Here is a 51532-nt window from a genome sequence, read left to right as displayed (position 1 = left end):
AGGGTTGTTCAACGGCCTGCTATAAAAAAGCAATCCCGGACCGGACGGCGAGGGTCGCCGGTGTTTACCCGGCACCGTGCGCGGCCCCGCTTCGGCTCGGCCTTTTGGTGATGGAGAGCAAGCATGAGTAAAGATCTGACCATTGATCGTACCCCGGAGGCGGTGGAATCGCCGTTGCTGATCCACAGCATCCTCGAATCCGGTGTGCGCTCCGCCCCCGACCAGGAAATCGTTTACGCGGATCAACGTCGGCTGACCTACCGTGAATTGGAGCAACGTGTAAACCGCCTGGCCGGTGCCCTGGCCGCCCAGGGCGTCAAGCCCGGCGACACGGTGGCGGTAATGGACTGGGACACCCATCGCTATCTGGAAGCTTTCTTCGCCATCCCGATGATGGGCGCGGTGCTGCACACCGTGAACGTGCGTCTCAGCCCGGAGCAGATTCTCTATACCCTGAATCACGCCGAGGACGACGTGATCCTGGTGAACCGGGAATTCCTGCCGGTGCTGGAAGAGCTCAAGGACCGCATCGAGACCGCCAAGACCTTTATCCTGCTCGACGACGAAGGCGGCAACCTGGACAGCAAGCTGGAGCTGGCCGGCGAGTACGAGGCGCTGCTGCACAAGGCACCGGATCAGTACGACTTCCCGCTGCTGGACGAGAACACCCGCGCCACCACCTTCTACACCACCGGTACCACCGGTCTGCCCAAGGGCGTGTATTTCTCCCACCGCCAGCTGGTGCTGCACACCTTCGCCGGCCGCGCGGCGCTGTCCGGTTCCGGCCACGGCCGGTTCAACCAGGACGATGTGTACATGCCGATCACGCCCATGTTCCACGTGCACGCCTGGGGCGTGCCCTACGTGGCGACGCTGCTGGGCGTGAAGCAGGTGTACCCGGGCCGCTACGTACCGGAAACCCTGCTCAAGCTGCTGCTCACCGAGAAGGTCACCTTCTCCCACTGCGTGCCCACCATTATCCAGATGTTGCTGCAGGCGGAAGCCGCCAAGAGCATTGATCTGAGCGGCTGGAAGGTGATCATCGGCGGCTCGGCGCTGCCCAAGCCCCTGGCCAAGGCGGCCCTGGCGCGGGGCATCGACATTTACGCCGGTTACGGCATGAGCGAAACCTGCCCGCTGATCTCGGTGGCGCTGCTGACTCCGGAACTGGAGAAGGCGAACGCGGAAACCCAGGCCGACTACCGCAGCCGCACCGGTCGCCCGGTACCCATGGTGCAGTGGCGCATCGTCGACACCGACATGAACGATGTGCCCCACGACGGCAAGAGCCAGGGCGAGCTGGTGCTGCGTGCCCCCTGGCTGACCCAGGGTTACCTGAAGGACGAGGACAACTCCAAGGAGCTGTGGCGCGGCGGCTGGATGCACACCGGCGACATCGGCGTGATCGACGCCGAGGGCTGGCTGAAGATCACCGACCGCATCAAGGACGTGATCAAGACCGGCGGTGAGTGGGTATCGTCCCTGGATCTGGAAGGGCTGATTCTGCAGCACGACGGCGTGGCCGAATGCGCGGTGGTGGGCGTGCCCGACGAAAAATGGGGCGAGCGTCCGGTGGCCCTGGTGGTCAAGAGTGGCGAGGTGGACGAGGACGCCATCAAGGCGCTGCTCACCGGCTATGCCGACGACGGTGTGATCAGCCGCTACGGGGTGCCCGACCGGGTGGTGTTCGTGGACGAACTGCCGCGCACCTCGGTGGGTAAACTGGACAAGAAAAAGATGCGCGCCGAACTGGTGTGATCCCATGGGGCCGGTCACTCCGGCCCCGTTCTACTCCCCCCATATATCCCCCCGTCCGGCAAGGGTGTACCCTTCCGGAAATCGCCCGGCGCCGCGCCGGGCGAGCCATCGATAACGCTTACACCCCGTGTTCCCTCCGTCCAGGACTGGCTTCCCGGGACCGGTGTGCCCCTGATCTGGAGATCTTCATGCTGCGAGTGACCCTGAGCCTGCTGCTGGCGGCTTCGCTGGGCCTGGGAATCGGCGCATGGCACTACCTGGGGCAGGACGGCCAGCCGGCCGGGCCGCCCACCCTGGTGCAGGTGGCCACCGCCATTCTCAGCCCGCTCGCCGATCAGCTGGACGTGCCCGGCACCGCCCGGGCCAGCCGCACCCTGACCCTGCTCAGCGAGGTGGACAGCCGGGTAATCAAGCTGCATTTCCAGGAAGGCCAGAGCGTGGATGCCGGCGATCTGCTGGCGTCCCTGGACGACCGGCGGGCCCAGGAGCAGCTGGAGCAGGCGCGGGCCGCCTACCAACTCGCCCTGACCGACTACCAAAGCGCCGCCCGGCAGGTCGGTGAACGGGTGCTTTCCCAGACCGGCGCCAACGACCTCAAGGTGGTGATGGAAGCCGCCCGGGTCGGGCTGGAAGCCAGCCGGGTGGCCCTGGCGGCGCACCGTATTCGCGCCCCGTTCGACGGCATCATGGGGCCACGGCTGGTGGCGCCGGGGGCGGATCTGAGCAGCGGCGATGCCATCGCCACCCTGGACAGCGTGCGTAATCTGGAGGTGGTGTTCCAGGCACCCCGGCGCTATCTCTCCGCGTTGCGCCCCGGGCTGCCGGTGACCGCCGGCAGCGAGGTCTATCCGGGTAAGGGGTTCTCCGGCAAGGTGATGCTGGTTGACGGTCGTGTCGGCGGCGCCGACGGCAGCCTGCATGTGAAAGCGCTGCTGAATAACGACGACGCGCTGCTGCGCCCGGGCCAGCCCCTGCGGGTGTCGATGCACTTGCAGGAGCACGCCGCCGTACTGGTGCCGGAGCAGGCGATCATCACCCAGGGGGCGCAAAGCTATGTGTTCACGGTCAGCAAGATGCGCCGCGCCGAGCGTCGCACGGTCAGCCTGGGTGAGCGCCGCGCCGACGGCTGGGTGGAGATCACCGCCGGGCTGAAGGACCGGGAGCCGGTGATCGTCAAGGGCCACAGTCATTTGGGCAGCGGCGCGCCGGTACGCATTATCGAAAATCAAGACGCCGGGCCGCCCGACCGTCCCGCGACCCGGCGGGCGGCGGTCTGATGTCGGAGCAGGCTCCGGTGGGGTATGAACTGGTGCGCTCCCGACGGCGCTCGCTGGAAGTGCGGGTGTTTCCGGACGGCCGGGTACAGGTGCGCGCCCCGCTGCGGATGGCCGCCCGCCATATCGAGGCGTTCGTGGACGAGCGCCAGGACTGGATTGCCCGGCAACGCCGGATCATGGCCCACCGCCCACGGCAACGCTGGAGCCACGGTGAAACCTGCCTGCACCTGGGTGAGCCGCGCCGGCTGGAGGTGACCCCGGTGGCCCGGCCCGGCGGCCGGGTCAGCCTGGAGGGCGACCGGCTGCGGGTTGCGGTGCCCGGCCCGGAGGACGAAAGCCAGGTGCGTGACGCGGTCCATGAATGGTGGCGCGGGCAGGCGCGGGTGTTTTTCCGGGACAGCATCGATCGGCAGTTTCCCTGGTTCGCCGACCGTGGCCATGCCCTGCCGACGCTGCGCGTGAAGAAGATGCGCACCCGCTGGGGCTCGCTGTCGCCCCGGGGCTACATCAACCTGAATCTGCTGCTGATGGCGTTCCCGCCGGCGGTGATCGATTACGTGGTGATGCACGAGCTTTGTCATCTGGAACATATGAATCACGGTCCCGACTTCCACGCCCTGATGGACCGCCGCATGCCCGACTGGCGCCGTCACAAGGCGCGGCTGGAAGGCTGACGGCGGGTTTTACCCTTTTTTGCCGCGCCCCTGACCCCCCCTTGATGGTCTTTCTGTTTCAGTAGGGCCATGGAAACCAAAACTCTGCTAAAACGCATCAAGGAACGGGACCCCCACCACGAGTATTTCCAGCAAGCGGCCGGCAGCCTGCTGAAGAGCATCTCCAGGCCGCTGCGGAACTATCCGGATCTCAATGACAGTGCGCTGATGGAGCGGCTGCTGGAGCCGGAGCGGGTCATCACTTTCCGGGTGCCCTGGATCGACGATCAGGGCCGGGCCCATGTGAACCGGGGCTTCCGGGTTCAGATGAACGGCGCGCTGGGGCCCTACAAGGGTGGTCTGCGCTTCCACCCGTCGGTGAACCTGGACGTGCTGTCCTTCCTGGCCCTGGAGCAAACCGTGAAAAACGCCCTTACCGGTTTGCCGCTGGGCGGCGGCAAGGGCGGTTCCGACTTCGACCCCAAGGGACGCAGCGACGACGAGATCATGCTTTTCTGCCAGGCTTTCATGGCCGAATTCCACCATCACATGGGGGCCGACACCGACGTGCCGGCCGGCGACATGGGCGTCGGCCCCCGGGAAATCGGCTACCTGTTCGGCATGTATCGCAAGCTCGGCCGCCGCCACGACGGCGGCTTCACCGGCAAGCAGCTGGCCTTCGGCGGCAGCCTGATGCGGGTGGAAGCCACCGGCTACGGCGTGATCTATTTTCTCGAACACATGCTGGCGAACCAGGGCGAAAAACTGGATGGCAAAACCGTGGCCATTTCCGGCGCCGGTAACGTGGCCCGCCACGCCCTGGCCAAGGCGCTGGACAGCGGCGCCCGGGTGGTGACCCTGTCCGATTCCCAGGGCTTCGTGGAGGTGAGCAAGGGCCTCACCGCCAAGCACCTGGAAGCGGTGGCGGAAATCAAAAACGGCGGCGGCCGGCTCGGCGAATTGGCGGACCGCTTCAGCGGCGTGCGCTACCACAAGGGCAAGCGCCCCTGGGGCGTGCGCTGCGACATCGCGCTGCCCTGCGCCACCCAGAATGAACTGGGCGAGAAGGACGCCGATGCGCTGGTGGACAACGGCTGCCAGTGGCTGGTGGAAGGCGCCAATATGCCGTGCTCCGCCGCGGCGGTGAAGCGGCTGCGCGATGGCGGCGTGGTGTTTGGGCCGGGCAAGGCGGCCAATGCCGGTGGCGTGGCGGTCAGTGGTCTGGAAATGAGTCAGAACAGCCGGCGGGAAAGCTGGTCGGCGGGCGAAGTGGACCAGCGGCTGCGGGAAATCATGGAGCGTATCCACCGCCGCTGCGTGGACCACGGCGGCCAGCGCAAAACCGACTATCTGGTGGGCGCCGACCTGGCCGGCTATCTGCGGGTGGCCGAGGCCATGGCCGGCCAGGGCGTGCTCTGACCGGGCGGCGTCCCGCCACGGACAGGCAAAGGAAAAACCCCGCCGGAGCGGGGTTTTCCGTTACGACAACGCCGGGCCGAACCCCGGCGTGATCGTCTTACTCAGCGACGACGTTTGCCGCCTGCGGACCTTTCGGACCTTGCTGAATGTCGAAGCTTACCTTCTGGCCTTCGGCCAGAGTCCGGAAGCCGGAGCCATTGATCGCGCTGAAATGAACGAAGACATCCGCGCCACCGTCATCCTGGGAAATGAAACCGAAACCCTTGGATTCGTTGAACCATTTAACGGTACCAGTAGCCATTTGAATCTATACCTCAAAACTTTTTCATAGGGTGATGCTTGCAAACCAGGGGAGGGGTGTTCGGAGACTTCATGAGCTTCACGCGAAGGGAAGGCAACTACCAAAACAAACCACTGCCACAATCTGCAGCCATTTCGACTTTACTACCCTTTCCCGGCGACACCAAATTTTTTTTTGGCCCTCCATCCGGCCCGCTTAACGCAGGCCGGCGGCGATCTCCAGGTCGTCAATGGACTGCTCCAGATAGTCCAGAAGGCGCTGCATGGAGGGCAGGGTCCGGCGGCAGGCGATCAGCCCGAATTCGATCTGATCCCGGTAGCTGGTCAGGGTCATGTTCAGGGCGATGCGGTCCAGTACCACCGACACCGGATACTGTCCCTTGAGCTGGGCGCCGTTCCAGTAAAGCGGTTCCTTGGGGCCGGGCACGTTGGAAATGATCACGTTGAACGCCCGCCAGCGGGGCGCCAGGCCGGTGAGCAGATTGAGGCCGGTGGGGGCCATGCTCAAGGCGGTGAAATTAAGAATTTCCTCCGGGCTCATTTGTGAAAAGCGCTGCTTGGCTTCCTTCACCGAGGCCTGCACCACCCGCAGCCGGTTGGCCGGGTCGCACACATGGGTGCCCAGGTTGGCCAGGATCATGGCGATCTGGTTGCCGCCGGCGCTGTCGTCCTTGCGCAGGGACATGGGCACCATGGCGATCAGCGGCTGATCGGGCAGTGCGTTCTGGCTGATCAGATACTCGCGCAGCGCATGCCCGCACATGGTCAGCACCACATCATTGAGCGTGCAGTTGAACGCCCCGGCCAGCTTCTTCAGGCGCGGCAGGGAATAGCTTTGGGCGGCGAACCGCCGGGAACCGGTGATGCACTGGTTGAGAATGGTGTCCGGGGCCTGAAAGATGGACACGAAATTGGGGTCGTCCTTGGCTTTCTGGGTGACCCGGTAGATTTCCCGGGTCAGCGCCGGCACGGTGGCGATCTGGCGGCTGGCGCCGGCGGTCAGACGGGCCAGGCTGCTGACCGCGTCCACCGGGCTGCTCATCCCCCGTCCGCGCTTATTGGGCTTGTAGGCCCACACCGGCGGCTGGTCGCGCTCGTTCGGGTCCGTGGACAGCGCCCGCATGCCCATGCGCATGGCCGAGATGCCATCCACCATGGAATGGTGCACCTTGGTATAGAGGGCGAACTGGCGGCCGCGAATGCCTTCGATCAGGTGCGCCTCCCAGAGCGGGCGCTCCCGGTCCAGCAGATTGGAATGTTCGGCGGACACCAGCGACAGCAGTTCGCGGATGCGGCCCGGTTTGGGCAGGGCCTCGTGGCGGAAATGGTGGTCGATGTCGAACTGCTTGTCCTCGTCCCAGTGCCACTGCCCCCAACGGCGCCGCAGGCGCTGGTTGAACGGCGGCTCCGGGCAGCAATAATCACGGATCGACCGCGCCAGTTCACTGACGTATTTGGGGCCGGCGCCCTCGGGAAACGAAAACAATTGCAGGCCCGCCACGTGCATGGGTTGCTGCCGTTTTTCCAGATACAGGAATAACTGATCCACCGGACTCAGGGTTTTCATGCCATCCTCACTTTTTATCGCCGTCCCGCTCGGGAACAGGACGCGCTATCTCCTTGGCGTTCCGGGCCATCTTAGCAGAGCGGCCCGGGTCCTGAATGTGCCTTGCGGTAAACCGGGCTTGGCCCTGGAGCCCACTACTATGTGCGCCGATTCACGTTCTCGGCATTTGCCAATCCCGCTGCAAACGCCGATGCCAGGATGCTTGCAAAAACGTTGCCATACCCATGAAACGCTTTGGTCACGGACCCTTGGCAGGGTACTCCGATCATCGTTCGCGGAGAGGGTTATGCGCATCTTCATCATGGGGTTGGCCGGGCTGACAATGGCCTGCAGCGCCCAGGGCAATATTCTGATCAGTGAGTACGTGGAAGGCAGCGGCAACAACAAAGCCCTGGAGCTGTATAACTCCGGGGACACCAGCCAGAGCCTGAACGGCTATGTGCTGGAGCGCTACAGCAACGGTTCCCCCACGGTGAGCAGCAGCCTGGCTCTGGACGGCCATAATCTGGCCGGCGGTGATGTGCTGGTGATCGCCACCAACCAGGCCACCGGCACCCTGGCCGGGCTGGCGGATATCACCAGCGCCACCATCAATCACAACGGCGACGACGCCTATGTGCTGCGTAACGCCGACGGTGTGGTGGACAGCTTCGGCCGGGTTGGCGAGGACCCGGGCAGCGCCTGGACCGGCGGTGGCCTGAGCACGGCGAACCAGACGCTGCGCCGCAAGGACAGCGTCACCAGCGGCGACACGGTGATCGACGATGCCTTCGACCCGTCGGTGGAGTGGGTGGGCTTCCCCTCGGACACCCTGGACGGTCTCGGTGAGCCGGGCACCGGCGGCGGTGCAGGCGCTAAAGAGCCGGTGCCGCTGGGCGCCTGCGGCGAGGCGGTGACCCGCATCGCCGCCATTCAGGGCCCCGGCGACCGCTCCCCGCTGGACGGCGAGGGCCATGTGATCGAGGCGGTGGTGACCGCCGTGTACCCGGCCTTCGACGGCTTCTATGTGATGGAAACCGAGGCCAACCGGGACAACGACCCGGCCACCTCCGAAGGCCTGTTTATCTATCAGCCGGACGCGCAGGTGAGCGCCGGTGATCGGGTACGGGTGAGCGGTACGGTCAGCGAGTACTACGGCCTCACCCAGATCAGCGCCGACCAGCAGGCGGTCTGCGAGCAGGAGGTAACGGTGACCCCGGTGGTGCTGACCCTGCCGTTCGATGACCTGGCCGACCGGGAATCCCTGGAAGGCATGCTGGTGAGCGTGGAGCAACCGCTCACCGTCAGCGACAACTACGAGCTGGCCCGCTACGGCAGCATGACGCTGAGCGATGGCCGCCTGTTCAACCCCACCAATGTGGCGGCCCCCGGCGAGGCGGCCCGGGCGGTGAAGGAAGCCAATAGCCGTAACCAGGTGCTGCTGGACGATGCCTCCAACGCTCAGAATCCGGCCACGGTGATTTATCCGGAGGGCGGTCTGGCCGCCGACAATACCCTGCGCGCCGGCTACCAGACCCGGCCGTTCCGGGCGGTGTTCACCTACGGCTTTAACCAATGGCGGCTGCAGCCGGTGGGCGAGGTGCGCTTCGACGCCACCGCCAACCCCCGGTCCCCAATCCCGGACCGGGCCGCCGCCAGTGACCTGCGGGTGGCTTCGTTCAACGTGCTGAACTACTTCAACGGCGACGGCGCCGGCGGCGGCTTCCCCACCCCCCGGGGGGCGGAGAACAGCCAGGAGCTGACCCGGCAGCAGGACAAGCTGGTGGCCGCGCTCAACGACATCGACGCCGATGTGGTCGGCCTGATGGAGGTGGAGAACGACGGCTATGGTTCGGACTCCGCCATCGCCCAGCTCACCGCCGCCCTGGGACCGTCCTGGCGCTACGTGGACCCGGGCCTGGACAGCCTGGGCGGTGACGCCATCGCCGTGGGTCTGATCTACCGGGGCGACGTGGTCGAGGAGGTGGGCACCGCCGCCACCACCGACGCCGGCGCCTTCGGCAATGCCACCAACCGCCAGCCGCTGGCCCAGACCTTCCAACCGCTGAACGGTGGCGAGACCCTCACCGTGGTGGTCAACCACTTCAAGTCCAAGGGCAGCTGCCCGGACAATGGCATCAACAGCGCCCAGGGCGACGGCCAGGGCTGCTGGAACGCGGAGCGGGTGGACGCCGCCCAGCAGTTGTTGAGCTGGCTGGAGAACAATCCCACCGGCGCCAGCGATGGCAACTGGCTGGTGATGGGCGACCTGAACAGCTACGCCAAGGAAGACCCGATCACCACCCTGCGTGACGCCGGGCTGGTGAACCTGGTGCAGCGCTTCCAGGGCGAGGACGCCTACAGCTACACCTACAAAGGCGAAGCCGGCTATCTGGACCATGCCCTGGCCTCCGAAAGCCTCAATGGCAAGGTGCTCGCCACCTTTGAATGGCACATCAACGCGGATGAACCGGTGGCGTTTTCCTACCAGCTGCCGAGTTACCAGAGCGAGGAGCAGCACCAGCGCTATTACGTCGCGGACGCCTGGCGGGCCTCCGACCACGACCCGGTGGTGATCGATATGGCGCTGTCCGCCAACGCCGGCGGCGAAGATGGCGATGGCGGCGGTGACAGCGGTAGTGACAGCGGTAGTGGCAGTGGCAGTGGCAGTGCCGGCGACAGTGACAGCAACGGCGGCGGCCTGGGCTACGGGCTGCTGTTGATGCTGGCGGGCCTGCTGCGCCGCCGTCACTGACCGTTGCGCGGTGGCGGGGTACCCTTGGCGGTTGTCATGATCGCGAAGGAGATGCCCATGCCGCCGCGCCGTTTTCAGGCCCTGCTGTTCGACCTCGACGGTACCCTGGTGGATACCCGCCTGGATTTCGCCGCCCTGCGCGGGGAGCTGGGTTTTCCGGAAGGCATCGGCCTGCTGGAGCACCTGGAGACCCTGCCGCCGGAGCAGGCGTGCCAGGCCCGCCAGGTGATCCACCGCCATGAAATGGCCGGCGCCGAGGCCGCCACCTGGATCGACGGCGCCCGGGCGTTGCTGGCGGCGCTGCGCCGCCATGGCGTGCCCACCGCCATTCTCACCCGCAACAGCCGCGCCGCCGTGGCGCGCACCGACCAGGTGCTGGGGTTGCCGGTGGACCTGATTCTGACCCGCGAGGATTGCCCGCCCAAACCGCACCCGGAAGGACTGTTGCGGATCGCCGAACAGCTGCGGCTGACGCCGGCTCGGACGCTCTATGTGGGGGATTTCGTTTACGATCTGCAGGCGGCGCGAAACGCCGGTATGGCGGCGGGATTACTGCTCAACGGGGGCAACGGGCATTTCGCCGATCAGGCCGACCTGGTGGTCGGCCATCTCGGTGAACTGCTGGAGCACACGGCTTACTCGTAGTCGAACGAGAAGTGCTCCGGCGCCAGTTGCATGGTGCTTTTGGTGGGCTTGAGGGCGGCTTCCGCGTGGCCCTTGGCGGCCGGCAGCATGCGCTCGAAGAAGAATTCCGCGGTGGCCAGCTTGGCCTGGTAGAACTCCTTCGGTTCGTTGCCGCCGTTGGCCAGCTTGTCCTGCGCCACTTTCGCCTGCAGGGCCCAGAAGTAGGCCATCATGGCGTAGCCGGAATACATCAGGTAATCGTAGCTGGCGGTGCCGACCATTTCCCGGTCCTTGGCGGCGGTCAGCATGATGCGGGTGGTCAGGTAGTTCCACTCGGCGGCGATTTTCAGCAGCTTCCAGGCGAACGGGCGCAGCTCGCCATCGGTGAGATGCTTGCGGCCGAAGTCCAGCAGCTTCCTGGAGAAATCGCGCACGCATTTGCCACGGCTGGACAGCAGTACCTTACGGCCCAGCAGGTCCAGGGACTGGATGCCGGTGGTGCCTTCATAGAGCGTGGCGATGCGTGCGTCGCGCACGATCTGCTCCATGCCGTGTTCCTTAATGTAGCCGTGACCGCCGAAGATCTGCATGGCGTCGTTGGCCACTTCCAGGCCCTTCTCGGTGAGGAAGCCCTTGAGGATCGGGGTCAGGAAACCCAGCTCGCTGTCCCAGCGGTCGTACTTGTCCTTGTCGTCTTCCAGAATGCCGGAAATCATGTGGTCGGCGTACTGGGCGGCGAAGTAGATCATTGCCCGGCCGCCTTCGGCGATGGCTTTCTGCTTGAGCAGCATACGGCGCACGTCACCGTGGTGAATCAGGGCGTCGGCCACCGCGTCCGGGTCTTTCTTGCCGGACAGGGCGCGCATGGAGCGGCGCTCCTTGGCGTAGGGCAGGGAACCCTGGTAAGCCAGCTCCGCGTGGGCGATGCCCTGGCAGGCGGTGCCGATGCGCGCCGAGTTCATGAAGGTGAACATGCACTCCAGGCCCTGGTTGGCCGGGCCGATCAGGAAGCCGGTGGCGCCATCGAAGTTGATCACGCAGGTGGCGGACGCCTTGATGCCCATTTTCTTTTCCAGGGAACCGCAGGCCACGCCGTTGTCCTCGCCGATCTTGCCGGGCAGGTACTTGGGCACGATGAACAGGGAAATGCCCTTGGTGCCCTTGGGCGCGTCCGGCAGGCGGGCCAGCACGATGTGCACGATGTTCTCGGTGAGATCGTGGTCACCGGAGGAAATGAAAATCTTGGTGCCGGTGAGCTTGTAGGAGCCGTCGTCCTGGGGCTCGGCCTTGGTTTTCACCTGGCCCAGGTCGGTGCCGCACTGGGGCTCGGTGAGACACATGGTGCCCGCCCAGGTGCCCTCGGTGAGCATGCTCAGATAAGTCTGTTTCTGCTCTTCATCGCCATGAAGCTGGATGGTGTTCATGGCCCCCAGGGACAGGCCCGGGTACATGGCGAAGGACCAGTTGGCGGCGCCCAGCATTTCCTGTTTGAACAGGTTCAGGGACATGGGCAGGCCCTGGCCACCGTACTCGGCGGGGTGGGACAGGCCCTGCCAGCCACCGGCCACGTACTCCTGATAGGCCTCTTTGTAGCCCTTGGGCGTGGTCACCTGGCCGTCTTCCAGCTTGCACCCTTCCTCGTCGCCGCTCTGGTAGAGCGGCGCGATGGTGTTTTCACACAGGCGCGCCAGCTCGCCGAGGATGGCTTCCACCATATCCGGGGTGGCTTCCTCGCCATTGGGCAGCTTCTTGTAGTGACTCTCGAAGTCGAACACTTCGTTGATCAGGAAGCGCATGTCGCGCAGTGGAGCCTTGTAGGTCGGCATAGCACACCCTCTGTTCGCAATCCTGGCCGTGCCCATTCGGGGCACGGTTGATGTATGGCAAGCAATGTTAGCGAACGAGCGTTGACTGACATTGACGGCGAAGCGGAGGCCGCCGTCTTTAGGGTGAATCGACCATCAGAGGAATATTAGAGAACATATGTTCACTAAAAAGGGCGGTCAGTTGTCCTTGCCCTTCCAGCTGTACATGGAGGTGGACACGCCGGTGCGCTTCGCCACCTCGTCCCACAGGCGCCGGGGCAGCACGCCCTTGAGCAGTTCCACGGAGCGGGCCATGGGCGGCTCGATAACGAAGGCCTCGCCCTTGGCGACGCCACGCAGGATGCTGTCGGCGACCCGGTCCGGGGTCAGCATCGGCGAGAACAGCGGCGTTTTTACCCCCTTGAACATGCCGGTGGCGATGTAGCTCGGGCACACCGTGGTGACCTTCACATGGCGCTGCCCGCGCTCCGCCAGTTCCAGGCGCAGGGACTCGGAGAAGCCCACCACCGCCCATTTGCTGGCCGCGTAGGTGCTGCCGTAGGGCAGGCCGATAAAGGCGGAGGCGCTGGCGATGTTCACCAGGTGGGCGCGGTCGGCGGCCAGCAGGTCCGCCATGAAGGCGTGGCTGCAGGCCATCAGGCCCTCGGCGTTGACCTTGAAGGTGTCCAGGTGCTGCTTCAGTTCCACCTGCTCGAACTCGCCGCCGTGCACCACCCCGGCGTTGTTCACCAGGATGCTGATCGGGCCCCGTTCTTCATGGAGCTGGTCGCGGAATTTGGTGATCGAGGCGATCTTGCTCACGTCCAGGGTGTAGGCGTGGGCGTTGCCGCCGGCATTGACGATGTGCTCCACCACCTCGCGGGCGGCGGCGATGCGCCGGGCGGTGACGATCACCTCGGCGCCATGGGCGGCGAACTTCTCCGCCATCAACCGGCCGATGCCCGCGCCGGCGCCGGTGATCAGGACACGATGGTTATCGAAACGGGGCATGGGCTGATCCTCATGATTCACAGTGAGGGCACAGGATAGCGCGGCGGCGGCGGCAACAGATTGGCGGCTCGGCCTGGCGGCCATGGGTCACCGGCAGCCCGTTACTTGGGCAGTTTGATGCCCACCAGAACCACCCGGCCCTGTTCCACGGTGCGCGCGCGCAGCTTCAGGCCACTGAGGCGCAGGGTATCGCCCACCACCGCCAGGTGCCCGAACTGGCGCTCGAACAGCGCTTCCACGGTGAGGCCCTCCAGGGCCGGGTCCGGCTTCTCCATGCCGTACACCGCCACCAGCTGGTCCACCGGCACGCTGCCGCGCAGGAAGAACTCGCCGTAATAGCGCTTCTCATCCTTGGACAGACGATGGCACAGATCGGACAGGTAGTCCTTCTCCGCCACCGGCGCCAGCCAGGTCACCAGGTCGCCGGCTTCGATCACCGGGTCCTCGGCCAGGTTGCGGAACTGCTGGTTGCGGATAATCAGCAGCGGCGTGATGCGCGGGCTGGTGATGGCCCCCAGATGCTGGCCCTCGGCCTTGGCGCCGGCGTCCACCTCGAACTGCATCAGATAGCGGTCCCCGGAGGCGGCCAGCGGCACCATCTGCCGGGGCGGGGTGGTGGCCGGCACCGACACCTTCAGCCAGCGCGCCACGTAGCGCAGGCTGGTGCCCTGGGTGAGCAGGGAGATCAGCACCACCACCAGGGTAATATCGAACAGCAGCCGGGTCTGGCCGACCCCGGCCAGCAGCGGGAACACCGCCAGTACGATGGGCACCGCGCCGCGCAGGCCGGTCCAGGCGATGAACAGTTCCTCCCGCCAGCTGAAGCGGAACGGCAGCAGGCTGACCCACACCGACAGGGGGCGCGCCACCAGCATCAGAAAGGCCGCCACCATCAGCGCGTCCACCAGGCTGCTGCCCATCTCCGAGGGGGTCACCAGCAGACCCAGCATCAGGAACATGCCGGACTGGGCCAGCCAGGCCATGGAGTCCATGGAACGCAGCACGTTGTCGCCGGTGCCGCCGCGCCGGTTGCCGGCCACCAGCCCGGCCAGATAGATCGCCAGGAAGCCACTGCCGCCGGCCAGGTTAGTGAGCGCGAACACCATGGCCCCGCCGCTGCACAGCAGCAGGGCGTGCAAGCCCTCGTTGCTGCGCACCCGCAGCAGGATCTCGCTGAGCAGGGCGCCCAGGCTGAGCCCCATCAGCACCCCCAGGCCGAACTGCTGCACCAGGGTGATCAGCATGTTCAGGCCCAGGCCCATCTCCGGATTGATCAGCACCTCCACCAGCATCAAGGTGATGAAGATGGCCATCGGGTCGTTGAGGCCGGATTCGATTTCCAGGGTGCTGGCCACCCGCTCGTTGAGCGTTACGCCGGCCCCTTTCACCACATTGAACACGGCGGCGGCGTCGGTGGAGCCGATGATGCCGCCCAGCAACAGCCCCAGCCGCCAGTCCACGCCGATCAGAAAGGTGGCGAAGGCGCCCACCAGGGAGGCGGACAGGGCCACGCCCAGGGTGGCCAGGGTCAGCGCCGGGCGCAGGGCCAGGCGGAAGGTGCTGAGCCGGGTGCGCAGCCCGCCATCCAGCAGAATCACCGCCAGGGCGATGTTGCTGACCACATAGGCAAGGGAGAAATCATCGAACCTTATGCCGCCCAGGCCATCCTCGCCGGCGATCATGCCCACCAGCAAAAACACCAACAGGGATGGGACCCCGACCCGGGAACTGATTGACCCGAGCAACAGGCCGGTGAACATCAGCCCGGTTCCCACCAGCAAAAAGAGGTTCAATGAATCCAAATGCGCTCCTGGAATATAAAACAGCGGGTTAAGGTTGGAACATTATATAGGAAGGCGGAGCCGCCTACATGTGCGCCGGCCTTTATTTTAGCCACGTTGAGTCTATACTGGTGTCCTGCCCTCCCAAATAAGTAGCCATCAGCGTGTCCCACAAAACCCGTGGTTAGGCGCCGTCCGCCGGTAATGGCCGTAGCCCTTGCCAAGGGCGGCAACGCTGCCACGGGTTTTGTGGGACGCGCCCTTCGGGAAGGTGCCGCCGCCGCTGTGACCGTGTTGCGCTGCTTGACCATAGCACCACTATGGCCTGCGCAGCGCGCCTTGTCACAGCGGCGGCGGCGCCTTCTGATGTCTGCTTATTTGGGAGGGCAGGGCACTTGCGCCCGATCTGATCATATTTTAGACGCCCCTCCCCGGGCGAAGGTAGAGCATTCCATGGAATACCCCCATCGATTCGGCGTTATCGTGATTGGCGGCGGCCACGCCGGCACCGAAGCCGCCCTGGCGGCGGCGCGCATGGGCGTGGAAACGGTGCTGCTCACCCACAATATCGAAACCCTGGGCCAGATGAGCTGTAACCCGGCCATCGGCGGCATCGGCAAGAGCCACCTGGTGCGGGAAATCGACGCCCTGGGCGGCGCCATGGCCCGCGCCACCGACCTGGGCGGCATCCAGTTCCGGGTGCTCAACGCCCGCAAGGGCCCGGCGGTGCGCGCCACCCGCGCCCAGGCGGACCGGGTGCGCTACAAGGCGGCGATCCGTGGCATGCTCGAAAACCAGCCCAATCTGACCCTGTTCCAGCAGGCGGTGGACGATCTGATCGTCGAGAACGGCCGCTGCGTGGGCGCGGTCACCAATATGGGGCTGCGTTTCCACGCCGACGCGGTGGTGCTCACCGCCGGCACCTTCCTGGGCGGCGTCATCCATGTGGGCCTGGACAACCACCAGGGCGGCCGCGCCGGCGATCAGCCGTCCAACGCCCTGGCCCGGCGCCTGCGCGAACTGCCGTTCCGGGTGGACCGCCTGAAGACCGGCACGCCGCCGCGCATCGACGGCAACACCGTGGACTTCTCGGTGATGGAAGAGCAGTGGGGCGACGACCCGGTGCCGGTGATGAGCTACCTGGGCCGGGCGGAGCAGCACCCGCGCCAGGTGTGCTGCTACATCACCCACACCAATGAGCGCACCCACGAGATCATCCGCTCCGGGTTTGACCGCAGCCCCATGTTCACCGGCGTGATCGAAGGCACCGGGCCGCGTTACTGCCCGTCCATCGAGGACAAGGTGAACCGCTACCCGGACAAGGGCAGCCACCAGATCTTCGTCGAGCCGGAAGGGCTGGACACCCATGAACTGTACCCCAACGGTATTTCCACCAGCTTACCGTTTGATGTGCAGATGGCGGCGGTGCGCTCCATCCGTGGCTTCGAGAACGCCCGCATCACGCGCCCCGGCTACGCCATCGAGTACGACTATTTCAATCCCCAGGACCTCAAACACAGCCTGGAAACCAAGCATATGCCCGGCCTGTTCTTCGCCGGCCAGATCAACGGCACCACCGGCTATGAAGAGGCCGGTGCCCAGGGCCTGCTGGCGGGCCTGAACGCGGCCCTGCTGAGCCAGGAAAAAGAAGCCTGGACGCCGCGCCGGGACGAGGCCTATGTGGGCGTGCTGGTGGACGACCTGATCACCATGGGCACCCGCGAGCCCTACCGCATGTTCACCAGCCGCGCCGAATACCGGCTGCTGCTGCGCGAGGACAACGCCGACCTGCGCCTTACCGAAAAAGGCCGGGAGCTGGGCCTGGTGGACGATGAGCGCTGGGCGGCCTACTGCGCCAAGCGCGAGGGCATGGAGCAGGAGCAGGCCCGGCTCAAGGCCACCTTCGTGCGCCCCGGTAGCGCCGAGGCGGAGCGCGTCAACGCCCTGCTGGACAAACCGTTGCCCCACGAATACAGCCTGATGGACCTGCTCAAGCGTCCGGAGCTGAGCTATCGCCCCCTGGCCGACGCCGCCGGCCTGGCGCCGGTGGACGACGCGGTGATCGAACAAGTGGAGATCGCCGCCAAGTACGCCGGCTATATCGACCGCCAGGAGGTGGAGATCGCCAAACTGCGCGCCGCCGAGGACCAGCCGCTGCCGGAGGCGTTTGATTACGGCGCGGTGAAGGGCCTGTCCAATGAAGTGAAGCAGAAGCTGGGCGAGGTGCGCCCGGCCACCCTGGGCCAGGCCGGGCGGATTCCCGGGGTGACCCCGGCGGCGATTTCCCTGCTGCTGATCTACCTGAAGAAGCACCAGCACCAGACGGCCCGCCAGGCATGACCGACCGGGACCGTCTGCAAGACGGCCTGCGCCACCTGGGCGTGGCCCTGGACCAAGGGCAGGTGACGGCGCTGCTGGCCTACCGGGATCTGCTGGTGAAATGGAACCGGGCCTTCAACCTCACCGCGGTGCGGGAGCCCGGCGAGATGATCGCCCGTCACCTGCTGGATTCCCTGGCGGTGCTGCCCCACCTGGACGATGGCGACACCCTGGACGTGGGCACCGGCGCCGGCCTGCCCGGCATTCCCCTGGCCATCGCCCGACCCGGGCAGCGCTTCGTGCTGCTCGACGGCAACGGTAAGAAGGCGCGCTTCGTGCGCCAGGCCCGGCGGGAGCTGGGCCTGGACAACGTGGAGGTTGTGCACGCCCGCGTGGAACAGTACCGTAATGCTCCATCGCAGATTATCAGCCGAGCCTTCGCCGCCCTGCCCGACATCCTGGCGGTGACGGAGCCGCTGATCGCGCCGCATACCCGCGTTCTGGCCATGAAAGCCGCCGCCGCGGAGCGCGAACTGGCCGAGCTGCCGGCCGGCTGGACCGCGCGCGTGGAACCTCTGTCCGTGCCGGGACTGGACGAGACCCGCGTGCTGGTGATCATAAGGAGATCGCAGTGACCACCGTTTTTGCCATTGCCAACCAGAAAGGCGGGGTGGGCAAGACCACCAGCAGCGTCAACCTGGCCGCCTCCCTGGCCGCCACGCGCAAAAAGGTCCTGCTGGTGGACATCGATCCCCAGGGCAACGCCACCAGCGGCGCCGGGGTGGACAAGTACGAGCCCGACTACACCATCCTCGAAGTGCTCACCGGCGAGGTGGACGTGGAGCAGGCGGTGGTGGAGACCCCGGAATCCTCCGGCTTCAAACTGATCGCCGCCAATGGCGACCTGACCGCCGCCGAGGTGCAGCTGCTCGACATGAAGCTGCGCGAGTTTCGGCTGCGTAACGCCCTGGCGCGAATCCGCGACGAATACGACTACATCATCATCGACTGCCCGCCATCGCTGAACATGCTCACCGTCAACGCGCTCACCGCGGCGGACTCGGTGATCGTGCCGATCCAGTGCGAATACTACGCGCTGGAAGGGCTCACCTCGCTGATGAACACCATCGAGAAGATCCGCTCGGTGCTGAACCCCAAGCTGCATATCGGTGGCCTGCTGCGCACCATGTACGACCCGCGCAACAGTCTTTCCAACGATGTTTCCAATCAGTTGATCAGCCATTTCGGCGACAAGGTCTACCGCACCATCATCCCGCGCAACGTGCGGCTGGCGGAGGCGCCCAGCCATGGCGCGCCGGTGATCACCTATGATTCCAAGTCCCGGGGCGCGGTCAGTTACCTGGCCCTGGCCGGCGAAATCCTGCGCCGCGAACAGGCCATGCAGAAGCCCCCGCAGGCCCCCGCACGAACCGACTGAAGTGAGATCCGACTATGGCGGCAAAGCGTAAACGCGGCCTGAGCAAGGGGCTTGATGCCCTGTTGAGCAGCAACGCGGCCTACCAGGACCACCCGGAAGAGGTCAGCCTGGACGCGGGCGAGGAAACCGCCGGCCGGGCCCAGCGTGCCCCCCGTGATGGCGAGCTGCGCCATCTGCCGGTGGAGTTCATGCAGCGGGGCCGCTACCAGCCGCGCCGGGACATGTCCGCCGACGCCCTGGAGGAACTGGCCGAATCGATCCGCGCCCAGGGCGTGATGCAGCCCATCGTGGTGCGCCCCCTGGGCGAGGACCGCTACGAGATCATCGCCGGCGAGCGCCGCTGGCGGGCCGCCCAGATGGCCGAGCTGGACACCATTCCCGCGGTGATCCGCGACGTGCCCGACGAAGCCGCCATCGCCATGGCGCTGATCGAGAACATCCAGCGCGAAAACCTCAATCCCATGGAAGAGGCGCTGGCGCTGTCCCGGCTCAAGGAAGAGTTCGGCCTGACCCACCAGCAGGTGGCGGACGCGGTGGGCAAGTCCCGGGCCATGGTCACCAATCTGCTGCGGTTGATGAGCCTGGAGGCGGACGTCAAGAAACTGCTCGAGCACGGCGACCTGGAAATGGGCCACGCGCGGGCGCTGCTGGCGCTGTCCGGCCAAAAGCAGGTGGAAGCGGCGCGAACGGTGGTGGCCAAGGGCCTGTCGGTGCGCCAGACCGAAGTGCTGGTGCGGGAGTTCGAGAAGGAGAAGCCGGCCAAGACCGCGCCGACTCGGGAAGACCCCAATGTGCGTCATCTGCTCAATGACCTGTCCGACCGCCTGGGCGCGCCGGTGCAGATCCAGCAGGGCACGGGTGGCAAGGGCAAGCTGGTGATCAGCTACAACACCCTGGACGAGCTGGACGGCATTCTCGCGCACATCAAATAAACGTCCCGGCCCCCGGCGTGGACGTTTTCCCGGTTTATTTGTCAACTGGCTTGACGCAGTGGTTGGAGAGGCGTATCAATATTCGTTCTCTCCAACTACAAAACGCTCTGTTTTGTATAGATTAGAGCGTCCGTTCAAATTTTACGCCGATTCCGGTCGTTTCGGGCCAAACAATGGGCCCCTGCCGGTTGATACCGCTATACCTTACCCATATACTTCCCGCGCCAAAGATCAGGGGGTACCCGCGACCTTCTCCTGACACGCTCCGGCGGCGTCAGCAGCGACAAACGGGAGCACGGTGGCCAATTTCGACGAACGAGCCCGCAGAACACTGTTCTGGGGCTTGATGCGCGCGCAAATTTTAAGCGCGGTGATTTTCGCCGTACTGGTCGTCGTCATCGCCGGCGCAAGTTTGGGCGCCGCGGCCGCCTGGGGCGGCACCATCAGCCTGATCGCATACGCCTGGGGTGGCTTCCAAGTGTGGCTACACCCGGGCAACCGCGCGCCTGAACGCATGGCGGGCGCCGCCATGCGGGCGGAAGCCGGCAAGGTGGTGATCATGCTGGCACTGTTTGGCCTGACTTTCGCCAAGGTGCCGGCATCGCGCGAACTGACACATGTAGTGGTTCTGTTTCTGGGGTTCCTGCTGGCGCAGATCGCCGGTTGGGTTCAGGTGGCGCGCCTTGACCACCGCCTGGGAGCGGGACGGCACGGGCAAGACGACTAGACTGTAGGTATCGATATGGCAGCGAGCTCCGCCAGCGAGTACATCAAGCACCATCTGGGAAATCTCACCTATGGCCAATTGCCCGCTGGTTACGAGCGGACCTGTCACGGTCACGACCAGACCCTGAACGACGCCACCTGGACGTTCGCCTGTAACGCCCAGGAAGCCAGCGACATGGGCTTCGCCGCCATCCACGTGGATTCCATGGCCTGGTCCGGCGGCCTCGGTATCCTGATGTGCCTGCTGTTCTGGCTGATGGCCCGCAAGGCCAGCCCCAATACCCCTTCCGGCATGCTCAACTTCGTGGAAATGATCATCGAGTTCATCGACACCCAGGTGCGCGACTCGTTCCACGGCAAAAGCAAGCTGATCGCTCCGCTTTCCCTGGTGATCTTCTGCTGGGTGTTCCTCATGAACCTGATGGACCTTATCCCGGTGGATTGGGTTCCCATGACGTTCCAGTGGATCGTGACCACCTTCTTCGGCTGGAGCGCCCACGAAGCCTACTTCCGCATCGTGCCGACCACCGATCCCAACATCACCCTGTCGATGTCGATCTGTGTGTTCTTCCTGGTGATCTTCTACAGCATCAAGGTCAAGGGCATCGGCGGTTTCCTCGGCGAGCTGAGCTTCAAGCCGTTCGAAGCCGGCAGCACCCTGGGCAAGATCCTGCTGCTGCCGATCAACCTGGTGCTGGAAACCATTTCTCTGCTCGCCAAGCCGGTATCCCTCGGCTTGCGGCTGTTCGGCAACATGTATGCCGGCGAATTCGTATTCATCCTGGTGGCCGGCATGATGGGCACCTGGCAGGCCATTGCGGCCTGGCCCTGGGCGGTGTTCCACATTCTTGTGATCACCCTGCAGGCATTTATCTTCATGGTGCTGACCATCGTCTACCTGAGCATGGCGGTGGAAGAGCACTAAGCAACGTTTCCTAACTCAACTGAAGCACTTAACGGGAGTGTAAAGATGGAAGATGTAAACCTTCTCGCGGCGGCGCTGGTTGCTGGCATGGCGGGTATCGGCGCAGGTATCGGCTTCGGTCTGATGGGCGGCCGTTTCCTGGAATCCGTGGCACGTCAACCGGAACTGGGTCCGATGCTGCAAACTCGCATGTTCATTATCGCGGGCCTGCTGGACGCCGTGCCGATTATCGGTATCGCCATCGCCTTCCTGCTGATTTTCCTGTAAGACGCGATTCAAACCGAGCCCCGGTTCAGGGAAATCTACGTAATGCTGAGGTGTTGGCATGAACATTAATGCGACACTAATTGGCCAGGCCATCTGGTTCGCTCTGTTCGTTTTCTTCTGCATGAAGTTCGTCTGGCCGCCCATTTCCCGGGCCCTGGACGAGCGCAAACAGAAGATCGCCGAAGGTTTGAGCGCCGCTGACCGAGCCGAAAGGGATCTGGAGCTGGCGCAGGAAAAGGCGTCCGCCAACCTCAAGGATGCCAAGGACAAGGCCTCCGAGATCATTGAGCAAGCCAACCGGCGCGCCAATCAGATCGTTGAGGAAGCCAAGGATCAGGCCCGCGCCGAAGGTGAGCGTCTGATCGCCAAGGCCCAGTCCGAGATCGATCAGGAAATCAACCGCGCCCGCGAAGAGCTGCGTAAAGAGGTGTCCGCCCTGGCATTGAGCGGTGCCGAGAAAGTGCTGGCCCGCGAAGTGAACCGCGACAGTCACAAGCAGCTGCTCGACGAGCTGGCGGCTCAACTCTGAGTGATACGGATGGCACCCCATGGCTGAATTGACCACCATCGCACGTCCCTACGCCAAGGCCGCGTTCCTTTTCGCGAAGGAAAACAACGGCCTGGCGGAGTGGGAACAGATGCTGGATCTGGCGGCGGGTGTGGCGCAGGACGCCACCATGCACGCCTATCTGGACCAGCCGGAGCTGGATCGTGCCCAGCAGGCCGAAGGCTTTATTCAGGTCTGCGGCGACGAGCTCAGCGAAGGCGCCCGTAACTTCATCGCACAGCTGGCGGCCAACAAGCGTCTCAATTTGTTGCCCACCATTCGCGTGTTGTTCCACGAACTGCTGGCAGCGGATCAGCGCATCACCGATGTGGAACTGATCGCCGCGTTCGAACTGGAAGACGCCGAAGCCGACAAGCTGGTTGCGGCGCTCAAGGAGCGCTTGGGCCGGGACGTGCAGGTGTCCACTTCCGTGGACGAGTCACTCATTGGTGGCGTGCTGGTACGAGCCGGCGATACGGTAATTGATGGCAGTGTGCGCGGCCGGCTTTCCCGCCTCGCCGAGCAACTGAACTCTTGAGTTTGAGGGATTAGAGATGCAGCAACTCAACCCGTCCGAAATCAGCGAGATTATCAAGTCGCGCATCGCGAAACTTGATACCTCCACCGAGGCACGGAACGAAGGTACGGTGGTTTCCGTATCCGATGGTATCGTGCGCATTCATGGTCTGGCCGACGTGATGTTCGGCGAGATGATCGAGTTTGAGGGCGGCATCTACGGCATGGCCCTCAACCTGGAGCAGGATTCCGTTGGCGCCGTGGTACTCGGCGACTACCTGGGTCTGGCCGAAGGTCAGAAGGTGAAGTGCACCGGCCGCATTCTGGAAGTGCCGGTGGGCCCCGAGCTGCTCGGCCGCGTGGTCGACGCCCTGGGTAACCCGGTGGATGGCAAAGGTCCGATCAAGACCGACGTCACCGACGCGGTGGAAAAAGTGGCCCCCGGCGTAATCTGGCGCCGTGAGGTGAACCAACCGGTTCAGACCGGCTTCAAATCCATCGATGCGATGACCCCGATCGGCCGTGGCCAGCGTGAGCTGATCATCGGTGACCGTCAGATCGGTAAGACCGCCGTGGCCGTGGATACCATCATCAACCAGAAGAACTCTGGTATTAAGTGTATCTACGTGGCCATCGGTCAGAAGCAGTCCACCATCGCGGGCGTGGTGCGCAAGCTCGAAGAGCACGGCGCCATGGACAACACCATCATCGTTGCCGCTTCCGCCTCCGACCCGGCTTCCATGCAGTTCCTGGCGCCCTTCGCCGGCTGCACCATGGGTGAATATTTCCGCGACCGCGGCGAAGACGCCCTGATCGTTTACGATGACCTCACCAAGCAGGCCTGGGCTTACCGCCAGATCTCCCTGCTGCTGCGCCGCCCGCCGGGCCGTGAAGCTTACCCCGGTGACGTGTTCTACCTGCACTCCCGTCTGCTGGAACGCGCCGCCAAGGTGAACGAGGAATTCGTCGAGAACTTCACCAATGGCGAAGTGAAAGGCAAAACCGGTTCCCTGACCGCACTGCCGATCATTGAAACCCAGGCCGGTGACGTGTCCGCCTTCGTACCGACCAACGTGATTTCCATCACCGACGGTCAGATCTTCCTGGAAACCAGCCTGTTCAACTCCGGTATCCGTCCGGCGATGAACGCCGGTGTGTCGGTATCCCGGGTAGGTGGCGCGGCTCAGACCAAGATCATCAAGAAGCTTGGCGGCGGTATTCGTCTGGCCCTGGCCCAGTATCGGGAACTGGCGGCATTCGCCCAGTTCGCATCCGACCTGGACGAGGCCACCCGCGAGCAGCTCGAGCACGGCCAGGCCGTTACCGAGCTGATGAAGCAGAAGCAGTACAGCCCGATGTCCGTGGCGGAAATGGGCGTGGTTCTCTACGCCGCCAACAACCGCTACCTGAAAGGCATCGAGATCGACAAGATCGGTTCCTTCGAGTCGGCACTGCTGGATTACATGAACAGCGAACAGAAAGCGTTGATGGACAAAATCAACGAGAAGGGTGACTACAACGACGAGATCGAGGCCGGCATCAAGGAGGCCATCGAGCAGTTCAAGGCCACCCAAACCTGGTAATTCGCTGAGAAAGGATCAGTCCTATGGCTAGCGGTAAAGAGATCAAGGGCAAGATCGCCAGCGTCCAGAGCACGAAGAAAATCACCCGTGCGATGGAAATGGTGGCGGCCAGCAAGATGCGCAAGGCGCAGGAACGCATGGAGGCCAGCAAGCCTTATGCGACCCGCATGCGTCAGGTGGTGGCCCATCTTGCCAATGCTGATCTGGAATACCGGCACACCTACCTGCAGGAACGGGACGTCAAGAACGTCGGCTATATCGTCGTGACCTCCGACCGGGGGCTGGCCGGCGGCCTGAACGTGAACCTGCTGAAAAGCGTGGTGAAGGATGCCCGCGAGTGGGAAGAAAAGGGCGCCAAGGTCCAGCACTGCGTGGTGGGTTCCAAAGGGCTGGCCTTTTTCCGGAGTGTCGGCGGCAAGGTCGAGGCCTCGGTCAGCGGTCTTGGCGACGCGCCTCACCTGAACGACCTGATCGGGTCCATCAAGGTTATGCTGGACGCTTATGAAAACGGTGAGATCGATCGTCTGTACATCGTGTACAACGAATTCGTGAACACCATGACGCAGAAGCCGAAGACCATCCGCCTGCTGCCGCTGGAGCCGGGCGAGGACGAGGAGCTTAAGCGTCACTGGGACTACATCTATGAGCCGGCGCCCAAGGAGCTGCTTGACGAGCTGCTGGTCCGGTTCATCGAATCCCAGGTCTATCAGGGTGTGGTTGAGAACAATGCCTGCGAACAGGCCGCGCGGATGGTGGCGATGAAGGCCGCCAGCGACAACGCCGGCGAGATCATCAACGATCTCCAACTGGTGTACAACAAGGCGCGCCAGGCTGCCATTACGCAGGAAATTTCCGAAATCGTTGGTGGTGCCGCCGCTGTTTAAGGGTGTGCGAAAAGCAAGCGGCGAGAAACGCAAGTTAAGAGGATGCAAGCATGAGTAGCGGTCGTATTGTTCAGATCATCGGTGCTGTGATCGACGTCGAATTCCCGCGCGAGTCCGTGCCCAAGGTGTATGACGCACTCACCGTGGACGGTACCGAAACCACCCTGGAAGTTCAGCAGCAGCTGGGCGACGGCGTGGTGCGCACCATCGCCATGGGTTCCACCGAAGGTCTCAAGCGGGGCCTCCAAGTGACCGACACTCACGAACCGATTCAGGTACCGGTGGGCACCAAAACCCTGGGCCGGATCATGGACGTGCTGGGTCGCCCGATCGACGAAGCCGGCCCCATCGGTGAAGACGAGCGCATGTCCATCCACCGTGAAGCGCCCTCATACGCGGATCAGGCAGCCTCCAACGAACTGCTGGAAACCGGCATCAAGGTGATCGACCTGGTATGCCCCTTCGCCAAAGGCGGTAAGGTCGGCCTGTTCGGCGGCGCCGGCGTGGGCAAGACCGTGAACATGATGGAGCTGATCCGGAACATCGCCATCGAGCACTCCGGTTTCTCCGTGTTCGCCGGTGTGGGTGAGCGTACCCGTGAGGGTAACGACTTCTACCACGAGATGAAGGACTCCAACGTACTGGACAAGGTGTCCCTGGTGTACGGTCAGATGAACGAGCCGCCGGGTAACCGTCTGCGCGTGGCACTGACCGGCCTGACCATGGCCGAGAAGTTCCGGGACGAAGGCCGCGACGTGCTGTTCTTCGTGGACAACATCTACCGTTACACCCTGGCCGGTACCGAAGTATCCGCGCTGCTCGGCCGGATGCCGTCCGCGGTGGGTTACCAGCCGACCCTGGCGGAAGAGATGGGCGTTCTGCAGGAACGGATCACCTCCACCAAGACCGGCTCCATTACCTCCGTACAGGCGGTATACGTGCCCGCGGATGACTTGACCGACCCGTCCCCGGCCACCACCTTCGCCCACCTGGACGCCACCGTGGTACTGAGCCGGGACATCGCCTCCAAGGGTATCTACCCGGCGATCGACCCGCTGGACTCCACCTCCCGCCAGCTGGACCCGCTGGTGATCGGCCATGAGCACTATGACGCGGCCCGCGGCGTGCAAACCGTGCTGCAGCGCTACAAAGAGCTCAAGGACATCATCGCGATCCTGGGCATGGACGAGCTGTCCGAGGAAGACAAGACCACCGTGTCCCGTGCACGGAAAATCGAGCGCTTCCTGTCCCAGCCGTTCTTCGTGGCGGAAGTGTTCACCGGCTCACCGGGTAAATATGTGCCGCTGAAGGAGACGATCCGCTCCTTCCAGGGTATCCTGAACGGCGACTATGACCACATCCCCGAGCAGGACTTCTACATGAAGGGCTCCATCGACGAAGTTGTAGAGGCTTACAACCAACGCGGTGACAAGTAACCTGCACGGGGAGGAACCCAAATGGCGATGACCGTGCATTGCGACATTGTTAGTGCCGAACGACAGCTGTACTCCGGCCTGGTGGAAATGGTAGTGGCCGCCGGCGTGGAAGGTGACCTGGGTGTGATGCCCGGTCACGCCCCGCTGCTGACCCGCCTGAAGCCCGGCCCGGTACGGGTGAAAACCCAGGACGGCGAAGAGATCGTGTTCTACGTGTCCGGCGGCTTCCTGGAAGTGCAGCCGAAGCTGGTCACCGTGCTGGCGGACACCGCCGAGCGCGCCCAGGACATGGACGCGGCGGACGCCGAACGGGCCAAGCAACACGCCAAGGATGCCCTGGAAGGCAAGAACGCGGAAATGGACTACACCCGCGCCGCCGCGGCGCTGGCGGAAGCGACCGCCCGTCTGCGCACCATCGATCAGATCAAGAAGATGGCCAAGCGGTAACACGCCGTGAACGGCGGGATAACGAAAAGGGGTGGCTTCGAGCCGCCCCTTTTTGTTTGATAGGGACCCGGACCTCTTTCCGTACCCCACGTTTCCCTCAGGACGACATTGCGAGGATCGAAGGATATGACTCTGGCGGTTGTGATTCTGGCCGCGGGCAAAGGTACCCGCATGAAATCGGCGATGCCCAAGGTGCTGCACCCGATCGCCGGCCGGCCCATGGCGCAGCACGTGGTGGATGCCGCGGCGGCCCTGTCCCCGGCCAACACCGTGGTGGTCTACGGCCACGGCGGCGACCAGGTACGCGCGGCGGTCACCGGCGAGCGCCTGCAATGGGCCGAGCAGGCCGAGCAGCTCGGCACCGGCCACGCGGTGGCCCAGGCCCTGCCGCACCTGAACGAGGACGTGGTGCTGGTGCTCTATGGGGACGTGCCGCTGATCCGCCCGGACACCCTGCGTGACTTCGTGGCTCGGGTCACCGACCGCACCTTGGCCCTGATGACCCTGGAGCTGGACGATCCCGCCGGATACGGCCGCATCGTCCGCGATGAACAGGGCCAGGTGACCCGGATCGTCGAGCAGAAGGACGCCAGCGACGAGCAAAAACGCATCCGCGAGATCAATACCGGCATCCTGGCCTGCAGCCGCCGGTTCCTCAACGACAGCCTGCCGAAGCTCTCCAACCGGAACGCCCAGGGCGAGTATTACCTCACCGACCTGATCGCCATGGCGGTGGAGGCCGGCATGGAGGTGGTCACCGAGCAACCCGCCCATGCCTGGGAAGTGGACGGCGTTAACGACCGGGTGCAACTGGCGCGCCTGGAGCGGGTCTATCAACGGGTGCGCGCGGAAGCGCTGATGCGCGACGGCGTTACCCTGCTGGACCCGGCCCGTCTGGATATTCGCGGCCAGGTGACCACCGGCACCGACGTGACCATCGACGTGAACGTGGTGCTGGAAGGCCGGGTGACCCTGGGTGAAGGCGTGCGCATCGGCCCCAACTGCGTGATCCGCGACGCCAGCATCGGCGCCGGCACCGTGGTCGAGGCCAACTCGGTGATCGACGGTGCCGAGGTCGGTGAAGAGTGCAACGTGGGGCCCTTCGCGCGCCTGCGTCCGGGCACGGAACTGGCGGCCCGGGCCCGGGTCGGTAACTTCGTGGAAACCAAGAAATCGCGCATCGGCGAAGGGTCCAAGATCAATCACCTGACCTATATCGGCGACAGCCGCATCGGCAAAGGCGTCAACGTGGGCGCCGGCACCATCACTTGCAACTATGACGGTGTGAACAAGTTTCAGACCGTGTTCAAGGACGGTGCCTTTATCGGTTCCAATTCTTCGCTGGTGGCTCCGGTGACCATCGGGGAAAATGCCACCGTCGGTGCCGGCAGCGTGGTGACCAAGGATGTGCCGGACAACGGGCTGACAGTGGCCCGGGCCAAGCAGCGCAATATCGAAAACTGGCCGCGCCCCGGCAAGAAATAATTTTCGGTGATCGAAAAGGAAAACCAGCATGTGTGGAATCGTCGGCGCCATCGCCCAGCGTAACGTTACCAATATCCTGATCACGGGCCTCAAGCGGCTCGAGTATCGTGGGTACGACAGCGCCGGCGTGGCGGTGATCAATGCCAATGGCCTGCAGCGGGTACGCCGCCAGGGCAAGGTGGCGGCGCTGGAAGAAGCGGTGAAGCAGGAAAACACCGCCGGCTTTCTGGGCATTGCCCACACTCGTTGGGCCACCCACGGTCGCCCCTCCGAGGAAAACGCCCACCCTCATATTTCCGGCGACGACCTGGCGGTGGTGCACAACGGCATCATCGAGAATTTCCAGGAACTGAAGGACGAGCTGGAACAGCAGGGCTACCGGTTCCAGAGCGAAACCGACACCGAAGTGGTGGCCCATCTGTTGCATCGTTGCCTGGGGGAGTGCGGCGGCGATCTGCGCCGTGCCCTGCAGAAGGTAGTGGGCCAGCTGCACGGCGCCTATGCCCTGGGCGTGGTGGACCAGCGCCAGCCGGACCGTCTGCTGGCGGTGCGCTCCGGCTCGCCGCTGGTGGTGGGCCTGGGCTTCGACGAAAACTACGTGGCCTCCGACCAACTCGCCCTGTTGCCGGTGACCAACCGCTTCATCTTCCTGGACGAAGGCGATCTGGTGGAACTGACCACCGCCGACGTGCATATCTACGACCGTAACGGCGAGCCCGTGCAGCGGGAGGTGCATGAGTTCGACGGCACCCATGAAGACGTGGAAAAGGGCGAATACCGCCACTTTATGCAGAAGGAAATCTTCGAACAGCCGGCGGCCATCCAGCGCACCCTTCAGGACCGCATCGATTCCCCGGACGCGGTCAGCGCCGCCTTCGGTGAGCCGGCCATGGCCATTTTCGACCGGGTGCGCTCGGTGCAGATCGTCGCCTGCGGCACCAGCTACCACGCCGGCATGGTGGCCCGTTACTGGCTGGAAGCCCTGGCCGGCATTCCCTGCCAGGTGGAAGTGGCCAGTGAATTCCGCTACCGCCAGCACGTGGTGCCGGAAGGCACCCTGTTCGTGACCATTTCCCAGAGCGGCGAAACCGCCGACACCCTGGCGGCCCTGCGCGACACCGACTCGGACAATTACGTGGGTCGCCTGGCGATCTGCAACGTGGACGGCTCCTCCCTGGTGCGGGAATCGGAACTGACCTTCCTGACCAAGGCCGGCCCGGAGATCGGGGTGGCCTCCACCAAGGCGTTCACCACCCAGCTGGCCGGGCTGTTGATGCTGGTACTGGCACTGGGCCGCCGCCACGGCCTGGGCGACGAGCGCATCGAGCAGATCCTGGCCGAGCTGCGCCAGCTGCCCAATCTGCTGGAGCAGGCCACCGCCCTGGACAAGCCCATCGAAGACCTGTCCCGGGCCTTCGTGGAGAAACACCACACCCTGTTCCTGGGCCGGGGCGTGCAGTTCCCGGTGGCCATGGAGGGGGCGCTCAAGCTCAAGGAAATTTCCTATATCCACGCGGAGGCCTACCCCGCCGGTGAGCTTAAGCACGGCCCCCTGGCGCTGGTGGACAAGGAGATGCCGGTGGTGGCGGTGGCGCCCAACGACGACCTGCTGGAAAAGCTCAAATCCAACCTGCAGGAAGTGCGTGCCCGTGGCGGCGAGCTGTATCTGTTCGCCGACAAGAATGCCAAGGTGGCCGACGGCGAGGGCATCCATGTGCTGCATCTGCCGGCGGTGCCGGAAATCATCGCGCCGATCGTTTACACCGTGCCCCTGCAGTTGCTCAGCTACCATGTGGCGGTGTTGCGCGGCACTGACGTGGACCAGCCCCGCAATCTGGCCAAGTCGGTGACCGTGGAGTAATCGTTTACGTTGTTTTCGCCGGGCCGTTTTCCGCGCCACGCCATCCGGGCTAAGATGTTTTCTGGCCCGGCCCGGGCGGTGAACGAAAAGGGAATGAAATGGCGATCATGAAGGAATTCCGCGAATTCGCGGTGCGTGGCAACGTGGTGGACATGGCGGTGGGGATCATCATTGGTGGCGCCTTCACCACCATCGTCAAAAGCCTGGTCTCCGACGTGATCATGCCGCCCATCGGCCTGATGTTGGCGGACGTGGACTTCGCGGACCTGTTCGTGGTGCTCAAGGGCCAGGACCACTTCGCCACCCTGGCCGAAGCCCAGGCCGCCGGCGCCGTGACCCTGAACTACGGTCTGTTCATCAATAACGTGATCAGCTTCCTGATCGTGGCCTGGGCCACCTTCCTGCTGGTGCGCGGCATCAACCGCATGAGGCGCCGGGAAGAACAAGCGGCCCCGGTGGACACGCCGCCCACTCCCCAGGTGCCCGAAGACATTATTCTGCTTCGAGAAATTCGCGACAGCCTCAAGCCCAAGGTATGAGCGGCGACCGGGACCGGCAGGGCGACGACGCCACCGCGCCGGCCTCGCGGGTACGCCAATCCCGATTCTGCCTGCTGCCGGACAGCGAGGAAGCCTTCGCCCTGCGCGCCGCCACCGCCCGGCTGGCGGAGAAAACCCTGGATCTGCAGTACTACATCTGGGACGACGACCATATCGGCAAGCTGCTGGTGTACCGGGCCCTGGAAGCGGCCCGGCGCGGGGTGCGCGTGCGGCTGCTGCTGGACCATGCCAACCAGCTGGGTCGGGACGTGAAATGGGCGGCGCTCAATGCCCACCCCAATGTGGAAGTGCGCCTGTTCAACCCGTTCCGGGGGCGTTACAAACACTTCCTGCAATGGCTGTATCACGCCCCCCGCCTGAACCACCGGATGCACAACAAGGCCTGGATCGCCGACGGCGAGCACGCCATCGTCGGCGGGCGCAACATCTCCGACCATTACTTTGGCGTGCACCCGGACGCCAACTTCCGTGACCTGGACCTGTATGCCCGGGGCCCGATCGTCGCGGAAACCCTGGACGCCTTCGACAGTTACTGGAACAGCGACGTCACCGTGCACCTGCGCACGCTGAAACGCCGCTCCCGGGAAGACGCGGAGCATCTGTGGCACGAGCTGGACCACTGGTGCCAACACCTGGGCGATTTTCCCTACCGCCATGAGCAGGACCCGGCGCGCTTTCAGAAAATCGTGGGCGATGCGGATGCCCGCCAGATCACCGCGCCGGCGGCGCTGTTGTTCGATACCCCGGACAAAGCCAAGGGCGTGACCCAGCGGCTGATGGGCGACCAGCTGGCGCGGCTGCTGAGCCGCCGCTCCCTGCGCGAAATTCTGATCGAGGCGGGCTATTTCATTCCCGGTGACGATTTCGTCGGCACCCTGGCGGACATGCACGCCAATGGCGGGCGTATCGCCCTGCTCACCAACAGCCTGGCCACCAACGACGTGATCGCCGCCCACGCCGCCTACGCCCATTACCGGCCCGACCTGGTGCGCGCCGGCGTCGAGGTCCATGAGCTGCAGCCCAATGCCCGCGCCCGCCGGCACCTGGCCCGGCTCAAGCCCGGCCGTTCCATGTCCGCGTTGCACACCAAGGCCATGGTGCTGGATCGCCAAGAGCTGTTCGTCGGTTCGTTCAACCTGGACCCGCGCTCGGCCAATCTGAACACGGAGATGGGCTACTACGTGAATTCCGAGGCGCTGGCCGCCCGCGTGGCGGCGTTTATCGAGGAAGGCATGGCCCCGCAGAACAGCTACCGGGTCAGCCTGGGCGAGAACGGCGGGATGGAATGGGGGGCCGGTGACGAACATGGCCCGGTGCGTTACCACCGGGAGCCCCGGGTCAGCAAATCACGCTGGCTGGCGTCCCGCTTCATGGGCCTGCTGCCGATCGAGAACCTGCTTTAGGCGCGCCGCCCCCGGCCGGCGCACGGCACCGGCCGGAGGGCGTCGCCGGATGGCTCAATCCCGCTGGGTTTGTTGCTGGTTATGCCAGTAGGGATCGCGCAGTTCGCGCTTGAGAATCTTGCCGATGGTGCTGCGCGGCAGTTCGTCCCGTTGCTCCAGGCCGGACAGCCGCTGCCCCTTGCCGAGCTGTTCGTTGGCGCGGGCCAGAATGGCGTCCAGGTCGCCGCCATCGCGCAGCACCACCAGACCCAGGGGCGTCTCGCCCCACTGCTCGCTGGGAATGGCGATCACCGCCGCGTCCGCCACCGCCGGGTCGTTGAGCAGCACCCGCTCCAGGTCCTCGGCATAGATGTTGAAGCCGCCGGAAATGATCATGTCCTTGCGGCGGTCCAGCACCGACAGGAAGCCGTCCTCGTCCAGCCGGCCCATGTCGCCGGTGCGATAGAACACCTCGCCTTCCGGGCTGGTCCAGAGCAGCTCGTTGGTCTTGTTCTCGCGCTTGTAGTAACCGCGCATCATGGCGCCGCTGCGGCCGACGATCTCGCCGATCTGACCGGGCGGCACTTCCTTGAGATCCTCGTCGATGATGCGCAGCTCACAACCCGGGCTGGCCTGGCCCACGGTGTCCCACTTGGTGGGATTGTCCGCGCAGTTCAGGGTGGTGGTGACGCCGCCCTCGGTGAGGCCGTAGAACTCGATGATGTTGCCCGGCCAGCGCTTCATGGCGTCGGCGATCACATGACCGCGCAGCGGCGCGCTGGTGGAGAACTTCATCTTGAAGCTGCTCAGGTCGAAGCGGTCGAAATCCGGCTCCGCCAGAATCCGCTGATACTGCACCGGCACCAGCATGGCGTGGGTGGCGCGATGCTGCTCGGCCAGCTCCAGGAACCGGTGGGCGTTGAACTTGGCCATGCTGACGATGGTGCCGCCGCCAAACAGGGTGGGCAGCGCCGCCACCAGGGTGGTGTTGGAGTACAGCGGCGTGGAAATCAGCGTCACCGCCTCGCGGTTGTAGCCGAGCCGTTCGCCGCGCTCGGTGTGGCGGGCGCGCAGGCGGTGATCGTGGAGAATGCCCTTGGGAACGCCGGTGGTGCCGGAGCTGTAGATGATGTTGAAGGGGTCGCCCAGGGCCGGTACATGGTCCGGCGCCTCGCTGGAGGCATCGCCCAGCCAGGTTTCGAAGGTTTGCCAGCCGTCCGCCTGGAAGTCCAGCGCCACGCGCTGCGCCGGGTCCACGTTGTGGAGGCTGCCGAGCAGGGGTTCGATCAGATCCCGGTGCTTGGCGGACACGAACAGGAAACGGGCGTCGCAATCGTTGACCATCAGCGCCAGGGTTTCGCCGGCGGCCATGCCGGACAACGGCACCATGCAGCCGCCGGCGCTCAGGGTGCCCATGAACAGGGTCAGATAGCGGGCGCTGTTCTCGGCCAGCCCGGCCACCGTTTCGCCACGTTGCAGGCCGGCGGCGCGCAGCCGGTTGGCGATCTGATTGACGCCGTCCACGAACTGCCGCCAGGTGAGCATGCCGCTCTCATCGTGCACCGCCGGGTGGTCCGGCTGCTGGGCCGCCAGCTCCCGCAGTCGCTCGGGGATCGACACAAAGCTGTCTTCGGGCAGAGCCGGCGCGTAGACCGGCATGGCATCACTGATCGAGGTCATGGCACTCTCCCGGCGTCCCGTCCGAAGACTCGGGACGGTGGCGCCAATAATGGAATTTTGTTTTAAATTAGGGCCGTGAGCATACTCCGCGGTATGTTCCGGCTCAATACCGGGCAGTCACAAATCATGGGGTAAATCGACCAAAGCCTAATAACGTCCCATGGGCGTGTATGCTAATCGTCGCTCTGGCGCATAAAAACTGTTGCGCATAAAGCCTGTGGCAGATGAAAAAAACCACACCCGAACATCACAATAAAAGAGGGGGAAGCGAGCGATGGTCAAGCATTGGTTGAAACAAGGGGGACGCGCGGCACTGGCGGCGTTCTGTCTGGTGGCGGTGGCCCAGGCGGCCACGCCGATCAAACTGGGCCTCAACTATCCGCACACCGGAGAATACCGCGAGGAAGGGTTGATGCAAAAGCGCGGGGCGCTGATGGCGGTGGAGGAAATCAACGCCGCCGGCGGCCTGTTCGGCCGGCCGCTGGAGCTGGTGGACCGGGACTCCGCCTCGCAGCCGGACCGGGCCCGCCGCAACGTGGACGAACTGGCCGCCGAAGGCGTGTCCATGCTGTTCGGCGGCGCCTCCAGCGGCGTCGCCATCGCCGCCAGCGATCAGGCCCGGCGCCACGATTTGCTGTATTTCGGCACCCTGACCTATTCCAACGACACCACCGGCAAGGACGGCCACCTGAACATGTTCCGGGAGTGCTACAGCGCCTGGATGGCGGCGCGGGTGCTGGGTGACTATCTGCAGCGCGAACACGCCGACCAGGAATATTTTTACGTCACCGCCGACTACACCTGGGGCCACACCACCGAGGCCTCCATGCGCGAGTTCACCGGCACCACCGACACCGAACGGCACGGCTCGGTGCGGGTGCCGTTCCCCGGTGCCCGCTATCACCAGATCCAGGAAGCGGTGAAAGCCGCCGCTGACAGCGACGCCAAGGTGCTGGTGCTGGTGTTGTTCGGCGAGCAGATGGTGCAGGGCATGACCATCGCCCAGCAGATGAAACTGCCCGAGCGCATGCAGATCGTGGTGCCGAATCTCACCCTGAGCATGGTGGAGCAGACCGGCCCGTTCATCATGGCCGGGGTGATCGGCGCGGCGCCCTGGACCTGGAACGTGCCCTACCAATTCGAGCACCCCCGTGGGCAGCGTTTCGTGGACGATTTTTCGGAACGCTACCGCACCCGGCCTTCCACCTCGGCGGCCTCCGCCTACAGCATCGTTTATCAATGGAAGGAAGCGGTGGAGCGCGCCAACAGCTTCAACAGTGCCTCGGTGCGCCGGGCCCTGGAAGGCCACCGCTACAGCCTGCTCAAGGACGAACAGTACTGGCGCGGCTTCGATCACCAGAACGTGCAGACGGTCTACGCGCTGCGCATCAAATCCCGCGATCAGGTCATGAAGGACCCGTATCGACAGAATTTCTTTGAAATTATCAATACACTGCCCGGCGACGATGCCGCCCCCACCCACGACCAATGGGTGGCGGAACGACGGCGTAACGACCGGCCCATCGAACTGCAATAGGAGTTTTCATGACCGAGCCTTTCCGTTTCCGCCTGCGGGTGCGCTACAGCGAATGCGACGCCCAGCAAGTGGTGTTCAACGCCCGCTATGCGGATTACGTCGATCTGGCCATGACCGAATTCATGCGTGCCCTGGGCCGCGACTACAACGCGCTGCTGGCCCGCGGCCTGGACAACCAGGTGGTCAAGCTGACGTTGGAATGGAAGGCGAGCGCCCACTTCGATGAGGTGATCGACGTGCGCGTGCGCACCTTGAAGGTAGGCAACACTTCATTCGTGCTGGAGCACGAAATGGTCCGGGTCGCCGATGGCACGGCGCTGTGCCGGGCGGAGGTGGTGTACGTGATGATGAGCACCGAACCGTTCGAGAAAACCTCGGTACCCGACGACCTGCGCGCCACCCTGGAGGAGGGCGCGCCGGGGGTGTTGATTGATCAGAGCGGGGGGTGATCGCGGCTGAAGCCGCTCCTACATCGCTATTACTGTAGGAGCGGCTTTAGCCGCGATTAACCGACACCAGAGCGGCTGGGCGGCATCCGGCTTCAGCCGCGAAAGCTCAGTCGCCGACCTCAGTCGCTGACCTTAAGCACCACCTTGCCCTTGGCGCGGCGTGAGGTCAGCGCCGCCAGGGCGTCCTGATACTGCTCGAAGGGGAACACCTCGCTGACGCGGGGATCGATCTTGCCCTCGGCGAACAGCTGCATCAGTTCCTTCACGTTCTGGATGTGCTCTTTCGGCTCGTGCTGGGTGAAGGCACCCCAGAACACGCCGACGATGCTGCAGCCCTTGAGCAGCGCCAGGTTGGCGGGGATCTTGGGGATTTCACCGGCGGCGAAGCCGACGATCAGGAAACGGCCGTTCCAGGCCATGTTGCGCAATGCCGGCTCGGTGAAGCGGTCACCCACCGGGTCGTAGATCACGTCGATGCCGTTGGGGTAGCGGCTCTTGAGGGCCTGTTTCAGGTCCTCGTCGCTGTAGTTGATCAGGTCGTCGGCACCGGCTTCCTTGGCCACCTGCAGCTTGTCGTCGGTGCTGGCGGCGGCGATCACGGTGGCGCCCATGGCCTTGCCCAGTTCCACCGCGGCCAGGCCCACGCCGCCGCTGGCGCCCAGCACCAGCAGGGTTTCCCCGGGCTGGATATTGGCGCGCTGCTTGAGCGCGTGGTAGCTGGTGCCGTAGACCATGCTGAAAGCGGCGGCGGTTTCGTCACTCATGGCATCCGGCACCGGAATCACCCGGTTTTCCGCCACCACCATTTCTTCCGCGAACGAGCCGTAACCGGTCAGGCCCATGACCCGCATGCCCGGCTTCAGGTGTTTCACGTCCGGGCCCACCTCGATGATCTCACCGGCCATCTCGCCACCGGGGGAGAACGGCAATTCCGGTTTGATCTGGTACTTGCCCTCGATGATCAGGGTATCCGGGAAGTTCAAACCGGCGGCTTTCACCTTGACCTTGACCCCGCTGCCGCTCACCTCCGGTGACGGCACGTCCTCGATAACCAGCTTGTCCGCCGGTCCCAGTTCCTTGCAGAGAATGGCGCGCATGCGTTTCTCCCGAATTAGCGATCCGAATTGAAAGACAATGAACCGGACACGCTAAACCCCGGCTGCGGATTAAACAAATGCATAAAAATCATTGGAAGTTATGAATGATATGAATGGAAGAGGATGAAAGTTGCAAGTTAAAAGTTGAAACGCGGAGGTGGCCGGCTTTGCTGGCACCGCCGTGCCCGCGCTGCAACGAACGATCAAACCGGGCACCGGCCGTGCACGGCCGCAGGCCGCGACAGGTGCGACCTGCCGCGGCCCTTTTCACTTGTAACTTTCAACTTTGCTTACCGATGGTTGGTGAACTCCACCACCTGCTGGAACGTGGGCCGGTTCTGCCAATGTATCCCCGGCACCGACGACAGGCCGATGGCGCGGTGTTGGATGTTGTCGGCGCTTTCGTCCACGTTCCAGGTGTCCCGGTCGGCGAGGCCGCCCAGGTCGTCCAGGGCCAGGGTGAGGCTGTCGGCCAGGGCGTCGCGGCAGGCGGCGGCTTGGTCGCTGCCGGCGCAGCGCAGGGCCCGGTAGGGGGCCTTGGCGGTGCCCAGGGCCTGTTTCAGCACCCGTTCCAGGTAGCCGTAATAGCCTTTCTGATAGGCGGAGCCCATGTCCCCGGGCTTGTTGTCCCGTTCCATCAGGGACAGGTCGCGGCCGCCCACGTCTTCCATGGCGGTGAGCTGGGGCAGCAGGGCGTCGATCATGCGCGGATACCAGGCGTCCATCAGCGCCACCGCCGCTTCCTCGTCATAGGCGCCATCGCCGTCCCGGTCCCGGCGGAAGGCGCCGTTGGCCACCCAGTCGCCCATCAGGGTCAGCACTTGCGCCTGGTCCTGCGTCGGCTCGCCGTCCGCCAGCAGGGCCAGCGCCAGGGGCAGCACCTCCTGGCCGCGCAGGTCCACCACCGCCGCGTCGCCCATGGCTTCCACCAGGTTGGCCAGGGTTACACCGCCCTGGTCCGCCAGCCCGCGCAGGCGCACCTCCAGCATGTCGTTGCGGTGGGTGGGGCCATAGCTGGCGTTGGCGTCGGCGGCCCACCAGTCCCGGGCCGGCCGGTTGTTCCAGCTGGCCAGGAAGCCCCGTGCCGGGTTGGCCTCGTGGGGATGGGCCTCCTGGGGCAGAAAGCCGGTCCAGTCGAATTGGCCGTTGCCCCAGCTGGGCAGCTCCGGGTGCACGCCGGGGGCCCGTTTCGGGTACAGCCCGGAATGGAAGAAGGCGATGTCCCGGTCGTCGATATAGAACCAGTTGAAACTGCCGGTGGTCAGGTTGAACACCTGCTGGAAACTGCGCACATCGTGCACGTCATTACGGGTGGCGAGCATGAACGGCAGGGCGGTATCCAGTTCCGCGAAGTAGGTGCTGCGCTGGCGGGTCAGCGCCACCGGCTGGCCGGCCACGGTGGCGAAGCCGATCACCGGGCCGTACTCGGCGGTGCGGATCACCCGGCGGTGCACGGCGAAATTCTGGCCGATGCGGGCCGGGTCGTCGGTGGGCACCGCCAGGTTCCAGCGCGCCGGCCAGTCTTCCTCGATCACATCAAAGGGCAGGCACTGGCCGCCGACCCGGTAGCCCCCTTCCCCATGGGCGGGCGCCTCGGCGGGCTGACAGCGGGACACCACCCGCACATCGGTCAGATCGGAGCTGCCGGAGGTGGCGCTCCAGGCGAAGTCCGGGCCCCGGCCGATCACCACATAGGGCAGGCCGGTGAAGGTCATGCCGCGGGTGTTGATGTCGCCGCCGTGCACCGCCATTTCCAGCAGCAGCTGGGGCACGAAATAGCTGGTTTGCGGGCCGAACACCGCCAGCGGCCGGCCACTGGCGCTGTGTTCGCCGGTCAGCAGCAGGGCGTTGGAAATGGCGTTGGGGAAGCCGTCGCGCAGGCCGGCGATGCCGGTGGCCAGCCGGGTCACCCGCTGGCGGATCGCCAGCCGCTGCTCGTCGCTGAGCGCGCCGGGCACCGGGGTGGCCTCGGGGACATGGCGGAACAGCTTGTCCGTTTCGATGCGCACCCGCGCCCAGCGCGCCGCCAGTTCGCCGTCGTCCAGGGACGACAGCGACAGCAGGCCGCCGAGCAGTTCGCCCACCGATTCCAGCAGGCCACCGACCACGCCGGTGCCGGGCAGCGCCGGCAGGTTGCCGGTGGCGGTGGGGCACTGGGCCTGGCCGGGCCGGCCGCAGGGTTCGGTGGTCAGCGGCTGGTAGTCCTGGTAGCTGCCGGCGTCGAACAGCACGGCGCCGGGGAAGCGGCCGGCCAGTTCGCCGGACAGCGGGCACAGCGCCTGGTCGATGGACGGCGGCGACTGAGTGGCGAACGAGCGCTCGGTGGTGACCGTGGAATCCGCGTCGGTGGCGTGGCGCAGGTCGCGCCACAGGTCGCAGGCCGCCTGGTCGGAGCCGGTCTCTTCCCGCAGTGCCTGCAGCAACAGCACATTGGCCTGCTCGTTGCCGCCGCCACCGGCGAAGATCCCCTGGATCAGGGTGGCGATGGCCACCACGTCCTCGATCACGAAGGGTTCCAGTTGCACGCCCAGGCCCAGGTATTCGATGGGCGCTTCCAGCAGCCCGCTCTGGACCTTGGTGACATAGGTGTTGAGGCCGTTCACGAAGTCGGTGGCGTCCTGATAGATCAGCGCGCCGTCGTCGCCGAAGCGGGCCACGGTGTTGGCGATCTGCTGGGTGCGGTCCTCTTCCCGGTAGGGGGCGTCCAGGGCGATGTCCCGGTCGAACGAGAAGTCCGCCGGGCCCAGGAAGCGGGACAGCTCGCCGCGCCCGGCCCGGCGCAGCACGTCGAGCAGAAACAGCCGGTCGGCGGCGGTCACATAGCCCACGCCGAACAGGGCGTCGGCCCGCCGCTCACCGAAGATATGCGGCACGCCAAACTGGTCGCGCTTGATGGTGACGGTGCGCCCGTGGCCTTCCACGGTGAGTTCGCTTTCCCAGCCGCCGGCGTCCGGGGCCAGCAGGGGCGCGTCCTTGAAATAGCTGCTCAGATCGTTGTCGGTGAGCCCCTCCGGGCTGCGCACCAGGGCGTCGTAGAGCCCCAGTTGATCGTCGAAGTGCGGCTCCTTGCTGACCGCCGGCACCAGGCCGGTTTCCGCCACCAGATCATCGAGCACGCCGCTGATCAGATCCGACAGGCCCGGCACATCGGCGGCCAGATTGCTGAGGCCGCCGTTGTCGTCCTGGCCCGGTGGCAGGATATTGAGCACCCGGCCGTAGTCCGCGTAGGGCGCGGTCACCGTCGCCGGCCGATCTTCCGGCGGGGTGGGTTCCTGGGGTTCTTGCGGCTGTTCCGGTTCCTGGGGGGTGGGTTGGTTGCCCGGTTCCGAGCCGCCGCCGCCACCACCGCCGCCACAGGCGGTAAGCGCGCCCACTAGAAAAAGACTGACAAGCACCTTGGTGAAATTCATAACGCCTCCGGATTTGTTGTTTTGGAAGGAGGATTCGGGGGCATTCAGATTTGCACGAACGTACGAACAGGGGGAGACGCGGCTACAAAACTCCAGCGAAACGCTACCCGCTGTAATACCGGGGGTGAGGGAAGGGGGGGAGAGGTCGCAATCCTTGTAGGAGCGACTTCAGTCGCGATCACCGGCGCTGCCAGCTTCATCGCGACTAAAGTCGCTCCTACCACAATTTCCGACCAGGGATTTCGGAATCAGGGCTGCTTGCGTTCCAGGTGATCGAGCACGTTTTCGAGCCGGTCCACCAGCACCTTGTTGATGCTCTTTTCCAGCACCCGGCCCAGCTCGTCGTTGACCACCGCCTCGGCCAGCGGCCGGATGCGGGTGATGAACTCCGCCAGGCGCGCCACGTCGTCGCCCTCGGGCAGGCTGTTGGGACCGTATTTCTCGTCCACCAGGTGCTCGACGATCATGTCGATAAAGCGCTCGGCCAGCTTGTCCACCTCGCCGCGCACCAGCCGCACATGGGTGAGCACCGCGTCCAGGGGCACGCCGTTTTCCACCAGCTCCTTGCCGGCGTTGTAGATGCGCGGGTAGGGCACCCGCAGGCGGGTGCCCTCGGGGATGATGTAGCCCAGGGTCACCGCCTTGGTCATCACTTCCGGGGTGATGTCCTCGCCGAAGTCGTCGATCAGATCCTGGTAATCCAGGTAGGACGGTACGCTGGGGTTCTGCCAGGAGGTCACCGCCACCTCCAGGCCGAGAATGTCGTTCAGGTCGCGGCCCTGTTCCCAGGCGCTCAACAGATCGCGGATATTGTTGAGGGTGTAACCGCGCTCCAGCAGGGCGCCGATGATCTTCAGCCGCGCCAGGTGCACGTCGGTATAGATGCCGGTGCGGCCGCGTTTCTCCGGCGGCGGCAGCAGGCCGCGATCCTGGTAGGCACGCACGTTGCGCACCGTGGAGCCGGCCTCGCGGGCCAGCTTGTCGATGGTGAACTCCTGGCGCGCCCGCAGGGCCTGGTCCAGCGCGGGGGCGTCGGGAGCGTTCTGGGTCAGGCGGCGCAGCAGCGCCGCCGGGGATTTGCGGGAAGCAGTCATGGCGAAATCATAGTCCGGTTCGTCTTCACACGCCATGCACGGCGGTGTTGTCCGGGCAGGCGGTTCAGCGGTTGGCGCCGAGCCGTTCCACGTCCACCCGCGCCAGGCGCCGGGCCAGCGGCGGTGCCAGCCGGCCCAGCCAGCGCATGCCGCTGGCCTCCATGCTCACCGGCACTTCCGCCCGGTTGTCGCGCACCGCGTCGACAATGGCCCGGGCCACCCGGTCCGGGGTGAAGCCACGGCGATGATAGAGCCGTTGCGCCGCCTGCCGGCGGCGGCCCTGTTCTTCCTCGTCGACGCCCACGAAGCGGGCCCGGCCGGTGATCGGTGTATCGATCAAGCCGGGGCAGATCGCCGAGACGCCGATGCCCCGGTCCGCCAGTTCCGCGCGCAGGCACTCGGTGAGCATCAGCACCGCCGATTTGCTGGTGGCGTAGGCGGGCAGGGCCCGGGACGGCAAATAAGCCGAAGCGGAGGACACATTGACGATGTGCCCGGCCTTGACCTGATCGATCATCTGCCGGCCGAACAGCCGGCAGCCGTGGATCACGCCCCACAGGTTCACGTCCAGCACCTGCTTCCAGTCCTGCACGCTGGTGTCCAGCAGCGGCCCGGCCAGGCCGATGCCGGCGTTGTTGACCACCACGTCCGGGGCGCCCAGTTCCCTTTCCACGTAGCGGGCCAGGGCCTCCATGGAGCGGGCGTTGGCCACGTCGGTCTTGCGGCTCAGGGCCTCGCCACCGGCGGCGCGCACCGCCTCGGCGGTGGCCGCCGCGGAATCCGGGTCGATGTCGGTGCACAGCACGGTGGCGCCGCGCCCGCCGAACGCCAGAGCGGTCTCCCGGCCAATGCCGGAGCCGGCGCCGGTGATCACCACCAGCTTGCCGGCGTCCGGGCCGGCGTTGGGGCGCACCCGGGCACGGGCCAGCCGCGCGCTCTCCGGGGCGCCTTCGATATGGTCGATGAACTCGCCCAGGTAGTCGGCGGTCACCGCCGCATGGCCGAGCAGGGGCCCCCAGTGGCCGGTGTTCATTTCCCGGCGCCACAGCGGGCCGGTCCAGTCCGACAGGCCGTCCAGCAGCCCCGGGGCCACGTAGCGGTCCCGGGTGGCCACGATCAACTGCACCGGGATGGTGGTGCGGCGCTCGCGGGGATGCAGCAGGCAAGGCAGCATATTGGCGCGATACAGCGCCACTCCCCGGGCTCCGTCCTGGCTTTGCGTGGGGCTGGCCGCCGCCTCCAGACCCTCGGTGCGGCGCAGTATGCCGGGCCAGGCGTCCGCCAGGCCCAGTTTCCAGGCCAGCGGCGCCAGGGCGGGCAGGTGGAAGGCGCCGATGTACCAGCTTTTCGCCAGCTGCCGCAGGCTGGCCATCATGTCACCGGCGCCGCGCCGGCGCAGGGATTGGCCCACATGGTCCAGGCAGGGCCCGGACAGCGTGGTGAAGGAGGCGATGCGCCGCTCCGCGCCGGGCTCGGTGACCGGTTCCCAGCTCTGGATCGAGCCCCAGTCATGGGCCACCAGATGCACCGGCCGGTCCGGGCTCAGGGCATCGATCACCGCGAACAGGTCGTCGCGCAGTTCCGCCAGCCGGTAGGCGGCCACCGGGGCGGGGGCCGAGGAGGCGCCGGCGCCACGCACATCGTAGGTGATCACCTGAAAGCGGTCGCCCAGGGCGTCGGCCAGGGCATCCCAGACCTCACCGTTATCCGGATAACCGTGCACGCACAGCACCGCCGGCCGCCCCGGGTCGCCACGACGCCGCGTGGCCAGGTTGATGCCGTCGCGTATTACCGTGCGGTGTTGCCACTGGTCCATTGAAAAACCCCCTCCAGATTCGCCGAGCCGTCATTGTGCGCGCTGGCCGCCGAACCACCATTCGCCCCGGCGCCCGGGGCGGTCCATGAAGAAGCCATTGGTCACTGTCAATTTTGCGGCTTTTTACGTCTTGCCGGAAGCGCCGCCGGCGCCGGTATGTTCTCGTGTAGGGGCCGCCGGCGACGGGCGGATGGCCATGGCGTTGCCGTGGCCTTCACCCGTTAATCTCGTGGCCCTGCTTAGGGTGCGGCGGATAACCGCGTCGGGGTGGCGCGATGACCGTAAAAAAAGGAGGGTAGAGTGCCTGCAAAACGTTTTGCGTATTCCGGCCTGGCCGGTCTGCTGACCTTGCTGATGCTGCTGGTGGTGCCACCGGCCCTGGCCCAGGAGAAAGCCGGCGCCGCTGACCAGCCCGCCTACGGCACCATGGCGGACCTGCTCGAGAACGAGAGTTCGCGGAACGCCCTCATCGAGGAATTGCGCACCCTGCAAGCGGCGCGAACGGCGGACGCGCCGGCGCCGGACGCCAGCGCCGACAAGGCGCCGGTGGAAGGCGCCGCGCCGCCGGAACGGATCGCCGAGCAATCGCCCAGCGGTCAGCGGCCCGAGGAAGTGTCCTTCGCCCGCCGCATGGCCACCACCACCGGCCATATGCTGGCCAATGTGGGGGACCAGTTCACCGCCCTGGGCGTGGCCCTGGGCGGTATTTTCGGCGTCGATGCCGCCGAGGCGGACACCGGTGGCATGGCCAGCGTGGACAGCCAGGCCCTGGGCGCCGCGGCGATCAATGTGGCCATTCTGGTGATCGCCACCTTCGTGGTGTTCTTTATTCTGCGCGCCATCGCCAAACCGTCATTTCGGGGCCTGAGCGGCTGGGCCGTGCGCGGCTCGGAGAAGTTCGCCATGCTGCGCACCATCGTGGCGGTGGCGGTGGCCGCCTTCGTCGACGTGGTGGTGGTGGCGCTGGCCTATCTGGCCGGCGGCGCGGTGTCCTCGGCGCTGGTCAACAACGTGGACGCCGACGCCACCCGCCTGGCCCTGTTCCTCAATGCCTTCCTGGTGGTGGAACTGTTCAAGGCCGGCCTGCGCATGTTGTTCTCGTCCGGCTACGAGGGCCTGCGGCTGGTGCCGGTGAGCGCCGACCAGGCCTCTTACTGCAACCGCTTCCTGGCCAATCTGGCCGGCTTTATCGGCTACGGCATGCTGGTGCTGGTGCCGGTACTGAACTTCAACCTGTCGCCGTCGCTGGGCTCCGCCGTGGGCACCATCATCATGCTGCTGGCCCTGATCTACGCGGTGATCGTGATCCTCAAGAAGCGCAAGGTGCTGCGCGACCGTCTGTTTGAGCGCGCCGAACGGACCACCGGCCCCGGCCGGGTGCTGCTGCGGCTGCTCGGACGGTTGTGGCACGTACTGGCCCTGGGCTATGCGTTCCTGGTGTTCGCGGTTACCGTGATCAACCCGGATACGGCGCTGCCGTTCGTGGCCTCGGCCACCCTGCTGACCCTGGTCTACGCCGGCGCGGGCATGCTGATCTCGGTGATACTGACCCAGCTGATCGGCAAGGAAATCCGTTTCTCCGAGCGGTTCAACCAATCGATGCCCCGCCTGCAGGCGCGAGTGAACACTTACGTACCCACCGGCCTCAAGGTGGTGCGCGCGCTGATCCTGATTCTGGTGGTGGTGCTGACCCTGGATGCCTGGGAGGTCTATGACCTGGCCGCCTGGTACGCCACCGAGGCCGGCGTGGCCATGGTCGGCGCGATCCTCGACATCCTGCTGATTCTGCTGGTGGCCGCCGCTGTCTGGATCGGCCTGGCGAGCCTGCTGGAGCACAAATTCAGCCCCCGCGAGGGTGCCGATCCGGCCGCCGCGGCCCGCTCCGAAACCCTGCTGGGGCTGTTCCACACCGCCCTGGCCATCGCGCTGATCATCATGACCGTGATGATCGTACTGTCCGAGATCGGCATCGACATCGCGCCGCTGATCGCCGGCGCCGGGGTGCTGGGCCTGGCCATCGGTTTCGGTGCCCAGAAACTGGTGCAGGACGTGATCACCGGGGTGTTCATCCAGCTGGAAAACGCCATCAACACCGGCGATTTCGTCAGCGCCGGCGGCAACTCCGGCACCGTGGAGCGGGTCGGTATCCGCTCCGTGGCCCTGCGCGATCTGTCCGGCACCTACCATATCGTGCCGTTCTCCTCGGTGGGCGCGGTGTCCAACTACACCCGCGAATACGGCAACCACGTGGGCGAGTACGGCATTGCCTACCGCGAGAGCATCGACGATGCCATCACCCAGCTGGAAGCCGCCTTCGAGGAGCTCAAGGAAGGTCCGATGAAGGACAACATCCTGGCGCCGATGACGGTGGCCGGGGTGACCGCCCTGGCGGACAGCTCGGTGAACATCCGGGTGGTGATCAAGGCTTCCCCCGGTATGCAGTGGGCGGTGGGCCGCGCCTACAACCGTCTGGTCAAGAAGTACTTCGACCAGGCCGGCATCGAGATTCCGTTCCCGCACACCACGCTGTACTTCGGCGAGGACAAGGACGGCAAGGCACCGCCGGCCTACATCAAGGTGCTCAACGACGAACGGGTGGTGGACACCCAGGACGGCAAGGGCAACGACCCCGCCGGCTGATGCCGGCGCCTGCCACCAACCTCAAAGGCCCCGCTCGCGGGGCCTTTTTCATGGCGGTGGGCTCAGGGCGCGACGCCCTCCCTGAAACGCGGTAGGAGCGACTTTAGTCGCGATGACGATGGCACCCGGGGGGGGATCGCGACTGAAGTCGCTCCTACAAAGTCGCTCCTACGGCAATCCTCGGGGATCCGCGTCCGGGCTAAAGACATCCCGCATCGACGCCACGGTGCACCATAAAAAAAGGCCGGCAAGGGGTTGCCGGCCAGAAGGTGGGATCGCCCGGGGGCGATCTCCGGGGGAATAAGAAGGGGCTCAGGCCGCCTTCTTGAGGGCGTCGCCCAGCAGCGCTTCGAATTGCTCCAGGTATTCCCGGTTGTCGTGGTCCCAGGGGTGGAAACCCGGCTTGAACCAGTCCAGCCAGGCCTTGGCGGTATAGCGGAAGATCCCCCGGCGGCCCAGGCTGTGGCGCCACACCGCGCGCCAGCCCTGGCGGTCGAACAGGCCGCCGCTGACCCGCACGTTGTGCAGGTAGAACGGCAGGAACAGGGCGAAGAACACGCTGGTGGACAGCACCAGGGCGAAGCAGCGCAGGGCGTAGGCGGAGGCCTGGTCATCCTTGCCCACCGCCAGCTGGTACACGTCGAAGGCCACCGCCTTGTGCTCGGTTTCCTCCAGGGCGTGCCAGTTCCAGATCGCCTTGTAGTCTTCATCGGCGCCTTCCAGGATCTCCGGCAGGCTGAGCAGGCCGTCGGCGAGAATCGCGGTAAGGTGCTCCAGGGCCACGGTGCCGGACAGCTGGAAGGCCTTCGGCGTGGTCTTCTGGATCGCCGACAGCAGCGCCGCCACCAGTTTTTCCTGGGCGGCCACCGGCACCCCGGCCTGGTTCACGAATTCGTTGTACTCTTCGTGCTCGCGGCCGTGCATCGCCTCCTGACCGATGAACGCGGTCACCGCCGCTTTCAGGTCCGGGTCCTGGACGACTTGGCGATAGTGACGCACGCTATCGATGAAGAAGCGTTCGCCCACCGGAAAGAACAGGCTCAGAGTATTCAGGAACTGGCTCACGTTGCGCCCGTCCCGATGCCAGGACAGGGCCTTTTCGGCGTTCAGGTGAAAACGCAGATTACGGCGCGTGGGCAGAATGTTGATCGCCATGGTGATGTACCTCTGATGATTGTTACATTGGCTGATGATACATTCTGCCCGGCAAAGAAGGTTGGCTTTACAGGAAGGAACGGATGTCGTGATGGCGAATAAACAAGATAAGGCTGATCGTTTACTCGATGCCCTGATTGCCCATGTCCAGGAAACCCTGGACCCGGAGCGGGTGGATGCCTGGCTGGAAGGGGAACTGGATTTCCTGCTGGCGTGGGCGGAGCAACTGACCCTGGGCCAGGTGGTCAGCGCCGAACAGGTGCGGGTCACCGCCCGCAAGTACGCCATCGAGGTGGAGCTGGGCGGCGGTATCCCGGAGCTGGTGGGCGAAATGGTGGAGCGCTTCTACGACCACGGCATCCTGACCCGGCGCCGGGTCGGTGAGGTGGTGGACGAGGCCACCGTGGTGGCGCTGATGGACAAGCTGCTGGAAATACCGCTGTCGCGGCAGGGCATCGGCTGGCTCAGCCGCAACCCGGTGTTGCTGGCGGTGCTGGCCGGCGGCACCCAGCTGGGGTTGAAGACCTGGCTGCACCAGGGCCTGCCGGCGCCGGTGCGCGCCCTGATCGACCGGCGCCTGCCGCCGCGCTGGCGGGCGGGCCTGGAGCTGCGCCTGCAGGACTGGCTGCAGGAGCGCATGGCGGCGTTGCTGGCGGACCCGTGGCTGTACAGCGACGACAACCTGGAGGCACTGCGTGAACTGGTGCTGGTGGCCTGGCAGGAGTTCGCCGAGCGCCCCCTGGAGGACCTGCGCGAACTGGTCGACAGCGAGGACATCCAGGAACTGTTCGTGATCGGCTACGACTTCTGGCGGGACTTCCGCCACAGCGATTACTTCGCCGCCCTGCTGGACGCCGGCGTGGACGCCTTCTTCGACAAATACAGCGAACTGACCCTGCGCGAACTGATCGACGAGGTGGGCCTGACCCGTGAGCACCTGCTCGACGACGCCCTCCGCTTCGGCCCCCCGGCGGTACGGATCCTGAAGGAACGCGGCATCCTGGAGGATTGGTTGCGCCGGCAACTTGAGCCGTTTTTCGCCAAGCCGGAAACGTTGGCGATTATTGGGGAGGAATAGTTGAAAGTTCAAAGTTGAAAGTTAAAAGGGGTGGGACTGGCCGGGCCGCTCGGTGAGCCCCGGCCGCCTGTTTTCCCTTTCAACTTTTAACTTGTAACTGCTTCACGCCGGCCCATCCCCGGCCCGGTGATGCTGCCGCTTGAGCAAGGCGAGCAGTTGGTCCTCGGCCACCGGGCGGCTGATCAGATAGCCCTGGATGCTGTCGCAATCCATGTCGCGCAGAATCTCCAGGTGCTGCTCGGTTTCCACCCCTTCCGCCACCACGCTCATGTTCAGGTTGTGGGCCATGTCGATGATGGCCCGGGTGATGGCGGCGTCTTCCTCGCTCTTGTGCAGATCGGTGATGAAAGTGCGGTCGATCTTGAGGGTGTCCACCGGGAAGCGCTTGAGATAGTTCAGCGACGAGTAGCCGGTACCAAAGTCGTCCAGTGACAGGCCCACGCCCCGTTCCCGCAGCCGCTCCAGCAGGGCGATGTTCTGATCCATGTCTTCCATGATCAGGCTTTCGGTGAGTTCCAGTTCCAGCAGATGGGCGGGCAGTTCGGTGAGGTGCAGAATGCGGTCCACCACATCCGCCAGATTGCCCTTGCGGAACTGGTGGGCGGACAGGTTCACCGACACCCGGATATCCCCCAGCCCGCGCCGGTGCCACTGGCGGGCCTGCCGGCAGGAGCGCTCCAGCACCAGCTCGCCGATGGCGGAAATCAGACCGGACTCCTCCGCCAGCGGAATAAATTCCGACGGCGGCAGCAGCCCCATGGTGGGGTGCTGCCAGCGCACCAGCGCCTCCACCGAGGAAATGGTGTCGCTGGCCAGGTCCATCTTCGGCTGGTAGTGCACCACGAATTCGTTCTTGAAAATCGCCTTGCGCAGGCTGGTTTCCAGGGCCAACTGCTCCACCGAGGCCATTTGCATGCCCATGCGGTAGAACTGGAAGTTGTTGCCGCCGCCACGCTTGGCCTGATGCACCGCCATTTCCGCCTGGTTGATCATGGCCTGGGCTTCCTGGGCGGTGCTGGGGAACACGCTGATGCCGATGCTGGCGCCGAGCAGCAGCTCGTGGCCGTCGATCAGGAACGGCTTCTTCATCATGTTGATCAGCTTCTGACAGAGCACGCCGATGTGCGACTCGCCGCCGCAGTCCTCCAGCACCAGGGTGAATTCGTCGCCGCCCACCCGGGCCAGGTTCTCGTCGTTGACCCCACAGGAGCAGATCCGCTCGGCGGCCTGCTTGAGCAGGCGGTCACCGATCTCATGGCCAAGGCTGTCGTTGATCGGCTTGAAGCGGTCCAGGTCGATCATCAGCAGGGCGGCTTTTTCCCGGTTCAGCCGCGCCAGGGTCAGGGCGCGCTGCAGGCGCTCACGGAACAGGGTGCGGTTGGGCAGGCCGGTGAGCCGGTCGTAGTTGGAAAGAAACTGTACCCGCTCCTCGGTTTCCTTGCGGGAGGTCAGGTCCGAGAGCATGCCCACGTAGCGGATCACCCGCTGCTTCTCGTCCAGCACGCTGCTGATCTGCAGCCACTCGGGGAAGGGCTCGCCGTTGCGGCGCCGTTCACTGATCTCGCCTTCCCAGAAGCCGGTGCGGCGCAGCGCCAGAGTAATGCTGCGGTAGATGTCCCGGTTGCGCTCCACATGGGGGTTGTCGGTCATGCTCTCGCCGAGCACTTCCGACTCGCGGAAGCCGGTGATCTGCTCGAAGCGGGCGTTCACCGCCAGGAAGCGGAAATGGCGGTCGAGAATGAAGATGCCCTCCGGGGCGTTCTCGAACACGGTGGCCGCCAGGCGCTGCTGTTCCTGGGCCTCGCGGGTGGCGGTGATGTCCCGGCGGGTGCCGATCATGCGCAGGGCGCGGCCGTTTTCGCTCCACTCCACCACGCGGCCCTCGTCCTCGATCCAGCACCAGGGCCCGTTGGCGTGGCGCAACCGGTAGATGGCGTGGTAGCGGTCGGTCTCGCCCTTGAAGTGGCCGACCATGGCGCGGCGGATGGCGGGGAAGTCGTCCGGGTGCACCAACTGCTGCAGGTCGCCGAAGAAATTGCGGAAATACTCGCTTTCGTAGCCCAGGATGCGGTCGAAGTTGGTGTGATAGTTGGTGCCGCTCTGCAGATCCCAGTCCCACAGGCCGATATTGCTGGCGTCCAGGGCCAGCTGCAGCCGCTCGCCGGTGGCGCTCAGTTCCTTGTTGGCCTGTTCCAGGGCATGGGTGCGGTCGCTGACCATGGATTCCAGCCGGTCGTTGGCCTCCTGGAGGCGGCGGCGGGCCTCCTTGCGCTCCATGATCTCCTCGGCCAGCTTCTCATTGAGCGCCTCGGCATTGGCCCGGGCCCGGTCCAGATAGTCGATCAGGGCGGTGTTGCTGGTCTGCAGGTCCAGGGCCTGGTGGGTGGTCTGATTGATGCGCCGGGCGGCGACCACCAGGAAGCCGAGCACCGCCAGCAGCATGGCCGCCAGCGCCGGCTCATTATGGCCGTTCAGGGTCAGCTGCACGCCCGCCGGACCCAGCAGGCAGGCCTGATAGAGCACCACGGTGGGCAGATGGCTGCTGTAGGCGGCCAGCGCCAGGATGCTCAGGCCGGTGCCCAGGCTGGCCATGGTCAGCTGGGCGTACAGCATGGAACCGGAGAGCAGGCTGTCCACCGGGTTGAACAGGAAGCCGGCGGCGCCGATGCACACCGCCGACAGCAGAATCGACAGGGACACCCGCAACAGATCGCGCCGCCCGCCGGCCTGGGCGCTGCGTTTGCCGAGCAGCCAGATCAGGCGCGCCACCAGCACGGTGAACACCACCAGGGTCCAACCCACCAGCCACGGGCGGGGGGTCGGGGTGCTCCAATACGCCCACAGCGCGGCGATCACCGCCAGCGCTTCCAGCACATTCATGCTCTTCACCCCACTGGTGAGGTGCTGGCATTGTGCACGGATGACCGCCGTCTGCTGCTTGCTGGTATGTGGCTCGGATGAAGTCGACACAGATTCGTTCCAGGCTCTGGGCCTCGGGCGCCGTGGCGAGGATCGCCCGGCTTTTTGTTTGGCAGTTTACCCAGCCCCGGTGAATAGGGAAACCGGATAGCGTATTCCCTTCACTTCTACCGCTTCCGGGCGGTGGTTCTGATAAACTTTGCCGCCATGGATGATGTGACCCCCCTGATCGAAGGCCTCAATGCCGCCCAACGCGATGCCGTGACCGCCGAGGACCGCCACCTGCTGGTGCTGGCCGGCGCCGGCTCCGGTAAAACCCGCGTGCTGGTGCACCGTATCGCCTGGCGGATCGCCACCGGCCAGGCCTCGCCGTTTGGCGTGCTGGCGGTGACCTTCACCAACAAAGCCGCCGCCGAGATG

At 65.1% G+C, this 51532-nt stretch carries 40 protein-coding genes (1 of these 40 cut by a window edge); 28 read left to right on the top strand and 12 right to left on the bottom strand.

Annotated features, from left to right (window positions below; genetic code table 11):
• Window positions 1-123: 123 nt before the first annotated feature.
• The 4 genes from FGS76_RS15710 (at window position 124) to gdhA (ending at window position 5107) form a co-directional block, all read left to right on the top strand.
• Window positions 124-1758 (top strand): fatty acid--CoA ligase, encoded by a 1635-nt coding sequence (locus tag FGS76_RS15710; RefSeq protein WP_138773575.1) that lies wholly within the window; start codon window positions 124-126, stop codon window positions 1756-1758.
• Window positions 1759-1946: 188 nt separating this feature from the next.
• Window positions 1947-3035, top strand: a complete 1089-nt coding sequence (locus FGS76_RS15705) for an efflux RND transporter periplasmic adaptor subunit (protein WP_138773574.1) — start codon at window positions 1947-1949, stop codon at window positions 3033-3035.
• Complete coding sequence (locus FGS76_RS15700; protein WP_138773573.1) at window positions 3035-3709, top strand: M48 family metallopeptidase; 675 nt, start codon at window positions 3035-3037, stop codon at window positions 3707-3709. The genes FGS76_RS15705 and FGS76_RS15700 overlap by 1 nt, the downstream gene beginning before the upstream one ends.
• A 69-nt stretch (window positions 3710-3778) precedes the next feature.
• The gene (gene gdhA, locus FGS76_RS15695; RefSeq protein ID WP_138773572.1) at window positions 3779-5107 is read left to right on the top strand and encodes an NADP-specific glutamate dehydrogenase; all 1329 of its coding nucleotides are present in this window, start codon (window positions 3779-3781) and stop codon (window positions 5105-5107) included.
• Window positions 5108-5204: 97 nt separating this feature from the next.
• Here the strand turns inward: gdhA and cspE are convergent, their stop codons facing one another.
• Together cspE and FGS76_RS15685 are read right to left on the bottom strand one after the other, a co-directional pair.
• Entirely contained in the window at window positions 5205-5408 is a 204-nt protein-coding gene (gene cspE, locus FGS76_RS15690; protein WP_089033873.1) for a transcription antiterminator/RNA stability regulator CspE, read from the bottom strand.
• Between the two features lie 195 nt (window positions 5409-5603).
• The gene (locus FGS76_RS15685) at window positions 5604-6974 is read right to left on the bottom strand and encodes a WS/DGAT/MGAT family O-acyltransferase (RefSeq protein ID WP_138773571.1); all 1371 of its coding nucleotides are present in this window, start codon (window positions 6972-6974) and stop codon (window positions 5604-5606) included.
• A gap of 286 nt (window positions 6975-7260) precedes the next feature.
• Here FGS76_RS15685 and FGS76_RS15680 point away from each other — a divergent pair, with 286 nt between their 5' ends.
• Both FGS76_RS15680 and FGS76_RS15675 read left to right on the top strand, forming a co-directional pair.
• Entirely contained in the window at window positions 7261-9708 is a 2448-nt protein-coding gene (locus tag FGS76_RS15680; protein WP_138773570.1) for an ExeM/NucH family extracellular endonuclease, read from the top strand.
• Between the two features lie 36 nt (window positions 9709-9744).
• Entirely contained in the window at window positions 9745-10353 is a 609-nt protein-coding gene (locus FGS76_RS15675) for an HAD family hydrolase (RefSeq protein ID WP_240692568.1), read from the top strand.
• Here FGS76_RS15675 and FGS76_RS15670 read toward each other — a convergent pair.
• From FGS76_RS15670 to FGS76_RS15660, 3 genes are all read right to left on the bottom strand, one after another.
• Window positions 10344-12158 (bottom strand): acyl-CoA dehydrogenase C-terminal domain-containing protein, encoded by a 1815-nt coding sequence (locus FGS76_RS15670; RefSeq protein WP_138773569.1) that lies wholly within the window; start codon window positions 12156-12158, stop codon window positions 10344-10346. The two genes, FGS76_RS15675 and FGS76_RS15670, sit on opposite strands and share 10 nt — an antisense overlap.
• Window positions 12159-12335: 177 nt before the next feature.
• A complete protein-coding gene (locus tag FGS76_RS15665; protein WP_138773568.1) occupies window positions 12336-13148 on the bottom strand; it encodes an SDR family NAD(P)-dependent oxidoreductase in 813 nt (270 codons plus the stop codon).
• Between the two features lie 101 nt (window positions 13149-13249).
• Window positions 13250-14950, bottom strand: a complete 1701-nt coding sequence (locus FGS76_RS15660) for a potassium/proton antiporter (RefSeq protein WP_138773567.1) — start codon at window positions 14948-14950, stop codon at window positions 13250-13252.
• 432 nt (window positions 14951-15382) lie between these two features.
• On the opposite strand from FGS76_RS15660, the gene mnmG reads away from it, so the two are divergent.
• From mnmG to FGS76_RS15575, 17 genes are all read left to right on the top strand, one after another.
• Window positions 15383-17269 carry a tRNA uridine-5-carboxymethylaminomethyl(34) synthesis enzyme MnmG gene (mnmG, locus tag FGS76_RS15655; protein ID WP_138773566.1) on the top strand — a complete coding sequence of 629 codons (1887 nt, stop codon included), beginning with the start codon at window positions 15383-15385 and terminating at the stop codon, window positions 17267-17269.
• Entirely contained in the window at window positions 17266-17883 is a 618-nt protein-coding gene (gene rsmG / locus FGS76_RS15650; RefSeq protein ID WP_138773565.1) for a 16S rRNA (guanine(527)-N(7))-methyltransferase RsmG, read from the top strand. Before mnmG ends, rsmG begins: the two co-directional genes overlap by 4 nt.
• Window positions 17880-18686, top strand: coding sequence for a ParA family protein (locus tag FGS76_RS15645; protein ID WP_138773564.1), 807 nt, complete (start codon window positions 17880-17882; stop codon window positions 18684-18686). Before rsmG ends, FGS76_RS15645 begins: the two co-directional genes overlap by 4 nt.
• A gap of 14 nt (window positions 18687-18700) precedes the next feature.
• On the top strand, window positions 18701-19618 hold the full coding sequence (locus FGS76_RS15640; RefSeq protein WP_138773563.1) for a ParB/RepB/Spo0J family partition protein: 918 nt from the start codon (window positions 18701-18703) through the stop codon (window positions 19616-19618).
• Window positions 19619-19916: 298 nt separating this feature from the next.
• Entirely contained in the window at window positions 19917-20345 is a 429-nt protein-coding gene (locus tag FGS76_RS15635) for a hypothetical protein (RefSeq protein WP_240692567.1), read from the top strand.
• Window positions 20346-20360: 15 nt separating this feature from the next.
• Window positions 20361-21269 (top strand): F0F1 ATP synthase subunit A, encoded by a 909-nt coding sequence (gene atpB / locus FGS76_RS15630; protein WP_138773562.1) that lies wholly within the window; start codon window positions 20361-20363, stop codon window positions 21267-21269.
• 45 nt (window positions 21270-21314) lie between these two features.
• Window positions 21315-21536: a F0F1 ATP synthase subunit C gene (gene atpE / locus FGS76_RS15625; RefSeq protein ID WP_138773561.1), complete on the top strand. Its 222-nt coding sequence runs from the start codon at window positions 21315-21317 to the stop codon at window positions 21534-21536.
• 58 nt (window positions 21537-21594) lie between these two features.
• Entirely contained in the window at window positions 21595-22065 is a 471-nt protein-coding gene (locus tag FGS76_RS15620) for a F0F1 ATP synthase subunit B (protein WP_138773560.1), read from the top strand.
• A 19-nt stretch (window positions 22066-22084) separates the two neighbouring features.
• Window positions 22085-22621, top strand: a complete 537-nt coding sequence (locus FGS76_RS15615) for a F0F1 ATP synthase subunit delta (RefSeq protein WP_138773559.1) — start codon at window positions 22085-22087, stop codon at window positions 22619-22621.
• A 16-nt stretch (window positions 22622-22637) separates the two neighbouring features.
• Window positions 22638-24182 carry a F0F1 ATP synthase subunit alpha gene (atpA, locus tag FGS76_RS15610; protein WP_138773558.1) on the top strand — a complete coding sequence of 515 codons (1545 nt, stop codon included), beginning with the start codon at window positions 22638-22640 and terminating at the stop codon, window positions 24180-24182.
• 23 nt (window positions 24183-24205) lie between these two features.
• Entirely contained in the window at window positions 24206-25066 is an 861-nt protein-coding gene (gene atpG / locus FGS76_RS15605) for a F0F1 ATP synthase subunit gamma (RefSeq protein ID WP_138773557.1), read from the top strand.
• A 50-nt stretch (window positions 25067-25116) separates the two neighbouring features.
• Window positions 25117-26502, top strand: a complete 1386-nt coding sequence (gene atpD / locus FGS76_RS15600; RefSeq protein WP_138773556.1) for a F0F1 ATP synthase subunit beta — start codon at window positions 25117-25119, stop codon at window positions 26500-26502.
• Window positions 26503-26523: 21 nt separating this feature from the next.
• Entirely contained in the window at window positions 26524-26949 is a 426-nt protein-coding gene (locus FGS76_RS15595; RefSeq protein WP_138773555.1) for a F0F1 ATP synthase subunit epsilon, read from the top strand.
• Between the two features lie 126 nt (window positions 26950-27075).
• Window positions 27076-28434, top strand: coding sequence for a bifunctional UDP-N-acetylglucosamine diphosphorylase/glucosamine-1-phosphate N-acetyltransferase GlmU (gene glmU, locus FGS76_RS15590; protein WP_138773554.1), 1359 nt, complete (start codon window positions 27076-27078; stop codon window positions 28432-28434).
• Between the two features lie 28 nt (window positions 28435-28462).
• The gene (gene glmS / locus FGS76_RS15585) at window positions 28463-30295 is read left to right on the top strand and encodes a glutamine--fructose-6-phosphate transaminase (isomerizing) (RefSeq protein WP_138773553.1); all 1833 of its coding nucleotides are present in this window, start codon (window positions 28463-28465) and stop codon (window positions 30293-30295) included.
• Between the two features lie 98 nt (window positions 30296-30393).
• Window positions 30394-30834: a large conductance mechanosensitive channel protein MscL gene (gene mscL / locus FGS76_RS15580; RefSeq protein ID WP_138773552.1), complete on the top strand. Its 441-nt coding sequence runs from the start codon at window positions 30394-30396 to the stop codon at window positions 30832-30834.
• Window positions 30831-32258: a phospholipase D family protein gene (locus tag FGS76_RS15575; protein WP_138773551.1), complete on the top strand. Its 1428-nt coding sequence runs from the start codon at window positions 30831-30833 to the stop codon at window positions 32256-32258. The genes mscL and FGS76_RS15575 overlap by 4 nt, the downstream gene beginning before the upstream one ends.
• A gap of 54 nt (window positions 32259-32312) precedes the next feature.
• On the opposite strand, the gene FGS76_RS15570 is transcribed toward FGS76_RS15575, so the two are convergent.
• Complete coding sequence (locus tag FGS76_RS15570; RefSeq protein ID WP_138773550.1) at window positions 32313-33917, bottom strand: class I adenylate-forming enzyme family protein; 1605 nt, start codon at window positions 33915-33917, stop codon at window positions 32313-32315.
• 274 nt (window positions 33918-34191) lie between these two features.
• On the opposite strand from FGS76_RS15570, the gene FGS76_RS15565 reads away from it, so the two are divergent.
• Together FGS76_RS15565 and FGS76_RS15560 are read left to right on the top strand one after the other, a co-directional pair.
• Window positions 34192-35454, top strand: coding sequence for an ABC transporter substrate-binding protein (locus tag FGS76_RS15565; protein WP_205717278.1), 1263 nt, complete (start codon window positions 34192-34194; stop codon window positions 35452-35454).
• Window positions 35455-35462: 8 nt separating this feature from the next.
• Window positions 35463-35903 (top strand): acyl-CoA thioesterase, encoded by a 441-nt coding sequence (locus FGS76_RS15560; protein ID WP_138773549.1) that lies wholly within the window; start codon window positions 35463-35465, stop codon window positions 35901-35903.
• Window positions 35904-36022: 119 nt separating this feature from the next.
• Here FGS76_RS15560 and FGS76_RS15555 read toward each other — a convergent pair whose 3' ends face one another.
• The 4 genes from FGS76_RS15555 to FGS76_RS15540 form a co-directional block, all read right to left on the bottom strand.
• Window positions 36023-37000 (bottom strand): NADPH:quinone oxidoreductase family protein, encoded by a 978-nt coding sequence (locus tag FGS76_RS15555; protein WP_138773548.1) that lies wholly within the window; start codon window positions 36998-37000, stop codon window positions 36023-36025.
• Window positions 37001-37290: 290 nt separating this feature from the next.
• On the bottom strand, window positions 37291-40410 hold the full coding sequence (locus FGS76_RS15550) for a penicillin acylase family protein (RefSeq protein WP_138773547.1): 3120 nt from the start codon (window positions 40408-40410) through the stop codon (window positions 37291-37293).
• Between the two features lie 248 nt (window positions 40411-40658).
• Window positions 40659-41504: a MerR family transcriptional regulator gene (locus FGS76_RS15545; RefSeq protein ID WP_138773546.1), complete on the bottom strand. Its 846-nt coding sequence runs from the start codon at window positions 41502-41504 to the stop codon at window positions 40659-40661.
• A gap of 64 nt (window positions 41505-41568) precedes the next feature.
• Window positions 41569-43320, bottom strand: coding sequence for an SDR family oxidoreductase (locus tag FGS76_RS15540; protein WP_138773545.1), 1752 nt, complete (start codon window positions 43318-43320; stop codon window positions 41569-41571).
• 300 nt (window positions 43321-43620) lie between these two features.
• Between FGS76_RS15540 and FGS76_RS15535 the strand changes: the two genes are divergently transcribed.
• Window positions 43621-45960, top strand: coding sequence for a mechanosensitive ion channel domain-containing protein (locus FGS76_RS15535; protein WP_240692566.1), 2340 nt, complete (start codon window positions 43621-43623; stop codon window positions 45958-45960).
• A gap of 312 nt (window positions 45961-46272) precedes the next feature.
• Here the strand turns inward: FGS76_RS15535 and FGS76_RS15530 are convergent, their stop codons facing one another.
• Window positions 46273-47115 (bottom strand): metal-dependent hydrolase, encoded by an 843-nt coding sequence (locus FGS76_RS15530; RefSeq protein ID WP_138773544.1) that lies wholly within the window; start codon window positions 47113-47115, stop codon window positions 46273-46275.
• Between the two features lie 91 nt (window positions 47116-47206).
• Between FGS76_RS15530 and FGS76_RS15525 the strand changes: the two genes are divergently transcribed.
• Window positions 47207-48193 carry a hypothetical protein gene (locus FGS76_RS15525; RefSeq protein WP_240692565.1) on the top strand — a complete coding sequence of 329 codons (987 nt, stop codon included), beginning with the start codon at window positions 47207-47209 and terminating at the stop codon, window positions 48191-48193.
• A 102-nt stretch (window positions 48194-48295) separates the two neighbouring features.
• Here the strand turns inward: FGS76_RS15525 and FGS76_RS15520 are convergent, their stop codons facing one another.
• The gene (locus FGS76_RS15520) at window positions 48296-51073 is read right to left on the bottom strand and encodes an EAL domain-containing protein (protein WP_138773542.1); all 2778 of its coding nucleotides are present in this window, start codon (window positions 51071-51073) and stop codon (window positions 48296-48298) included.
• A gap of 246 nt (window positions 51074-51319) precedes the next feature.
• Here FGS76_RS15520 and uvrD point away from each other — a divergent pair, with 246 nt between their 5' ends.
• A protein-coding gene (gene uvrD, locus FGS76_RS15515) for a DNA helicase II (protein ID WP_138773541.1) crosses the window boundary here: on the top strand, window positions 51320-51532 show its beginning. Its footprint extends 1944 nt past the window's final position; only the first 213 of its 2157 coding nucleotides appear in the window; the start codon lies at window positions 51320-51322; the stop codon falls past the right edge of the window.

The organism is Alloalcanivorax gelatiniphagus (genome assembly GCF_005938655.1).
In the GTDB taxonomy this organism is placed as follows: domain Bacteria; phylum Pseudomonadota; class Gammaproteobacteria; order Pseudomonadales; family Alcanivoracaceae; genus Alloalcanivorax; species Alloalcanivorax gelatiniphagus.
This window is presented reverse-complemented; position numbering and strand designations above follow the sequence as displayed.

Coding starts and splice junctions, on each gene's coding strand:
- FGS76_RS15555 (WP_138773548.1), bottom strand. CDS start 37,000: ATGCGCGCCATTCTCTGCAAGGAACTGGGACCGGCGGACAAGCTGGTT.
- FGS76_RS15530 (WP_138773544.1), bottom strand. CDS start 47,115: ATGGCGATCAACATTCTGCCCACGCGCCGTAATCTGCGTTTTCACCTG.
- atpE (WP_138773561.1), top strand. CDS start 21,315: ATGGAAGATGTAAACCTTCTCGCGGCGGCGCTGGTTGCTGGCATGGCG.
- glmU (WP_138773554.1), top strand. CDS start 27,076: ATGACTCTGGCGGTTGTGATTCTGGCCGCGGGCAAAGGTACCCGCATG.
- FGS76_RS15560 (WP_138773549.1), top strand. CDS start 35,463: ATGACCGAGCCTTTCCGTTTCCGCCTGCGGGTGCGCTACAGCGAATGC.
- FGS76_RS15525 (WP_240692565.1), top strand. CDS start 47,207: ATGGCGAATAAACAAGATAAGGCTGATCGTTTACTCGATGCCCTGATT.
- FGS76_RS15520 (WP_138773542.1), bottom strand. CDS start 51,073: ATGAATGTGCTGGAAGCGCTGGCGGTGATCGCCGCGCTGTGGGCGTAT.
- FGS76_RS15540 (WP_138773545.1), bottom strand. CDS start 43,320: ATGGACCAGTGGCAACACCGCACGGTAATACGCGACGGCATCAACCTG.
- FGS76_RS15685 (WP_138773571.1), bottom strand. CDS start 6,974: ATGAAAACCCTGAGTCCGGTGGATCAGTTATTCCTGTATCTGGAAAAA.
- FGS76_RS15640 (WP_138773563.1), top strand. CDS start 18,701: ATGGCGGCAAAGCGTAAACGCGGCCTGAGCAAGGGGCTTGATGCCCTG.
- atpB (WP_138773562.1), top strand. CDS start 20,361: ATGGCAGCGAGCTCCGCCAGCGAGTACATCAAGCACCATCTGGGAAAT.
- FGS76_RS15675 (WP_240692568.1), top strand. CDS start 9,745: ATGATCGCGAAGGAGATGCCCATGCCGCCGCGCCGTTTTCAGGCCCTG.
- FGS76_RS15705 (WP_138773574.1), top strand. CDS start 1,947: ATGCTGCGAGTGACCCTGAGCCTGCTGCTGGCGGCTTCGCTGGGCCTG.
- mnmG (WP_138773566.1), top strand. CDS start 15,383: ATGGAATACCCCCATCGATTCGGCGTTATCGTGATTGGCGGCGGCCAC.
- FGS76_RS15570 (WP_138773550.1), bottom strand. CDS start 33,917: ATGACCTCGATCAGTGATGCCATGCCGGTCTACGCGCCGGCTCTGCCC.
- atpG (WP_138773557.1), top strand. CDS start 24,206: ATGGCTAGCGGTAAAGAGATCAAGGGCAAGATCGCCAGCGTCCAGAGC.
- FGS76_RS15665 (WP_138773568.1), bottom strand. CDS start 13,148: ATGCCCCGTTTCGATAACCATCGTGTCCTGATCACCGGCGCCGGCGCG.
- glmS (WP_138773553.1), top strand. CDS start 28,463: ATGTGTGGAATCGTCGGCGCCATCGCCCAGCGTAACGTTACCAATATC.
- FGS76_RS15575 (WP_138773551.1), top strand. CDS start 30,831: ATGAGCGGCGACCGGGACCGGCAGGGCGACGACGCCACCGCGCCGGCC.
- FGS76_RS15545 (WP_138773546.1), bottom strand. CDS start 41,504: ATGACTGCTTCCCGCAAATCCCCGGCGGCGCTGCTGCGCCGCCTGACC.
- FGS76_RS15565 (WP_205717278.1), top strand. CDS start 34,192: ATGGTCAAGCATTGGTTGAAACAAGGGGGACGCGCGGCACTGGCGGCG.
- FGS76_RS15620 (WP_138773560.1), top strand. CDS start 21,595: ATGAACATTAATGCGACACTAATTGGCCAGGCCATCTGGTTCGCTCTG.
- atpD (WP_138773556.1), top strand. CDS start 25,117: ATGAGTAGCGGTCGTATTGTTCAGATCATCGGTGCTGTGATCGACGTC.
- mscL (WP_138773552.1), top strand. CDS start 30,394: ATGGCGATCATGAAGGAATTCCGCGAATTCGCGGTGCGTGGCAACGTG.
- FGS76_RS15680 (WP_138773570.1), top strand. CDS start 7,261: ATGCGCATCTTCATCATGGGGTTGGCCGGGCTGACAATGGCCTGCAGC.
- atpA (WP_138773558.1), top strand. CDS start 22,638: ATGCAGCAACTCAACCCGTCCGAAATCAGCGAGATTATCAAGTCGCGC.
- FGS76_RS15595 (WP_138773555.1), top strand. CDS start 26,524: ATGGCGATGACCGTGCATTGCGACATTGTTAGTGCCGAACGACAGCTG.
- FGS76_RS15615 (WP_138773559.1), top strand. CDS start 22,085: ATGGCTGAATTGACCACCATCGCACGTCCCTACGCCAAGGCCGCGTTC.
- FGS76_RS15670 (WP_138773569.1), bottom strand. CDS start 12,158: ATGCCGACCTACAAGGCTCCACTGCGCGACATGCGCTTCCTGATCAAC.
- FGS76_RS15550 (WP_138773547.1), bottom strand. CDS start 40,410: ATGAATTTCACCAAGGTGCTTGTCAGTCTTTTTCTAGTGGGCGCGCTT.
- rsmG (WP_138773565.1), top strand. CDS start 17,266: ATGACCGACCGGGACCGTCTGCAAGACGGCCTGCGCCACCTGGGCGTG.
- cspE (WP_089033873.1), bottom strand. CDS start 5,408: ATGGCTACTGGTACCGTTAAATGGTTCAACGAATCCAAGGGTTTCGGT.
- gdhA (WP_138773572.1), top strand. CDS start 3,779: ATGGAAACCAAAACTCTGCTAAAACGCATCAAGGAACGGGACCCCCAC.
- FGS76_RS15710 (WP_138773575.1), top strand. CDS start 124: ATGAGTAAAGATCTGACCATTGATCGTACCCCGGAGGCGGTGGAATCG.
- FGS76_RS15700 (WP_138773573.1), top strand. CDS start 3,035: ATGTCGGAGCAGGCTCCGGTGGGGTATGAACTGGTGCGCTCCCGACGG.